This is a genomic window from Actinosynnema sp. NPDC023794 (genome assembly GCF_040639675.1).
GTDB classification, from domain to species: domain Bacteria; phylum Actinomycetota; class Actinomycetes; order Mycobacteriales; family Pseudonocardiaceae; genus Actinosynnema; species Actinosynnema luteola.
The window spans coordinates 857,393-913,316 of record NZ_JBFAFR010000001.1; the positions used below are offsets into that span (position 1 = coordinate 857,393).

The 55,924-nt window shown below is 72.2% G+C and carries 59 protein-coding genes (2 of these 59 cut by a window edge); 22 read left to right on the top strand and 37 right to left on the bottom strand.

The window, feature by feature from the left end; translation table 11 throughout:
• Positions 1–634 carry the 3' portion of a pectate lyase gene (locus tag AB0H12_RS03865; RefSeq protein WP_499620609.1) on the top strand. It extends 578 nt beyond the left edge of the window, so the window shows 634 of its 1,212 coding nt (coding positions 579–1,212); its start codon lies beyond the left edge, outside the window; it ends in the stop codon at positions 632–634.
• A 53-nt stretch (positions 635–687) separates the two neighbouring features.
• Here AB0H12_RS03865 and AB0H12_RS03870 read toward each other — a convergent pair whose 3' ends face one another.
• From AB0H12_RS03870 to AB0H12_RS03890, 5 genes are all read right to left on the bottom strand, one after another.
• Entirely contained in the window at positions 688–1,926 is a 1,239-nt protein-coding gene (locus tag AB0H12_RS03870) for a hypothetical protein (protein ID WP_499620610.1), read from the bottom strand.
• On the bottom strand, positions 1,923–2,429 hold the full coding sequence (locus AB0H12_RS03875) for a SigE family RNA polymerase sigma factor (RefSeq protein WP_053721042.1): 507 nt from the start codon (positions 2,427–2,429) through the stop codon (positions 1,923–1,925). The genes AB0H12_RS03870 and AB0H12_RS03875 overlap by 4 nt, the downstream gene beginning before the upstream one ends.
• Before the next feature lie 125 nt (positions 2,430–2,554).
• On the bottom strand, positions 2,555–3,637 hold the full coding sequence (locus AB0H12_RS03880; RefSeq protein ID WP_499620611.1) for a CU044_5270 family protein: 1,083 nt from the start codon (positions 3,635–3,637) through the stop codon (positions 2,555–2,557).
• Complete coding sequence (locus AB0H12_RS03885; RefSeq protein ID WP_499620612.1) at positions 3,630–4,220, bottom strand: RNA polymerase sigma factor; 591 nt, start codon at positions 4,218–4,220, stop codon at positions 3,630–3,632. The genes AB0H12_RS03880 and AB0H12_RS03885 overlap by 8 nt, the downstream gene beginning before the upstream one ends.
• 268 nt (positions 4,221–4,488) lie before the next feature.
• A complete protein-coding gene (locus AB0H12_RS03890) occupies positions 4,489–4,617 on the bottom strand; it encodes a hypothetical protein (protein ID WP_499620613.1) in 129 nt (42 codons plus the stop codon).
• A 143-nt stretch (positions 4,618–4,760) separates the two neighbouring features.
• Here AB0H12_RS03890 and AB0H12_RS03895 point away from each other — a divergent pair, with 143 nt between their 5' ends.
• Positions 4,761–5,459: a TetR/AcrR family transcriptional regulator gene (locus tag AB0H12_RS03895; RefSeq protein WP_499620615.1), complete on the top strand. Its 699-nt coding sequence runs from the start codon at positions 4,761–4,763 to the stop codon at positions 5,457–5,459.
• Here the strand turns inward: AB0H12_RS03895 and AB0H12_RS03900 are convergent.
• Genes AB0H12_RS03900 through AB0H12_RS03915 form a run of 4 tightly spaced genes read right to left on the bottom strand, consistent with a single transcriptional unit; the run spans position 5,456 to position 9,482 of the window.
• Entirely contained in the window at positions 5,456–6,565 is a 1,110-nt protein-coding gene (locus AB0H12_RS03900; protein ID WP_499620616.1) for an ABC transporter permease, read from the bottom strand. The genes AB0H12_RS03895 and AB0H12_RS03900 overlap by 4 nt on opposite strands.
• Positions 6,565–7,449 carry an ABC transporter ATP-binding protein gene (locus AB0H12_RS03905; protein ID WP_499620617.1) on the bottom strand — a complete coding sequence of 295 codons (885 nt, stop codon included), beginning with the start codon at positions 7,447–7,449 and terminating at the stop codon, positions 6,565–6,567. Before AB0H12_RS03905 ends, AB0H12_RS03900 begins: the two co-directional genes overlap by 1 nt.
• Before the next feature lie 60 nt (positions 7,450–7,509).
• On the bottom strand, positions 7,510–8,196 hold the full coding sequence (locus tag AB0H12_RS03910) for a response regulator (protein WP_499620618.1): 687 nt from the start codon (positions 8,194–8,196) through the stop codon (positions 7,510–7,512).
• Positions 8,193–9,482, bottom strand: a complete 1,290-nt coding sequence (locus AB0H12_RS03915; protein ID WP_499620619.1) for a sensor histidine kinase — start codon at positions 9,480–9,482, stop codon at positions 8,193–8,195. Before AB0H12_RS03915 ends, AB0H12_RS03910 begins: the two co-directional genes overlap by 4 nt.
• Between AB0H12_RS03915 and AB0H12_RS03920 the strand changes: the two genes are divergently transcribed.
• Positions 9,481–9,705 (top strand): hypothetical protein, encoded by a 225-nt coding sequence (locus tag AB0H12_RS03920; protein WP_499620620.1) that lies wholly within the window; start codon positions 9,481–9,483, stop codon positions 9,703–9,705. The genes AB0H12_RS03915 and AB0H12_RS03920 overlap by 2 nt on opposite strands.
• Here the strand turns inward: AB0H12_RS03920 and AB0H12_RS03925 are convergent.
• Positions 9,633–10,454: a class I SAM-dependent methyltransferase gene (locus AB0H12_RS03925; protein ID WP_499620621.1), complete on the bottom strand. Its 822-nt coding sequence runs from the start codon at positions 10,452–10,454 to the stop codon at positions 9,633–9,635. The two genes, AB0H12_RS03920 and AB0H12_RS03925, sit on opposite strands and share 73 nt — an antisense overlap.
• A 50-nt stretch (positions 10,455–10,504) precedes the next feature.
• On the opposite strand from AB0H12_RS03925, the gene AB0H12_RS03930 reads away from it, so the two are divergent.
• Positions 10,505–11,086, top strand: coding sequence for a TetR/AcrR family transcriptional regulator (locus AB0H12_RS03930; RefSeq protein WP_499620622.1), 582 nt, complete (start codon positions 10,505–10,507; stop codon positions 11,084–11,086).
• A gap of 8 nt (positions 11,087–11,094) precedes the next feature.
• On the opposite strand, the gene AB0H12_RS03935 is transcribed toward AB0H12_RS03930, so the two are convergent.
• A complete protein-coding gene (locus AB0H12_RS03935; RefSeq protein WP_499620623.1) occupies positions 11,095–12,072 on the bottom strand; it encodes an aldo/keto reductase in 978 nt (325 codons plus the stop codon).
• A 75-nt stretch (positions 12,073–12,147) separates the two neighbouring features.
• On the opposite strand from AB0H12_RS03935, the gene AB0H12_RS03940 reads away from it, so the two are divergent.
• A complete protein-coding gene (locus AB0H12_RS03940) occupies positions 12,148–12,963 on the top strand; it encodes a helix-turn-helix domain-containing protein (RefSeq protein WP_499620624.1) in 816 nt (271 codons plus the stop codon).
• A gap of 16 nt (positions 12,964–12,979) precedes the next feature.
• Here AB0H12_RS03940 and AB0H12_RS03945 read toward each other — a convergent pair whose 3' ends face one another.
• The 3 genes from AB0H12_RS03945 to AB0H12_RS03955 are packed head-to-tail and all read right to left on the bottom strand — an operon-like array spanning position 12,980 to position 15,035.
• Positions 12,980–13,936, bottom strand: a complete 957-nt coding sequence (locus AB0H12_RS03945; protein ID WP_499620625.1) for an LLM class flavin-dependent oxidoreductase — start codon at positions 13,934–13,936, stop codon at positions 12,980–12,982.
• 8 nt (positions 13,937–13,944) lie between these two features.
• The gene (locus AB0H12_RS03950) at positions 13,945–14,622 is read right to left on the bottom strand and encodes an SDR family NAD(P)-dependent oxidoreductase (protein ID WP_499620627.1); all 678 of its coding nucleotides are present in this window, start codon (positions 14,620–14,622) and stop codon (positions 13,945–13,947) included.
• Positions 14,619–15,035 carry a VOC family protein gene (locus AB0H12_RS03955; protein WP_499620628.1) on the bottom strand — a complete coding sequence of 139 codons (417 nt, stop codon included), beginning with the start codon at positions 15,033–15,035 and terminating at the stop codon, positions 14,619–14,621. Before AB0H12_RS03955 ends, AB0H12_RS03950 begins: the two co-directional genes overlap by 4 nt.
• A gap of 46 nt (positions 15,036–15,081) precedes the next feature.
• Here AB0H12_RS03955 and AB0H12_RS03960 point away from each other — a divergent pair, with 46 nt between their 5' ends.
• Positions 15,082–15,759, top strand: a complete 678-nt coding sequence (locus tag AB0H12_RS03960) for a GntR family transcriptional regulator (RefSeq protein WP_499620630.1) — start codon at positions 15,082–15,084, stop codon at positions 15,757–15,759.
• Here AB0H12_RS03960 and AB0H12_RS03965 read toward each other — a convergent pair.
• From AB0H12_RS03965 to AB0H12_RS03995, 7 genes are all read right to left on the bottom strand, one after another.
• Positions 15,723–16,862 carry an alpha/beta hydrolase family protein gene (locus tag AB0H12_RS03965; RefSeq protein ID WP_499620631.1) on the bottom strand — a complete coding sequence of 380 codons (1,140 nt, stop codon included), beginning with the start codon at positions 16,860–16,862 and terminating at the stop codon, positions 15,723–15,725. The genes AB0H12_RS03960 and AB0H12_RS03965 overlap by 37 nt on opposite strands.
• A 23-nt stretch (positions 16,863–16,885) precedes the next feature.
• A complete protein-coding gene (locus AB0H12_RS03970) occupies positions 16,886–17,878 on the bottom strand; it encodes an ABC-2 membrane transporter-related protein (RefSeq protein WP_499620632.1) in 993 nt (330 codons plus the stop codon).
• Entirely contained in the window at positions 17,875–18,756 is an 882-nt protein-coding gene (locus AB0H12_RS03975) for an ABC transporter ATP-binding protein (protein WP_499620633.1), read from the bottom strand. Before AB0H12_RS03975 ends, AB0H12_RS03970 begins: the two co-directional genes overlap by 4 nt.
• Entirely contained in the window at positions 18,753–19,145 is a 393-nt protein-coding gene (locus tag AB0H12_RS03980; RefSeq protein ID WP_499620635.1) for a GntR family transcriptional regulator, read from the bottom strand. The genes AB0H12_RS03975 and AB0H12_RS03980 overlap by 4 nt, the downstream gene beginning before the upstream one ends.
• A gap of 151 nt (positions 19,146–19,296) precedes the next feature.
• The gene (locus AB0H12_RS03985; RefSeq protein WP_499620636.1) at positions 19,297–20,805 is read right to left on the bottom strand and encodes a right-handed parallel beta-helix repeat-containing protein; all 1,509 of its coding nucleotides are present in this window, start codon (positions 20,803–20,805) and stop codon (positions 19,297–19,299) included.
• 269 nt (positions 20,806–21,074) lie between these two features.
• The gene (locus AB0H12_RS03990) at positions 21,075–22,526 is read right to left on the bottom strand and encodes a DHA2 family efflux MFS transporter permease subunit (protein WP_499620638.1); all 1,452 of its coding nucleotides are present in this window, start codon (positions 22,524–22,526) and stop codon (positions 21,075–21,077) included.
• Positions 22,527–22,722: 196 nt separating this feature from the next.
• Positions 22,723–23,217: an FBP domain-containing protein gene (locus AB0H12_RS03995; protein WP_499620639.1), complete on the bottom strand. Its 495-nt coding sequence runs from the start codon at positions 23,215–23,217 to the stop codon at positions 22,723–22,725.
• An 80-nt stretch (positions 23,218–23,297) separates the two neighbouring features.
• Here AB0H12_RS03995 and AB0H12_RS04000 point away from each other — a divergent pair, with 80 nt between their 5' ends.
• The gene (locus AB0H12_RS04000; protein WP_499620640.1) at positions 23,298–23,864 is read left to right on the top strand and encodes a TetR/AcrR family transcriptional regulator; all 567 of its coding nucleotides are present in this window, start codon (positions 23,298–23,300) and stop codon (positions 23,862–23,864) included.
• 483 nt (positions 23,865–24,347) lie between these two features.
• On the opposite strand, the gene AB0H12_RS04005 is transcribed toward AB0H12_RS04000, so the two are convergent.
• Together AB0H12_RS04005 and AB0H12_RS04010 are read right to left on the bottom strand one after the other, a co-directional pair.
• Positions 24,348–24,545, bottom strand: a complete 198-nt coding sequence (locus tag AB0H12_RS04005; RefSeq protein ID WP_499620641.1) for a hypothetical protein — start codon at positions 24,543–24,545, stop codon at positions 24,348–24,350.
• 110 nt (positions 24,546–24,655) lie between these two features.
• Positions 24,656–24,910 carry a hypothetical protein gene (locus AB0H12_RS04010; protein ID WP_499620642.1) on the bottom strand — a complete coding sequence of 85 codons (255 nt, stop codon included), beginning with the start codon at positions 24,908–24,910 and terminating at the stop codon, positions 24,656–24,658.
• Positions 24,911–25,529: 619 nt separating this feature from the next.
• Here AB0H12_RS04010 and AB0H12_RS04015 point away from each other — a divergent pair.
• From AB0H12_RS04015 to AB0H12_RS04030, 4 genes are all read left to right on the top strand, one after another.
• Positions 25,530–26,132 (top strand): DUF4956 domain-containing protein, encoded by a 603-nt coding sequence (locus AB0H12_RS04015; protein WP_499620643.1) that lies wholly within the window; start codon positions 25,530–25,532, stop codon positions 26,130–26,132.
• Positions 26,129–26,962 (top strand): polyphosphate polymerase domain-containing protein, encoded by an 834-nt coding sequence (locus tag AB0H12_RS04020; RefSeq protein WP_499620644.1) that lies wholly within the window; start codon positions 26,129–26,131, stop codon positions 26,960–26,962. The genes AB0H12_RS04015 and AB0H12_RS04020 overlap by 4 nt, the downstream gene beginning before the upstream one ends.
• Positions 26,953–29,028 carry a CotH kinase family protein gene (locus AB0H12_RS04025; RefSeq protein WP_499620645.1) on the top strand — a complete coding sequence of 692 codons (2,076 nt, stop codon included), beginning with the start codon at positions 26,953–26,955 and terminating at the stop codon, positions 29,026–29,028. Before AB0H12_RS04020 ends, AB0H12_RS04025 begins: the two co-directional genes overlap by 10 nt.
• Before the next feature lie 336 nt (positions 29,029–29,364).
• Positions 29,365–30,810: an MFS transporter gene (locus tag AB0H12_RS04030; RefSeq protein ID WP_499620647.1), complete on the top strand. Its 1,446-nt coding sequence runs from the start codon at positions 29,365–29,367 to the stop codon at positions 30,808–30,810.
• A 58-nt stretch (positions 30,811–30,868) separates the two neighbouring features.
• Here the strand turns inward: AB0H12_RS04030 and glgB are convergent, their stop codons facing one another.
• The 8 genes from glgB to AB0H12_RS04070 all read right to left on the bottom strand — a co-directional run bounded on the left by glgB (position 30,869) and on the right by AB0H12_RS04070 (position 39,898).
• Positions 30,869–32,653: a 1,4-alpha-glucan branching protein GlgB gene (gene glgB, locus AB0H12_RS04035; RefSeq protein ID WP_499620648.1), complete on the bottom strand. Its 1,785-nt coding sequence runs from the start codon at positions 32,651–32,653 to the stop codon at positions 30,869–30,871.
• Complete coding sequence (locus tag AB0H12_RS04040; protein ID WP_499620649.1) at positions 32,650–33,960, bottom strand: maltokinase N-terminal cap-like domain-containing protein; 1,311 nt, start codon at positions 33,958–33,960, stop codon at positions 32,650–32,652. Before AB0H12_RS04040 ends, glgB begins: the two co-directional genes overlap by 4 nt.
• Positions 33,957–35,681 carry a maltose alpha-D-glucosyltransferase gene (gene treS / locus AB0H12_RS04045; RefSeq protein ID WP_499620651.1) on the bottom strand — a complete coding sequence of 575 codons (1,725 nt, stop codon included), beginning with the start codon at positions 35,679–35,681 and terminating at the stop codon, positions 33,957–33,959. Before treS ends, AB0H12_RS04040 begins: the two co-directional genes overlap by 4 nt.
• Positions 35,681–37,648: a maltotransferase domain-containing protein gene (locus tag AB0H12_RS04050; protein WP_499620652.1), complete on the bottom strand. Its 1,968-nt coding sequence runs from the start codon at positions 37,646–37,648 to the stop codon at positions 35,681–35,683. The genes treS and AB0H12_RS04050 overlap by 1 nt, the downstream gene beginning before the upstream one ends.
• Before the next feature lie 182 nt (positions 37,649–37,830).
• Positions 37,831–38,244 carry a VOC family protein gene (locus AB0H12_RS04055; RefSeq protein WP_499620653.1) on the bottom strand — a complete coding sequence of 138 codons (414 nt, stop codon included), beginning with the start codon at positions 38,242–38,244 and terminating at the stop codon, positions 37,831–37,833.
• A gap of 64 nt (positions 38,245–38,308) precedes the next feature.
• Entirely contained in the window at positions 38,309–39,112 is an 804-nt protein-coding gene (locus tag AB0H12_RS04060) for an SDR family NAD(P)-dependent oxidoreductase (RefSeq protein WP_499620654.1), read from the bottom strand.
• A 40-nt stretch (positions 39,113–39,152) separates the two neighbouring features.
• On the bottom strand, positions 39,153–39,470 hold the full coding sequence (locus AB0H12_RS04065) for a putative quinol monooxygenase (protein ID WP_499620655.1): 318 nt from the start codon (positions 39,468–39,470) through the stop codon (positions 39,153–39,155).
• Complete coding sequence (locus AB0H12_RS04070; protein WP_499620657.1) at positions 39,467–39,898, bottom strand: ester cyclase; 432 nt, start codon at positions 39,896–39,898, stop codon at positions 39,467–39,469. The genes AB0H12_RS04065 and AB0H12_RS04070 overlap by 4 nt, the downstream gene beginning before the upstream one ends.
• Positions 39,899–40,006: 108 nt before the next feature.
• Between AB0H12_RS04070 and AB0H12_RS04075 the strand changes: the two genes are divergently transcribed.
• Both AB0H12_RS04075 and AB0H12_RS04080 read left to right on the top strand, forming a co-directional pair.
• Complete coding sequence (locus tag AB0H12_RS04075) at positions 40,007–40,135, top strand: hypothetical protein (RefSeq protein WP_499620659.1); 129 nt, start codon at positions 40,007–40,009, stop codon at positions 40,133–40,135.
• A gap of 274 nt (positions 40,136–40,409) precedes the next feature.
• Positions 40,410–41,459, top strand: coding sequence for a helix-turn-helix transcriptional regulator (locus tag AB0H12_RS04080; protein WP_499620660.1), 1,050 nt, complete (start codon positions 40,410–40,412; stop codon positions 41,457–41,459).
• Positions 41,460–41,571: 112 nt separating this feature from the next.
• Here AB0H12_RS04080 and AB0H12_RS04085 read toward each other — a convergent pair whose 3' ends face one another.
• Positions 41,572–43,074 (bottom strand): MFS transporter, encoded by a 1,503-nt coding sequence (locus AB0H12_RS04085; protein WP_499620662.1) that lies wholly within the window; start codon positions 43,072–43,074, stop codon positions 41,572–41,574.
• A gap of 374 nt (positions 43,075–43,448) precedes the next feature.
• Here AB0H12_RS04085 and AB0H12_RS04090 point away from each other — a divergent pair, with 374 nt between their 5' ends.
• The 9 genes from AB0H12_RS04090 to AB0H12_RS04130 all read left to right on the top strand — a co-directional run bounded on the left by AB0H12_RS04090 (position 43,449) and on the right by AB0H12_RS04130 (position 53,310).
• Positions 43,449–43,883 carry a hypothetical protein gene (locus AB0H12_RS04090; protein ID WP_499620664.1) on the top strand — a complete coding sequence of 145 codons (435 nt, stop codon included), beginning with the start codon at positions 43,449–43,451 and terminating at the stop codon, positions 43,881–43,883.
• 28 nt (positions 43,884–43,911) lie between these two features.
• Positions 43,912–44,739, top strand: a complete 828-nt coding sequence (locus tag AB0H12_RS04095) for a type 1 glutamine amidotransferase domain-containing protein (protein WP_230571697.1) — start codon at positions 43,912–43,914, stop codon at positions 44,737–44,739.
• A 72-nt stretch (positions 44,740–44,811) separates the two neighbouring features.
• Positions 44,812–46,422 (top strand): thiamine pyrophosphate-binding protein, encoded by a 1,611-nt coding sequence (locus AB0H12_RS04100; RefSeq protein ID WP_499620666.1) that lies wholly within the window; start codon positions 44,812–44,814, stop codon positions 46,420–46,422.
• A complete protein-coding gene (locus AB0H12_RS04105) occupies positions 46,419–47,084 on the top strand; it encodes a hypothetical protein (RefSeq protein ID WP_499620668.1) in 666 nt (221 codons plus the stop codon). The genes AB0H12_RS04100 and AB0H12_RS04105 overlap by 4 nt, the downstream gene beginning before the upstream one ends.
• Positions 47,085–47,237: 153 nt before the next feature.
• Positions 47,238–47,846, top strand: a complete 609-nt coding sequence (locus AB0H12_RS04110; protein WP_498785132.1) for a DJ-1/PfpI family protein — start codon at positions 47,238–47,240, stop codon at positions 47,844–47,846.
• Positions 47,843–49,672 carry an AGE family epimerase/isomerase gene (locus AB0H12_RS04115; protein WP_499620669.1) on the top strand — a complete coding sequence of 610 codons (1,830 nt, stop codon included), beginning with the start codon at positions 47,843–47,845 and terminating at the stop codon, positions 49,670–49,672. Before AB0H12_RS04110 ends, AB0H12_RS04115 begins: the two co-directional genes overlap by 4 nt.
• A complete protein-coding gene (locus AB0H12_RS04120; protein ID WP_499620670.1) occupies positions 49,669–51,738 on the top strand; it encodes a glycogen debranching protein in 2,070 nt (689 codons plus the stop codon). Before AB0H12_RS04115 ends, AB0H12_RS04120 begins: the two co-directional genes overlap by 4 nt.
• A complete protein-coding gene (locus AB0H12_RS04125) occupies positions 51,735–52,043 on the top strand; it encodes an STAS domain-containing protein (RefSeq protein ID WP_230571691.1) in 309 nt (102 codons plus the stop codon). The genes AB0H12_RS04120 and AB0H12_RS04125 overlap by 4 nt, the downstream gene beginning before the upstream one ends.
• A 76-nt stretch (positions 52,044–52,119) precedes the next feature.
• Positions 52,120–53,310 (top strand): IS701 family transposase, encoded by a 1,191-nt coding sequence (locus AB0H12_RS04130; protein ID WP_499620671.1) that lies wholly within the window; start codon positions 52,120–52,122, stop codon positions 53,308–53,310.
• 63 nt (positions 53,311–53,373) lie between these two features.
• Here AB0H12_RS04130 and AB0H12_RS04135 read toward each other — a convergent pair whose 3' ends face one another.
• From AB0H12_RS04135 to AB0H12_RS04155, 5 genes are all read right to left on the bottom strand, one after another.
• Positions 53,374–53,847 (bottom strand): YcxB family protein, encoded by a 474-nt coding sequence (locus tag AB0H12_RS04135; protein WP_499620672.1) that lies wholly within the window; start codon positions 53,845–53,847, stop codon positions 53,374–53,376.
• Between the two features lie 51 nt (positions 53,848–53,898).
• Complete coding sequence (locus AB0H12_RS04140) at positions 53,899–54,402, bottom strand: methylated-DNA--[protein]-cysteine S-methyltransferase (protein WP_499620673.1); 504 nt, start codon at positions 54,400–54,402, stop codon at positions 53,899–53,901.
• Between the two features lie 32 nt (positions 54,403–54,434).
• Positions 54,435–55,262 (bottom strand): isocitrate lyase/PEP mutase family protein, encoded by an 828-nt coding sequence (locus AB0H12_RS04145; protein ID WP_499620675.1) that lies wholly within the window; start codon positions 55,260–55,262, stop codon positions 54,435–54,437.
• A 7-nt stretch (positions 55,263–55,269) separates the two neighbouring features.
• Positions 55,270–55,464 (bottom strand): hypothetical protein, encoded by a 195-nt coding sequence (locus AB0H12_RS04150; protein WP_499620676.1) that lies wholly within the window; start codon positions 55,462–55,464, stop codon positions 55,270–55,272.
• Positions 55,465–55,722: 258 nt separating this feature from the next.
• Positions 55,723–55,924, bottom strand: partial view of a helix-turn-helix domain-containing protein gene (locus AB0H12_RS04155; RefSeq protein WP_499620678.1) — the 3' portion only. Its footprint extends 53 nt past the window's final position; only the last 202 of its 255 coding nucleotides appear in the window; its start codon lies beyond the right edge, outside the window; it ends in the stop codon at positions 55,723–55,725.

Below are 55,924 nucleotides of genomic sequence, written 5' to 3' on the forward strand. Positions count from 1 at the left end.
CACCCCCACCACCCGCAACGCCGGCACGTTCTTCGACGGTGGGATGAAGCGGTACTACGGCATCGGCGACGGCGGCCAGGGCGAGAGCCAGGACCCGATGTTCGTCGTGGCCAACGGCGGCACCATCCAGAACGTGATCATCGACGCGCCGGCGGGTGACGGGGTCCACTGCGAGGGTTCCTGCACGATCCGCAACGTGTGGTGGAACGACGTCGGCGAGGACGCGGCCACGTTCAAGAGCCCCAACGCCTCCGCGACCTACCTGGTGGACGGCGGCGGCGCGAAGTCGGGCGCGGACAAGGTGTTCCAGCACAACGGCGCGGGCACCGTGACCATCCGGAACTTCCAGGTCCACAGCAGCGGCAAGCTGTACCGGGCGTGCGGCAACTGCTCGATGTCCTACCAGCGGCACGTGGTCGTGGACGGCGTCACGGCGCGGTCGACGAAGGTGCTGGCGGGGATCAACACGAACTGGGGCGACACGGCCCGCTTCTCCCGCATCACGGTCTACGGCAGCACGGTGATCTGCGAGAAGTACCAGGGCGTGCCCAAGGGCTCCGAGCCGAAGAAGATCGGCGAGGGCGCGGACGGCAAGAACTGCTTCTACTCGCCGTCCGACATCACCCAGCGCTAGCCGATCGGTGGTGCGGGCGCGATCGACCCCCGGACGACGCGCCCGCACCACGATCACCAGTGCAGGTTCGGCAGCTCCGCGATCCGGACCAGGTCCGCCTCCGCCAGTGGCGGGGTCGGCCGGGTCGGGGTGTCGGACACGCCGCCGGTGTCCGCGACGTTGGAGGTCTGGACGCCGATCCCCGTGCCGTCGGCCGCCTTCGCGTTCAGCGACATCCTGGTCACGCCGCCTTCCACCACGGTCTCCAGCGCCGCCTTGCGGCCACCCGACAGGTCGACCAGGCGGCACGTCGCACGACCGCCGCAGTCCACCTCACCGGCGCCGGGCCGCTCCAGGTTCACCATCACCCAGCCGGTTCCCGCCGAGTCGGTCAGGTTCGCGACGGCGCGGTAGCCGCCCTGCCGGACGCGGAACACCAGCGCCTCGTCGGTGGGCGTCCGCTCGACCTCCAGACCGGGCGGGATGGCGCTGACCAGCACCGCGCCCAGCTGGGCCGCACGGTCGTCCGACGGGGCGGCGGGCACCTCGCGGCCCACCGCCTGCACCTTCAGCTGCGGCGCGGCGGCGATGGCGGTCAACTGGTCGTCGTCGAGGACCCTGGTCACCGAGCCCCTGCCGCCGGTCTCCGTGACGCTCACGTACGTGCCGTCGGCACGCCACACGTCGGCGCTGACCAACGTCGCCTCCGCACCCGGCTCCACGGTGACCCGTGCCGTCGAGCCGTCCGGCAGCACCTTGACCGAGCACCGCGTCTCCGGTGTGTACAGGACGCACCCGGCGGGCGGCTGGCCGCCGAGCGGTCGGACGTAGACGATGACCGACCGGTCGCCGGTGAGGCGGAAGGTGCCGCCCCAGCTCCCGTCGATGGCGCACAACCGCAGGGGCGTCGCCTCGACCCCCGCCGGCAGCGGCAGCGGGAACTGCTCGAACGCCTCGGTGAGCCGACCCGACTCGGCCAGCTCCGCCGGTGTCGCCGTGCCGCGCGGCAGGTCGGGGAAACCCCCGGCCATCGACTCCGTGACACAGCCGGGCGCCGCCGCGACGGACGACGTCACGCTCGTCGTCGCCGACGTGGACAGCATCCCGGCGGCCGGGGCCGAGGTCTGCGCGAACGTCCCGCTCACCGCGACCGCGACCACCGCGACGACACCCACCGCCGCGGCGGTCAGCGCGCCGAACCGCCGACGGGCCCGCCGCTTGCGCCCGTCCTCGAGGACCCGCTCGAACTCCAGGCCCAGCGCGGGCTCGTCCGCCAACGCCGACCTGATCATGTCCCGCACCTCGTCGCTCACGAGCCCTCCCACAGCACGGTCCGCTTGGTCGCCAGCGCACGGCGCAGGGCGCCCAACCCCTTGGCCACCTGGCTCTTCACCGTTCCCTCGCTACAGCCGAGCGCCGCCGCCGTCTCCGCGACCGGCAGGTCCTCCCAGTACCGCAGCACGACCGCGGCGCGCTGCCTCGGCGGCAGCGCGGCCAACGCCCGGCGCACGTCCATGGCCTCCTCGACCCCCGTCGACGCCGCGGCCACCTCCGGCACCGCCTCGACCACCGTCTCCGGCCGCCGACCCCGCCACCGCGACTCGTCGATCACGGCCCGCACCAACACCTTGCGCACGTACGCGTCGACCCGTCCGTCCCGGTCCAACCGCCCCCAGTGCACGTAGACCTTGGCCAGCACGGTCTGCGCCAGGTCTTCGGCCCGGTGCCAATCGCCGCACAACAAGAAGGCGGTCCGCCGCACGACGGCCGCCCGTGCCTCGAAGTACGCCCGGAACTCGCGGTCCCGATCGTGCACGTGACACCTCCTCCACTCGGTCACCCCCTATACGGCGTCCGCGCGCACCCCGTTGCCCGTAACTTTGCGTGACCACGGCGAAGGGCCCGCGCGCCCCGAGCGCACGGGCCCTTCGAGCCGCCTGATCAGCCGGCGGGCTTCACCCCGATGGCGTCCACGACCCCCGTGCTCACCGCGGTGAACTCCAGCACGGTCCCGGCCTCGAAGTCCTGCACGTCGTCGGTGGCGACCACCCGCTCGCCGATGAACCGGCCGGTCTCCGGGTCGATGATGATCTCCCGACGCCGCTCGCCGTCGTCGACGCCGAGCGCGATGCCGACGCGACCGCCCAGGTTGGCCCGCTCCTCGGTCACCTCCAGGCCGCCGATCCTGGTGAGGGCCTGGTAGATGGCGGCACGCACGTCCTTGCCGACCAGCCCGCTGCGCAACGCGTCGGCGGCGTAGGCGAACAGCGCGGCGTCACCTGCGTCGTTGTCCGGCGCGTCGGCCCGCAACCGCGCGAACAACGCGTCCGGGTCGGTCGGCAGGCTCGCCTGCCACTCGGCGGTCGGGTTCTGCCAGGAACCGGGGTCCTGGCACTTCGACTCGCCGAAGAAGTCGCCGCACGTCGCACGCCACTCCCCCTCGGGCAGGCCGCGCTGGTCGGCCACGCCGGCCGCCTCGGCCTCCTCCTTGGTGCCGACGACCCACTGCTCGTTGCCGGTGACGTCCCGGCGCAGCAGCCACTCGTCACGCGGGTTCGCGGGCGCCCACGTCTCCAGCAGGTGCTCCGTGAGCCGGGCGAAGACCTTCCCCTCCACCGAGGAGGTGCCCATCCACCAGGCGTGCGTGGCGACGTAGCGGTACTGGCCGGGCCCGACGGGCTCGTCCACCGCGCCGACCGACTGGGCCGCCGCCCGGTCGAGCGTGCGCACGGCCTCGGCGGTCGCCGGCGCGGGAGGGCCGAACGACACGGTCTGCGCGATCAGCGCGCCGGCCACCAGCAGGACGACGACCGCCGCACCGGCCAGCCACCGCCGGGTCGACCGGCGAGGTCGGTGCTCCTGCGTCGTGGTCACTTCCGGCTCCCCCTGCTCGATGGTCGTGATCAGCGCCGCCCTGGCCCTGGCGAGCACCGGCCCGTCCGCGCGGACGTCGGCGTTCAAGGCGTCCAGCGCGGAGTCCAGCTCGTCCTCGGTCCAGACGCGGCGGATGTTGTCGTCACTCATCGCCGCTCCTCGTGTGTTCGGTGGTCGACGCGTGCGACCGCAGCCGCCGCCGCACGCGGTGCAGGCGGGAGCGGACCGTGCCGACGGGGATGCCGAGTGCTTCGGCGACCTCGTTCGAGTCCAGCCCGGCCCAACTGGTCAGCAGCAGCACGTCCCGGTCGCCGGCGTCCAGCTCGACCAGCGCGCGGGCCAGCAGCCGGGCCCGCGCCGACGCGTCGACCTGGTCGGCGACCCGGTTCTCGTGGTCCTCCGCGCCCGCCGCCGACCCGGCCGCCCGTGCCGCCGCGCGCAACCCGCGCACCTCCTGCCGCACGTGCCTGCGCAGCAGGTTCGTCGCGATGCCGTAGAGCCAGGAACGCGCCGTGCCGCGGCCGGGGTCGTAGCCGGCGCGGCCTTGGAACGCGATCAGGAACGTCTCGCCGACCAGGTCGTCGGCCAGGTCGCCGACCCGGCGCGCCAGGTAGCGGTGCAGCGGCCGGGAGTGCCGGTCGAACAGCTGCCCGAAGAGCCTCGACGGGTGCGGTCCGGACAGGTCCGGCCGGTCGTCGGCGTCGGCAGCCCCGCCGCCGGCGTGCTCGGTCATGATCCTCACACCAGGTGTTGCCCGCAGCGGGCCGCCGCGTTCACGGCACCGTGGGTAGTGGCCGTGACTGTACGGTCGACCGGCGACCGCGGGGGGCTGGTGGTGGCCGTGCCGCTCAGGCCGAGCGTCGACCGGCCCGGCGGGCGGGCCGCCGACGTCGGATGGACCCCGGCCGGCTCACGGCCCGGCGCGATGGCTCGGTCAGCGCGCCGACGTGGGCGGCCAGATCGTCGTTCACGGGAACGTCAGCCAGTCCACCTGGCCCTGGTCAGCGGGAGCCGGGGCGGTAGGCGTCGTTCACGTCCACCGGGCCGGCGCCGGCTGTGGTGCCCCCGCCCGGGACGTAGATCGTGCCGCCCACCACGACGGCGGCGGTGCCGTGGCGGGGAACCGGCATCGGCGCCAGGCGCCGCCGGCGGTCGCGCGGCCAGGGCGGTCCGTCGTCGCATCGCAACCTCCACTTGCACGTCGTTACACCGTCTCTGTAGCGACGTTGGACGAGCTCTATAACGGTGACAAGTGTGGGTATAGTCCGGTTACGTGAGCGAGGGGCAGCAGGCGCGGGAGCGCATCCTGGCGGCGGCGGCGACCCTGGTCGGCGAGGTCGGCATCGAGGGCACGTCGATCCGGGACGTGTGCACGGCCGCCGGCGTCACGCCGCCGACCGTCTACCACTACTTCGGCGACAAGCGCGGTCTGCTCGACGCCGTGGTCGCCGCCGGGTTCGAGCGCTACGTCGCGGAGAAGCGCAGGCGTCGCCCGTCCGCCGACCCGGTCGAGGACCTGCGTCGCGGCTGGCACGGGCACGTGGAGTTCGGGCTGCGCAACCCCGCGTTCTACGGGCTGATGTACGGCGGCGTGCGGACCGGGCGGCACCCGGCGGCGCTGGAGGGCGAGCGGATCCTCCGCCGGATCGTCGAGCGGATCGCCGAGGCGGGCCTGTTGCGCGTCACCGTGGACGAGGCCGTGCGGACCATCCACGCCGCCACCGTCGGCACCACGATCCTGCTGATCGGCGACCCGGACGCGCCGGGCACCGAGGGACTGTCCGAGCGCAACCGCGAGGCCGTGCTCGACGCGGTGCTGACCACCCGGCCCGACGCCGACCACACCGGCCTGCCCGCCGAGGCGGAGAAGCTGGTCGCGCTCGTGGCGCAGGTCCCGGACGCCCCGCTCACCCCAGGGGAGCGGGGCATCCTGCTGGAACTGCTGGCGAAGCTCGCCCGGTCACCGCACTAGCGCTCCCTGGCCCAGGCCTTGGCCAGGGCGAGCTTGCCGCCGGTGTGCAGCAGCGACCCCGAGTAGACCCGGCTCGCCAGCAGCACGGTCAGCACCACCGTCCCGGCCAGCAACCCCATGGCCAGCAGCGGTTCCCACAGCGCCGCGTCACCGGCGAACAGCCGCACCGGCATGGCGATCGCCGACGAGAACGGCAGGAACGACAGCACGGTGAGCACGGCGACGTTGTCGGAGAAGAACATCACGCCGAAGTACGGCCCCATCACCAGGAGCATCACCAGGCCCATGCTCGAACCCAGGTCCTCCTGCCTGCTGACCAACGACCCGGCCACCGCCCACATCGCGGCCAGCAGCACGAAGCCGAGCAGCAGGAACGGCACGAACCAGCCCAACGCGGGCGCGACCAGCGCCAGCAGCTCCGAGTGCCCGCCGAGCCGCATCGCCACCGGCCCGGCCACCGCGATCACCAGCACCTGGCCGATCGTCAGCAGCGAGTGGCCCACGATCTTGCCCGCCAGCAGCGCGCGCACCGGCACCGTCGACACCAGGATCTCCACGATCCGCGTCTGCTTCTCGGTGACCGTGCTCTGCGCGATCGCCGTGCCGCTCATCCCGAACATGAGGAACAGCAGGGCGAACACCATGATCACGAGCTGCCGCTGACCCTGGCCGACCTCGGCCGGGTCGAGCAGGTCGACCGGTGGCGCGGTGCGCAGCGCGGCCACGACGTCGGTCGGCGGGTCGGCCAGCGCGACCACCCGGACACCCGTGGCCGACTCGCCCGTGGTGTCCGGCACGACCGCCGCCTCCACCTCCTCCGACCGGATCAACGCCTCGGCCTCGGCCACGCCGGCGACGGCGCGGACCTCGACACCGGTGTCCGTCAACACCTCCGCGGCCCGCGCGCCGACCGTGGCCACCTTGGTCTCGCCGCCCCCGAACACGGTCGGCAGGATCGACATCGCGAACAACCCCACCACGATCACGCCGAGGCCGATCCAGAAGGCCTTGGCGCGCAGGAAGGTCTTCATCTCCCGCTCGGCGACCAGCCTGGTGGCCGCGGCGAACCCGCGCGACCCGCCGTCCCGCTCCGTCACGCCGGTCATCAGATCGCCTCCATGAAGATCTCGCCGAGCGTCGGCACGACGGGGGTGAAGCTGCGCACGGGACCCCGGCGCAGGGCCGCTTCCAGGACCACCTGGTCCACTCCGGCGTCGCCGTCCGGTTCGAACACCACGCGCGGACCGTCCACGTCGACCACCCGGACGCCCGGCACGTCGCGCACCCACCCCGCGTCGGACGCCACGACCAGCTCGAACCTCGTGGTGCCGTACCGGGTCCGCAGCTCGTCCCGCGCGCCGCTGACCGCGATCCGGCCGCCGGAGATGATCACCACGTCGTCGCACAGCCGTTCCACCACCGACAGCTGGTGGCTGGAGAACAGCACGGGCACGCCGTTCGCGGCCCGCTCGCGCAGCACGCCGAGCACCGTCTCGACCGCGATCGGGTCCAGCCCGGAGAACGGCTCGTCCAGGATCAGCATGACGGGGTCGTGCACGAGCGCGGCGGCGACCTGCGCGCGCTGCTGGTTGCCCAGCGACAGCTCTTCGAGCTTGTCCTTCGCCCGGTGCCCCAGTTCGAGCTGGTCGAGCAGCCGCTCGGTGTTGCGCCGCGCGGCGTCCTTGTCGAGGCCGTGCAGCTGCCCGAGCCAGGCGATCTGCTCGGCGACGGCCATCTTCGGGTAGAGGCCGCGCTCCTCGGGCATGTACCCGAACCGCTGCCGCACCGCGCCGGTCACCGGCGAGCCGTGCCAGGCGACCGTGCCGCCCTGCGCGGCCAGGACGCCGAGGACGATGCGCATGGTGGTGGTCTTGCCGGACCCGTTCGCGCCCAGGAACCCGGTCATGCGGCCGGGTCGGACCTCGAAGGACACCCCGTCGAGGACCTGGTGGTCGCCGAAACTCCGGCTCACCGACGTCACTGTCAACATGACCGCAACGCTAGGTCCCGCACGTCCCCGGCACGTCCGGCGCGAGATCGACTCCGGGGGTCATCCTCGCGGAGGACCCCCGTGGCCCGGTTCCACGATCCCGTGCTCGTAGGCGAACACGACGGCGTGCGTGCGGTCGCGCAGGCCCAGCTTGGCCAGGATGCGCGACACGTGCGTCTTCACCGTCGTCTCGCCCAGGTACAGCGCGCCGGCGATCTCCGAGTTGCTCGCGCCGCGCGCGAGGTGTTCCAGCACCTCGAACTCGCGGTCGGTCAGCTCCGCCGGCCGCCGCGCGGGCGTGGCGGGCGCCGGTCCGGTGAACCGGGCGATGACGCGCCGCGTGACCTCGGGCGAGAGCAGGGCGTCGCCCCGGGCGACGATCCGGACCGAGTCGACGAGGTCCTCCGGCGAGGCGTTCTTGAGCAGGAAGCCGCTCGCGCCCGCGCGCAGCGCCTCGAACAGGTAGTCCTCGCGGTCGAACGTGGTGAGGATGACGACCTTGATCGGGTTGCCCGCGCCGGCCGGGCCGAGGATGCGCCGGGTGGCTTCCAGGCCGTCGACGCCCGGCATCTGCACGTCCATCAGCACGACGTCCGGTCGGAGCCGGCCGACCACCTCCACGGCCTCGACACCGTCACGGGCCTCGCCGACCACCTCGATGTCGTCCTCGGTGCCGAGGATCACCCGGAAGCCCGCCCGCACCAGGTCCTGGTCGTCGGCGAGCACCACGCGCAAGGGGGTGGTCATGCCGGGAACCTCGCACGGACCCGGTACCCGGCGTCACGGCGGGGTCCGGCTTCCAGCTCGCCACCGTGCACCGCGACCCGTTCCCGCATGCCGACCAGGCCGAACCCGGGCCGGTCCGACGTGCCCGGCCGACCCCGGCCGTCGTCGGCCACCTCGACCTCCAGCGAGTTCGCCAGGAACCGCACCCGCACGTCGGCCTTGCGCGCGTCCGCGTGCTTCACCACGTTCGTCAACGACTCCTGCACGATCCGGTACACCGACAGCGCGACGCCCTCCGGCACCGGCCGGGGCTCGCCGTACACGCCGTGCTCCACGTCGAGCCCGGCCGACCGCGCCAGCTCGGCCAGCTCGGGCAGCTGGTCCAGCCCCGGCGACGACGTCTCGCCCGCCTTGTCCGGCACCTCCTCCTGGTCGGCGCGCAGCACGCCGAGCAGCCCGCGCAGCTCGCCGATGGCGGTGCGCGCGGTGTCCTCGACGGTCCGCAACGCCTCGCGGGCCAGGTCGAGGTCTCGGCCGAGCACCCGCCGCGCCGCGCCCGCCTGCACACCCATCACCGACACGTGGTGCGCCACGACGTCGTGCAGGTCGCGGGCGATGCGGACGCGTTCGGCGACGAGCGCGCCGCGCGTGTTCTGCTCCTGCGACCGGCGCAGCTGCTCGGCGCGGTGCTCCAGCTCGGCCTGTCGACGTGCCGAGACCCACGCCATCTCGCCGAAGAAGTACGCGGACAGGAAGAACAGCACGTTGAACCCGATGCCGTAGAGCACCGTCGCGAGCACCGGGTCGAGCGGCCCGTCCGCGCCCTCGAACTCCGGCATGGGCATCACCAGGAACCGCACCAGCCCGAACCCGAGCCAGCCGAACATGCCGACGATCACCGCGATCCGCGCCCACCGCGCCCGCGCCCGGTCCTTCCCCCACGCGCCCGCGCTGAAGATCGCCAGGAACAACGCGACCGAGGGCACGAGGTTGTCGCCCACCTGCCGGGCCTGCACCGCGATGAGCAGCGCGCCCACGACGAACATCACCGTCAGCGGGTAGCGCCGGCGCGCCACCAGCGGCAGGGTCATCGCCGCGCCCCAGGCGATCTGCTCGACCAGCGGCGGTCCGTGGTCCCACGGGCTCGCGCCCATGCTGTTGATCAGCACGGTCACCGCCACCGCACCGGCCAGCGCCGCCAGCGCCAGCCAGACGTCGTCGCGCCACTCGGCCCCGGTGGGCCCGGGACGCCGCCACCGCGCCCACACGGGCTCGTGACCGCCCTCGCGCGACCATTCGTCCGCCATGCCCGAGAACGTAACCCGAGCGGCGTTCGCCCAACGCGCCGGACCACTGGTCGGCGCGTACCTGCCCGCGTCGGCCTCACCGCGACGGGCCGCGCAGTGGCAACCGGTGCTCGACGACCGGGACCGGCGGCCCGTCCCGCCACCGCTCGGCTACCTGCCCGACACCCCGTGGGGGTTCCGGTCCGCGCCCGAGCGCGCGGCCGTGACGACGACGGCGGTGTAGCGCATGACGAACTCGCCGCCCACCGCGTCGACGGCGGCGCCGGTGCCGGCCAGCACCTCGTCCAGCTCGGCGGGAGGGAGCCGGGCTGCCACGCCGGAGGTGGGCAACTGGTCCAGCCACTCGTCCCGGGTGTAGGTCCGCGCCCAGTCGAACCGCCACTCCTCGGGCTCGCCGAACGCGCCCGCCTGCCGGACGCCGTCGATCGCCCTGTCGGTGAACGGCGAGTACCCGACCGAGGTGGACCCGAGGGCGGGCAGGGAGTCCGGCAGCACGCGGCGGTAGGCGTCGGCGAAGGCTTCGGCCAGGTCGGGCGGCGGTTGGGCGACGTTCCAGAACACGGCCAGCCGGCCGCCGGGCCGCAGCACGCGTGCCGCCTTGGCCGCGCCCGCGACCGGGTCGACCCAGTGCCAGGTCTGCCCGGACACGACGGCGTCGAACACCCGGCCGGCGGGCTCCCAGTCCTCGAAGCCGGCCACCTCCACGTCGAGGCCGCGCCGCCGGGCGAAGGCGGCCATCCGGGGGTCGACCTCGACGCCGAGGACCCGGCACCCGGCCACCTGGAACCGGCGGGCCGCGATGCCGGTGCCCGTGCCGACGTCGACCACGTCCGGCCCGGGGCTCGCGGCGACGATCGCCTCCACCATGGCGTCGGGGTAGGAGGGTCGGGAACGGTCGTAGCGCTCGGGATCGGTGCCGAACGACTCGGCCATGTCGCGGGCGCGGTGCGGTTCCGACGGTATTGTGGGCATGTGCCCACTATGAGTGGGCGAGCGCCCACTCGTCAACCGAGAGGAGCACCGTGCCCACCGGTGTGGCCATCCGCGACGTGCGCGAGCAGCTGTTCGACGCCGCCGACCGCATCCTGCTCCGGGACGGCCCCAGCGCGTTGACCAGCCGGGCCGTCACCACCGAGGCGGGCTGCGCCAAGGGCGTCCTGCACCGGCACTTCGAGGACTTCGACGCCTTCCTGGCCGAGTTCGTGCTCGACCGCGTCGACCGGATGGACGCCCAGGCCGCCGCGCTGCGCGGGGCCGCGGGCTCCGGCACGGTCGTCGACAACCTCACCGACGCGTTGACCTCCCTGTTCGGGTCGGTCGCGGTGGCGATCGTCGCCCTGGTGACCTTCCGGGACGAGCTGCGCGCCCGGCTGCGGCGGGCGTGGCCGGCGGGCGTGCCGGTGTTGACGGAGGCGGTGACCATGATCGCGGCGTACCTCGCCGCCGAACGCGACCTCGGCCGCGTCGCGCCGACCGCCGAGGTCGACGCCCTCGCACCCACCCTCATCGGCACGGCGCACCTGCTGTTCGCCGACCGCGGCGCACGGCCGGAGCGCGACGCCGTGCGCAAGGCCGTGACCGCGGTCGTCGCCGGCGTGCTCTGAGGCGTTCTTCAGCGTGGCCCGACCCTGGTGGCCGTGTCGCCGAAGACGAACGCGGACGGCTCGCACTCGGCGATGAAGTCGCCGGGGAACCCGAGCCGGAACTCCACCGCCGCCTCCAGCCGCCGGACCGCGTCGTCGGGCAGGGTCAGGTCGAGCGCGCCGAGGTTCTCGGTGAGCTGCTCGACGCTGCTCACGCCGACCAGCGGCAGCACCGCGCGGTGCTTGGCGCGCGTCCACGCCAACGCCACCTGCGCCGGGCGTGCGCCCAGCTCGTCGGCGACCTCCCGGACGGCACGAACCGCCGCCCGTTCGCGTTCGGTCAGCGCGGCCGGGTCGGTGCGCCTCGGGTTCGACGACCCGGACAGCTTGCCCGCCGCGAGCGGGGCCCAGGCGGTGACGCTCAGGCCGAGCGCCTCGGCCATCGGCAGCAGCTCGCGCTCGACGTCGCGGTTGAGCAGGTTGTAGGGCACCTGGAGCCCGGCGAACGGCGTCCAGTCGCGCCACTGCGCGAGCGTGTTGGCGCGGGAGACGACCCAGGCGGGCGCGTCGGAGATGCCGGTGTAGAGGATCTTGCCCGCGCGCACTGCGTCGTCCAGGGCGCGCATCGTCTCCTCGATCGGGGTGTGCCGGTCCCAGATGTGCACCCAGTAGACGTCGACGTAGTCGGTGCGCAGCCGGCGCAGGCTCTGTTCCAACGAGGCCGTCAGGTTCTTGCGGTGGTTGCCCGAGGCGTTGGGGTCGGCGGCGTCGCGCGACAACGTGTACTTCGTGCCGATGACGAACCGGTCCCGCCGGTCCACGATCGAGCCGAGGAGTTCCTCGCCGGCGCCGTAGGCCGACGCGGTGTCGAGCACGTTGCCGCCCGCGTCGGCGTAGGCGTCCACGATGCGGCGCGACTCGACGGGGTCGCTCAGGGCCATCGTGCCCAGCAGGAGTTCCGACACGCGCAAACCGGTCTGGCCGAAGAGGCGGTACTTCATGGTCATGCCGCCCAGCCTGGGGTGGCGGGCCGGCCGGAGGGAGGCCCCCGCAGGGCCACCGTCGGCCTAGACTCGCCGACCATGAACGCGTTGGGCGGGTTCCTGCGTGCCCGTCGGGAGGCGATCACCCCGACCGAGGTCGGCCTGCCGACCGGACCGCGCCGCCGCACGCCTGGCCTGCGCCGGGCGGAGCTGGCCTCGTTGGCCGGGGTGAGCGTCGAGTACCTGACCCGACTGGAACGCGGACGGGACCGTCATCCGTCGGCGCAGGTCATCGGGGCGTTGGCGGACGCGCTGCGCCTGTCGTCGCACGAGCGCGTGCACCTGCACCGGCTGGTGAAGGCGGGCGGCGCGGTGTGCTCGACGGTCCCGGAGCCGCGTCCGGTGCGGCCGACCGTGCTCGCGCTGCTCGACCGGCTGGAGCCGACGCCCGCGTTCGTCTCGGACGGGCAGGGCGACCTGCTCGCCTGGACCGCCGGGTTCCGCCGGCTGGCCGCGCCCTCCGGCCTGCTCGACGCGGACCGGCCCAACCTCGCGCGGTTCGTGTTCGGTGATGCCAGGGCGCGCACGACGTTCCCGGACTGGGACCGCGTGGCGGACGACCGCGCGGCCGGCCTCCGCACGGCGGCGGACCTGGGCGACGGCTCGGCGGCCGTGCTGGCGGAGGAGCTGTCGATCACGGTGGGCGCGGACTTCGGCCGCCGCTTCACCGCCGGGACGGTGCCCGGCGGCACGGGCGTCGAACGGTGGCGGCACCCGGAGGCGGGCGTGCTGCGGCTGGCCTACGAAACCCTGAGCGTGCCGGGCGACGAGGACCACCGCCTGGTCGCCTACCTGCCCGCCGACACCGCGGCGGCGCGGGCGCTCGCCGCCCACGCCCTCGCCGCCACCTCGTGAGCGCCGACGCCGTCGGCTAGAGCACCGCGGCGAGCTCTTCCACCGCCGCCAACGGTTCCGACCCGATCGGGAAGAGCACGGCGCTGTCCACACCGGCCGCGAACAGGTCGTCCAAGCGGGCCCGCGCGTCCGCCGGCGTGCCGGTCACCGCGAGTTGCCGCACCCACTCCTCCGGCAGCCGCCGCACGAACTCCTCCCGGCTGCCGCACTCACGCCGCAGCGCCGCGAACTCCGCCGCGAACGGCAGCGGGGCCAGGTGGGGCGCCCAGTCCGGCTCGCCGATCCACTCCAGCCCGGCCCGGACCGCGTCGATCGCGACCGACGCGTCGGCGTGCACCGCGGCCACGTTGTAGCCGACGAGCCGGTGGGGCCGTCCCGCGTCGACGTGCGCGAGCGCCGCCCGCGCGTACTCCGGCGTCGTCGGCTCGGCCAGGATCGTCCCGTCCGCCACCCGCCCCGACACCGCCAGCGAACGCGGACCGCGCACGCCGGCCAGCACGCGCGGCGGGGTGTCCGGCACGCACGCGGACTCCAGGCGGACACCGTCCAGCCGGACGTACTCGCCCCGCTCGACCGACTCGCCGCGCACCAGGGCCATCACCGCGCCCAGGTACTCCTCGATCGACGTCAACGGGCTGGCGGGCCACTCGCCGACCGACCGCATCCACCCCGGCATGCCGTGCCCGATGCCGATGTCGACCCGACCGGGGAACAGCTGGGCCAGCGTCGCCGCCTCCATCGCGGCGAACGCGGCGTTGCGCGCGCCGACCGGCAGCAACCCGATGCCGACCCGGATCCGCTCCGTCACCGCCAACACCGCCGCGGCCTGGCCGATCCCGCCGCGGAAACCCAGGTCCTCCACCACCCACAGCTCGTCGAACCCGAGCCCGTCCGCACGCCGCGCGAACGGCAGCACCTGCGACGGCGCGAGGTCGCGGGGCAGGATCAGCCCGACCGATCCGGAACGACTCACCACAACTCCTAGGTCCGCAGGTACGAAGCGCCGTTGAGGTCGAGCACCGCGCCGGAGGCCCACTCGGCCGCCGGCGAGGCGAGGTAGACCACCGCGGCGGCCACCTCCTCCGGCTTCGCCACCCGGCCGAACGGGCTCTGCGCCTGCACCTCGTCGGTCACCATGTCCGCCACCCGCTCGGTGCCCACGAACCCGGGAGCCACCGATGCCACCGCGATGCCGTGCGGCGCGAGGGAAACCGCCAGGGACTGTCCCATCGAGTGCAACGCCGCCTTGCTCGCGCCGTACGCGGGCATGGCCGGCTCGCCGCGGAACGCGCCGCGCGAACCGACGTTGACGATCCTCCCGCGAGTGCCGCGCGCGATCATGTGCCGGGCGACGCAGTACGACATGTCGGCCGCGCCGAACACGTTCACCGCGAACGTGCGCCGCCACAACGCCTGCCACTGCGCGTACGGGAGGTCCAGCGAGCCCAGCTCCACCAGGCCCGCGTTGTTGACCAGGACGTCGATGCCGCCGAGCGTGTCCGCGGCGCCGTCGACCACCCGCTCGATCGCCTCCGGGTCGGCCAGGTCGACGTCCGAGGAGGACAGCGCGACGACCTCGTCGCCGAGATCCCGGAACGCCCGCGCGATCGCCGCGCCGATACCGCGACTGCCACCGGTGACCAGCACGCCCCGGCTCACTTGGCGAACACCTGCGACTCGTCGGAGAACGCCTTGAACTCCAGCGCGTTGCCGGCCGGGTCGCGGAAGAACATCGTCCACTGCTCACCCGGCTCGCCCTCGAACCGCAGGTACGGCTCGATCACGAACTCACGACCCGCCGCCCGCAGCCGCTCGGCCAGCGCGTGGAACTCCGGGATGGGCAGGATCAGGCCGAAGTGCGGCACGGGCACGTCGTGGCCGTCGACCGGGTTGCGGCCGGAGTCGCCGCGCGGTCCGGGCACGACGTGCGTCACGAACTGGTGGCCGTAGAAGTTCCAGTCCACCCACTTCTCGGCCGAGCGCCCCTCTTCGAGCTGGAGCACGCCGCCGTAGAACTCACGGGCCCTGGCCAGGTCGTCGACGGGAACAGCGAGGTGGAACCCAGGTCTCATGCCTCCACCTTGACCAACGGCCCACCCAATGTCAACATTCGACATTATGCAGCTGCGCAAGGCCGACCGGCGTGGCCTGGCGGACGAGGCCGCCGACCGGATCCGCGAGGCGATCTTCGCGGGCGTCTTCCCGCCCGGCTCGCCGGTGCGCGAGGTCGAGCTGGCCGCGTCACTGGACGTCAGCCGGGGCTCGGTGCGCGAGGGCCTCGCCGTGCTGGAACGCGAAGGGCTCGTGCGCAGCGCCTGGCACCGCGGCACCAGGGTCGTCGACCTCACCGCGCAGGACGCCGAAGAGGTCTACTCGGTCCGGGCCGCGCTGGAAGGGCTGGCCGGCCGCCGCGCGATCGGCCGGGTCGACCTGGACGCCCTCACCGACCTGGTCGACGCCATGGCCCGACGGCTGGCCGCGGGCGCGCCGAGCGACGAGCTGCTCGCGCTGGACATGGAGTTCCACGACACGATCTACCGGTCCGCCGACAACCGGCGCCTGCTCGAAGCGTGGCGCGCCGTGCGGTCGCAGGTGCACCTGTTCCAGCTCACCCGGATCCGCCTCGGCCACCACGACTACCGCGCCGTGGTCGTCGACGAGCACCGGGAGATCGTGCGCCTGCTCGACGCCGGCGACGCCGCCGAGGTCACCCGCTTCGCCGAGGAGCACGTCCACTCGGCGAAGCGGGTGCTCGTCGGTCAGCTCGACGGCTCGACGACCGAGACCTCCGGGTAGCTCGCCGAGGGCCGGTCCAGCAACGGCTGCGGCTCACCGCGCAGGTGCAGGTCGAAGAACGCCCGCACGTAGGCGCGGGTGATGGCCGCGCCGCGCTCGCCCGGGACGCCCTCCCCGGGACCGATGCCCAACTGCGGCAGCACCACGCCGATGTCGGTGAACGACGGGTGCGACATGCCCGCCACCACCAGCCAGCGCTTCCACCCGGTCAGCAACGGCCAGGCATCCGCCCAGCTCTTGACACTGGGAGCGCCGGGCGCGAAGTTGTCCTGCCGACCCAGGAGCATGACCGGCTGCGACATCCCCTCCGGCGGGACCGGCGTGGTGATCACGCCGTCCACGTCGATCGCGGCGCGGATGCGGGCGTCGGCGCGTGCGGCGACGAGGCTGCTCGCCCCGCCCACGGAGTGGCCGCCCGTGGCGATCCGCGAGGCGTCGACCAGGTTCGCGCCCCGGTGGTGGCGCAGCGGCCCGGTCAGCTGGTCCAGCACGAACGACACGTCCGCCGCGCGGCCCTCGCCCAGCTTCAACCAGAACTCGTGGTCGTGGAAGAGCTCGCAGGAGGCGCAGGGCGCGACCCGCCCGTCGGGGAACGTGGTGGCGACGTTCTCGTAGGTGTGGTCGACCACCGCGACGACGTAACCGTGGCTCGCCAGGTCCTCCGCCAGGGTGGTGAGCGTGGCGCGGGACCGCTTGTAGCCCGGTGACAGCACGACCAGCGGCAGGCCGTGCCGCCGCCCGACCGGTCGGGCGTCCACCACGGCGTTGGTCCGCACGTGGCTCAACGCGTCGGGCGGCACGGTGGTGATGCCGCCTTCTTCGAGCGCCGCCTGGGACTCGGCCGGCGTCATGTACTGCTTCTTCGGCCCCCGCGCCGACGCCGTCGGGTAGAAGAGGGAGACCATCAGCTCCCGGTTCGTCGTGGGCACCCAGGGATCGAGGCGTGAGGTGTCCGTCAGGTGCAGCGACGTCGTGCCCACCGGGTGCCGGCCGGTCGGCGCGGGCAAGTACGGCGTCGCGTCGGCGGGTTCCGGCTCCGACGCCGACGCGGGTGTGGCGGACAGGACGAGGGTCAGTGCGATCAGGAACGTGAGGCCACGCATGGGTCTTCCTTCCGGCAAGAGGGTCAGGACAGGTGGCGCAGCCGGCGGAAGCAGAACCACGTCACGAGCGCCGACAACGTGAGGTAGCACGCCAGTTCGACCCACTGCAGGGGCCAGAACCGGCTCACCGGCTGGTAGGCCAGGTGCTGCCGGTAGCCGAGGTCGTCCAGCCGCGCGAAGCACGCGCGGATCCGGTCGAGGTCCAGCAGGGTCGGCGGCTCCGACGACGCGGGCGGCAGGCAGCCGCCCACCGCGGCGGGCAGCGGGCGCGCCACGACGCCGTTCGCGTCCACGGTCTCGTTCGCCAGCACCCACGCGCCCGCGGGTTCGACCACCCGCAACGACTGGGGCACGTCGCCGTTCGCGCCCTCCTCCGCTTGGACGCCCGCGATGCTCCGCGCGGTGAGCGTGACGGATTCCTCGATCGGCGGCAGCACGTGCGGGCGCACCGCGACCGGGACCACCAGCTGCACGGCGAAGTACACCACGAGGGTCACCGCCATCGCGATCACGGTGCGGCGCAACAGGATCGCCACGGCGATGCCGAGCACGAACGCGAAAGCGGCGTAACCGACGGGCGCGATCCCCCGTGCGGCGAACACCAGCGGCGTGACGCGCGAGTCGAACCCCCGCTCGCCGTCTAGGCCGGCCGCCGTGTCGATGGGGTCGGCCCACCAGGTGACGACCAGGCTGAGCACGCCCGCCGCGACCACGGCGGCCGGCACGCCCAGGCCGAGCTTCACGGCGAGCCACCAAGTGCGGGTGACGCTCTGGTTCCACACCAGGTTGTGCGTGCCGGCCTCCAGCTCCCTGGTGATCATCGGCACGCCCCAGAACACGCCGAGGACGGCCGGCAGCAGCTGCACGGCCAGCATGCCGGCGAGGTACGCGAACCCCTGGTCGCCGAACCCGCCGCGGACCGGGCGGCTGACCGCCAGCGCGAGCACCGCCAACGCGAGCACCGCGTACACCGAGATCACCGGGAAGCGCAGCTGCCGCCACGCCAACCACGTCATCGGACGACTCCCAGCGCGGGGCGTTCGACGCCGGGGGCGGTCAGGTACGCCAGGATCAGGTCTTCCAGGCCGGGTTCGCCGACGTCCCAGGCGGGGTCGAGGATCGGCGCCTCGGTGCGCACCAGCACGGTGGTCTGGCGCTCGGTGTGGCTCGCCGTGACCACCCGCTGGTCCGCGGGCAGCGCGTCGAGGTCGCGGCGTGGCCCGGTCAGCCTGCGGTGCGTGGCGAGCAGCTCGTCGACGTCGCCGGCGAGCCGGATCCGGGAGTCCACCAGCACGACGAGGTGGTCGCAGACCCGTTCCAGGTCGGCGATCAGGTGCGAGGACATCACCACGCTCAGCCCGTGCTCGGCCACGGCTTCCATGAGGTCCCGCAGGAACTCCCGCCGCGCCAACGGGTCCAGCGAGGCGACCGGTTCGTCCAGCAGCAGCAGTTCGGGCCGCTTCGCGATGCCGAGGGTGAGCGCGAGCTGGGCGCGTTGGCCGCCGGACAGCTTGCCCGCGGCCAGCGCCGGGTCGAGCCCGATCCGCGCGACCCGGCCCCGCGCCAGCTCGTCGTCCCAACCGGGGTTCAGGCGTGCGCCGAGGCGCAGGTGCTCGTCGACGGTCAGGTTCGGGTAGACCGGGGTGTTCTGCGCGACGAAGCCGACCTTCGCCAACTGGGCCGGACCGCTGCCCGGCACGCCGCCGCACACCTCGATCGTGCCGCTCGACGGTTCGAGCATGCCCGCGGCGAGGCCCAGCAACGTGGACTTGCCCGCGCCGTTCGGGCCGACCAGCCCGGTCACGTGCCCGGCGGGCACGTCCAGCGTGCAACCGGCCAACGCCCAGCGCCGCTTGTACTTCTTGCCCAACCCCCGGGCCCGCAGCACGCTCACGCTATGTCCTCCTTGGCCGCGGTGCGAAACGTGGTGAGGAACAACGCCTCGATGCCCTCCTCGTCCAGACCGGCGCGGCGGGCCTTGGCGAGCCAGCGCCGCAGGTCCTGGCGCAGCGGCGCGAGCGCGGCGAGCGAAGTGCCGGACAGCGTGCCCGTCACGAACGTGCCGACCCCGGGACGGGCGGCGACCAAGCCGTCGTGCTCGAGTTCGCGGTAGGCCTTGAGCACCGTGTTCGGGTTGATCGCGAGGTCCGCCACCACGTCCTTCACCTTCGGCAGCTGATCGCCTTCGCGCAGCAGGCCGAGCCGCAACGCGTGCCGCACCTGTCGGACCAGTTGCTGGTACGGCGACAGGCCCGACTTGCCGTCCAGGTGGAACTCGATCACGACTACCTCCATTTAACTAGCTACCTATCACTATAGGTATGGTGAGGCGTCGCGTCGAGCGGGCGACGGCGCGAGGCGCCGTCCGCAGGTCAGGGTGGACAAACGCAGGCGGGGCCGGGCGTGGTGCCCGGCCCCGCCGTTGGATCGGGGGTCAGAAGCGCGCGCCCACGTCCGCGCCGTTGGCCGGGCGCAGGAAGGTGGAGGACGGGATCGAGCCGTCGGCGGTGCGCGTGCCCGTGATCGTGGCCGGGTTCGTGCTCGTGAACGACCACGAGCCGCCGAGGTCCCACGAGTTGCCGGAGCCGCCGGAGTTCGAGCCGAGCGAGGCGTTCGTGCCGTTGGCCGCCGCCAGGTTCTTGGTCAGGGTGCTCGCCGAGCGGTCGAACTGGAACCCGGTCTTCGGGTTGTCCCAGGCCGTGCTTCGCTCGATCCGGTGCCGGCCGGGGTTGTTGTTGTCCACGAAGCCGCCGGCCGCGTTGTCCCACGTCATCGTGTTGCGGACGGTGTGGTCGGCGGCGACGCCGTTGCCGCCCAGCTTGAACCCGTTGCCGTCACCGGTGAAGTCGGGCAGGTTCCAGCGGTTGAAGCCGTTGCCCCAGGCCAGGCTGTTCTCCAGCAGGATCGGCGAGGAGAACATCCAGTAGTCGAGGCCGTCGTCGGAGTTGTTCCACAGCCGCGCGCCGCGCACGACGTTGCCGCTGCCGGAGCCCTCCTTGATGGCCAGGCCGTCGGCGCTCTCGCCGTTCTTGCGCGGGTCGCGGTTGCCGTGGGCGTCCAGGTTGACGATCTGGTTGTTGCTCGACGCGCCCTGGATGTGCAGGCCGGACTCGTAGTTGTCGCGCGTGACGAGCCGGTCGAAGACGACGTTGTTGGTGTCCAGGCCGAACACGCCGTACGGGCCGTGGATGATCTCCAGGCCGATCAACCGCCAGTGGTCGCCCTCGATGTGCACGGCGCCGCGTTCCGCGCGCGGGATGCTGGACCCGACGGCGCCCGGCGTGTGCGGCATGTTCTCGCCGTCGATGACCACGTGCTCGCCGTTGTAGTTGCGCAAGGTGATCGGCTGGCTCGCGGTGCCGTTCTTGAGCAGCTGGATGTTGGTGCTCGGCGCGTACGTGCCGCCGCGGACGTGGATCGTGTAGCCGGGCTGGGCCAGGTCGACACCGCGCTGGATGGTGCGCAGGGGCGCGGCCGGCGTGCCGGGGTTGCCGTCGTTGCCGTCGGTCGCCACGTAGAGCGCGTCGGCGGGCGGCGGCGTGCCGTCCTGCGTGAAGTCGAGGTAGTCCACGTTCGGCAGGCCGGCCGAGGTGGTCGGGGTGAGCCGGATCGTGGAGTAGCCCGACGGCACCGTCACGGCGAGGGACTTCGAGACCCAGGTCGACCACGCGCCGGTCGCCTCGAACGAGACCGACCGCACCGTGGAGCCGTTGACCACGAGGTCCGCGGCGCGGGCGGTCGTGCCGCCGTTGGCGAACCGGACCAGGACCGTCGCGGCGCCCGCGGCCGGGGCGGTGACGGTGAACTGCGCGTGGGCGCCGACGGCGTTGTCCGCGTTGCAAAAACCGGCGCCCGAGTAACCGGGCCAGTTGGCCTCGATCACGCCCGTGCACACCGCAGGCGCGGATTCGGCCTCGTGGTGCGTGGTCGCCGCGGTCGCCACGGCACCCGGTAATACGAGAGCCGCGACGGCCGCAGTGGCGACGACAAAGGGTTTCAACCTCATTGTTTCTCCCTCAGTGTGACGCGGAGCGGCCTAAGTTCACGCTTCTGAACTGCACAAACAGTTCTGGGAGCGGTCCCAGCCGGGCACGTTAACGCACACCTTCGCGAGCACGCAATGTTTCGAGCGGGAGAATCTTCGGATTCACAATTATGAACAAATTGCGAGTCGGGCGCGGGGACGAATGCCGTCCCCGCGCCCGCCGTTCGCTAGTGCGGGGCGTCTTCGGCCTTGCCCGCCTTGATCATGAACGAGCCGACCACCGCGACCAGCGACAGGATCGCCGCCAGCAGGATCGCGGCGTGCATGCCGCCCATCTCCGCGCCGACCTTCGCCTCACCGGCGGTGGCCAGCTCGGCGGCACGCGCGCTCATCACGCTGACCAGCAACGCCACACCCGCCGCGGCGGCGAGCTGCTGGGTCGTGCTGAAGATCGCGCTGCCGTGCGAGTAGAGCCGGGCGGGCAGGGCGCCGAGGCCGGAGGAGAACAGCGGCGTGAACGAGAACGCCAGGCCCAGGCTCAGCACGAGGTGGAACACCAGCACGAGCGGCGTCGGCGTGCCCTCGTCGAACGTCGTGGCGAACCACAGCGAGCCGCTGGTGGCGACCGTGCCGACGATGAGCAGGACGCGCGGGCCCACCCGGTCGTAGAGCCGGCCGACGAACGGCGACAGCAGCCCCATCAGCAGACCGCCCGGCAGCAGCAGCAGGCCGGTGGCGAGCGGGTCGAGCGCCAGCACGTTCTGGGTGTAGATCGGCAGGATCGTGACGACGCCGAGCAGCAAGCCCATCATCACCATCATCAGCGCGCTGGCCAGCGTGAACGTCCGGAAGCGGAACGTCCGCAGGTCCAGCAGGGCCCGTTCGTCCCGCTGCAGCTGAACCTGCCGCAGCACGAACGCCGTGATGCCCACCACGCCGACCGCGAGCGACGCCCACAGCGTGGCGGACGACCCGCCGCCGCTGTGCCCGATGCTCGACAGGCCGTAGACCAGGCCGCCGAAGCCGAACACCGACAGCACGACCGACAGGATGTCGATCGGCGCGCTGCTCGCCTCGCCGATGCGGGTGACCCAGCGCAGGCCGAGCACCAGCGCGGTCACCGAGATCGGCAGCACGACCCAGAACATGGCGCGCCAGCTGAACAGGTCCAGCACCACGCCGGACACCGTCGGCCCGATGGCGGGCGCGACGGAGATGACGATGGAGATGTTGCCCATCACCGCGCCCCGGCGGGCCGGCGGCACGAGCGTCATGACGGTCGTCATCAGCAACGGCAGCATGATCGCCGTGCCACAGGCCTGCACGACGCGTGCCGCGAGGAGCACCTCGAAGCCCGGCGCCAGCGCGGCGAGCAACGTGCCCGCGCTGAACAGGCCCATCGCCACGCCGTAGAGCACGCGCGTGGTCACGCGTTGGATGAGGTAGCCGGTGATCGGGATGACCACCGACATGGTCAGCAGGAAGCCGGCGGTGAGCCACTGGCCCACGGCGGCGGTCACGTTGAGCTCGGTGAGCAGCACGGGCAGTGCGACGCCCATGATGGTCTCGTTCAGGATGACCACGAACGTGGCCACCAGCAGCACGCCGATCACGGCGCGGTCGGCGCGGGTGAGCGCGGGCGGCGACGTCACGGCGTCGGACACACCTGCGGAAGTCATGCGTGGATCCCCCAGAGGAAAAGACGGGCGCGACAAAGAGGCAACGGCGCCCCGAACATGCCAACCCTACCTCCGAGGATGCCGACGACAACTCACTTTTCCGTCAGCGAACGCCGACGGGCCGACGGGCCGACCTGCCGGCCCGGCCGAGGCGCTCGACCGCGACACCGCCGCGGCGCTCCGCGACCAACCCGGCTCAGCCGGTCACCCGCGAGAGGAAGCCGTTGAGCTTCACGGCGGTCCGGTCGACGAGCTCCGCCGGCGTGAGCGACTCGTGCAGCCGCGCGCCGGGGCCGGCGTCCTTCTTGCCGCGCAGGTAGAGCGAGCAGGCCAGGTCGGCGCAGAGGTAGGCGCCCACGGAGTTGCCCTGCTGGCCCTCGCGTCCCGCCTTGCGCGCCGTCATCAGGGCGACGCCGCCGCCCGGATGTGTGGTCAGGCACAGCGAGCACATCGTGCGCCGCGGCTGACCGGCGTGCGGCGACGCCAGGCGCAGCGCCACGCCGACCAACCCGTCGCCGGGGGCGGCGACCAGGTAGGCGCGTTGCGGTGACGCGGGGTCGCGCCAACCGAGGAAGTCCAGGTCGTCCCACGGCCGCTCGGACAGGTCACCCGGCACGGACAGGCGCTTCGCCTCGCCCTTGGTGCAGTTGACGAACGACGCGCGGATCTCGCGCTCGGTTACGGGTTCCATGCACCCAAGCTACGTCAGCTAGCTAATAGGGACAAATGTATAAGTGATAGCCTAGGACCTCTAGGTTCCGGGAGGGCGACATGGCACGCGCGGGGCTGACCGTCGAACGCCTGGTCCGGGCGGCGGCGGAACTGGCGGACGAGGTGGGTTTCGACAACCTGACCGTGTCGGCGCTCGCACGCCGGTTCGGCGTGAAGGACGCGAGCCTGTACTCCCACCTCAAGAACGCCCAGGACCTGAGGGAACGGGTGGCGGTGCTGGCGCTGGCCGAGCTCGCCGACCGCGCCGCCTCCGCCCTGGCCGGACGCGCGGGCAAGGACGCGCTCGTCGCCTTCGCCAACGCCTACCGCGACTACGCCAAGGAGCACCCCGGCCGGTACGCCGCCATGCGGGTCGACCTGACTCGTGAGATCGCGGTCACGAGCCGGGCGGACCGGCACTCGGAGATGACCCGCGCCATCCTGCGCGGCTACCACCTGCCCGAGCCGGACGAGACCGACGCCGTGCGCCTGCTGCACAGCACGGTGCACGGCTACACGGCCCTCGAAGCGGCGGGAGGCTTCCGCCACCACCCGCGCGACACCGAAGCGTCCTGGTCGAAGACCCTCGACGCGCTCCACGCCGTCCTCGGCAACTGGCCGTCCTGACGCGCCGTTCGACCCTCACGTCTTCGTCGGACCCCTGCGCTACTGTGCGCCGACGAATTTTGGCGGTCGGGACCGTGCTCTACTCCGGGGGCCTCTTCGGCGTGCTCACGCTGGGCCTGTGGTTGTTCTGCCTGGTCGACGTCATCACCACCGACGACGGCGACGCCAGGAACCTGCCCAGGACGGGTTGGCCGCTGATCGTGCTGTTCTTCCCGCTGGTGGGGCTCGATCACCTGGCTCGTGGCGGGCCGCACGTCCGTCCCGCCGGCAGGCCGCGCGCCTACGAGCGCACCGCGCCCGCGTTCCCCGAGTACGACCGCCCGGGCCGCTTCGCCGCCGCCTCCGAGTCCGACGCCGAGTTCCTCCGCCGCTGCCGCGAACGGGCCGAGGAGCAGCGCCGCAAGGCGCGCAAGTCCGAGGACGAGTCGCACCAGTGCCGTGGCCGGCGCCGGTCTGTCGCACGTGGACGGACCGGCCGTGGTGTCAGCGCGCCGGCTTCCGCCACGCCTCCAGCCCTTGCAGGGTGGAGATGTCGTCCAGGGTGGCGATGCCCGACTCGACCCCGACGGTGTGGCCGAGCAGCAGTCGGCGCAGCTCGCCGCCCGCGTGCCCGCTCGCGCCGACGACCCCGGCGGTCAAGCCGCCGACCGGTCGCCGACCTGCGGACGTGGGTGTGCGCACGGGCGTCCTCCCTCGGCCGGGCCAGGGGTGCGGTGCTCGGACCCGAGGCTAGCGGCCCACGCGGCGGGCTCGGCGAAAGTTCGTCGCACCGGCCGTGCGTGCTGCGGTGATCAGCGGCGGGGTCGTTGCTCCCGGGCCGCCGCGGGGATCGGCGACCCACCACCGAGGGCGGCGACGACCGTGTCGACCACGACGTCCCCGATGCGGCGTTGCGCGTCCATGATCCGGCGCGACACCGCGAGCGTCAGCCCGATCGCGAGTTCGGCGACCGCGGTGGCGGAGGCGCCTGGGACGGTGAACACGCGCACCCCGGCCCGCCAGGCGGCCTCCAGGTCGATGTTGTCCACGCCCGTGCCGGCCCGCACGACGACCTTGAGCTTCGAGGCGCGGCCAGGACGGACGCGGTGAGTCGCACACCGCTGCGCAGGACGATCACGTCCGCGTCCGCCACGAGGTCCGGCAGCTCGGCGGCGGACGGCCGCGGGCGCACGAGCACGTCCGCCACGCGGCGCAGGCGGTCCACCGCCGTGTCGTCGATCGGGTCGACCACGAGGACCTTCGCCGTCTCGATGACCGCCCCTCTCACCCTCGACGTGACCGGGTCCATGGTCCCGCGGTCGTCACCGTTCGGAGGACCCGGCTCGTGGCGTGATCTTCCTTGGTCAACTTGGCTCCACTGGATCCGAAACTTTCGACACCATTTGACATGGGTTGATCACCGCGCGTACCGCTGGGCGCGCCCACCGAAAGGCCGCACGGTTCACGGCCGAATGGCCCCTACCAGCGCAGCATCCACCTTTTGATACACGTCAATACACCGGCAGTTCATTGACGCGACACCACAGTGCCCCCTATCGTTTCGACCCAGTTCCCGAAAGTTTATCTGAATACTCGAAAGTTTCGGCGACCGTCCTGCAGACCCCCGCCAAGAAGCGGGCGGTGCCCAGCCGACCTCGGCACGCGGCTGTAGGAGGAACGAACGAGATGTCACAGCTCGTCCTGTTCGCGATCGACATCTGTGCGGTGGTGCTGCTCGTCTTCGGGCTCTACTTCCCGCGGCACCGCCGACGCGACCTCGTCGTCGCCTACCTGGGGGTCAACATCGGCGTCCTCGCCGTCGCGAGCGCGCTGAGCACCAGCAACACCGGTGCGGGCATCGGGCTCGGCATGGCGCTGTTCGGCGTGCTGTCGATCATCCGGCTGCGCTCGACGGAACTCGACCAGCACGAGGTGGCGTACTACTTCTCCGCCCTCGCCCTCGGCCTGCTCGGCGCGTTGAGCACGTCCTCGATGTGGCTCAACGGCGGCCTCATGGGGCTCATCGTCGTGGTGATGTTCCTCGGCGACAACCGCAGGCTGTTCCGCCACTACCGGCACCAGGTCCTGGTCCTGGACTCGGCCATCACCGACCACGTCACGCTCGTCGCGCACCTGGAGCAGCTGCTCAACGCCAGGGTGCACGCCGTCACCGTGCAGCGGCTGGACCTGGTGAACGAGACCACGATCGTCGACGTCCGCTACGCGCTGACCCCACACGCCCTGACCACAGCGCACACCTCCCCCGCACCGTCGGGAGCGCGCCGATGACCATGACGACCTCCATGCCCGCCCTCGCGCGGATGGCCCCGGTCGGGCTGGCCGAGCTGATCGAGCGGGCCGCGTTGCAGACCAGGGTCGACCGCAAGTACGTCGTGCCGGCCGGCACGCTGCCGCACCTGCTGGAGCAGCTCGCGCCGCACGCGCGGGTGCTCGACATCGGCGGTGAGCGGACGTTCCGCTACGAGTCGGTCTACTTCGACACGCCGCGGCTGGAGAGCTACCACTCCGCGGCCTACCGCAGGCGCCGCCGGTTCAAGGTGCGCACCCGCACGTACCTCGACTCCGGCGAGTGCTGGCTGGAGGTCAAGATCAGCGGCGCCCGGGGCAGCATCACCAAGCACCGGCTGCCGTACCACCCGGACGACTGCGACACCGTCCGCCCGGGACGCGACTTCGTCGACGAGGCGCTCGCCCGCGAGTCGATCGCGCCCGACGCCGACGGCTCGCTCGACCCGGTCCTGGTCACGGACTACCACCGCACCACGTTGCTGCTGCCGGAGTCCGCGAGCCGGGTCACCATCGACACCGCGCTGTCCTGGCGGCACGACGACGCCACGCTGCGGCTGTCCGGCTTGGCCGTGATCGAGACCAAGACCGCGTCGGCCGCCTCGCCGGTCGACCGCATGTTGTGGCAGCGGGGGGTGCGGCCGGCCCGGATCTCCAAGTACGCCACCGGTCTGGCCGCGCTCCGCCTCGACCTGCCCGACGCGCCGTGGCGGCGGACGCTGCGCCGCCACTTCCGGGGCGCCACGTCGCCGGTGGGCCCGGCACCGACCACCCCGTCCCACCGAACCGAACAGGAGGCATCGTGCGTGTGACCCCCCGCAGCAACGGCGCCGCGGCGACGACCCACAAGGCCAAGGGGCTCGCGGTCGCCGCGGTGCTCCTCACCGGTCTGCTCATCCCGTTCTCCGCGGGCGCCGAACCCAGCTCCCCCACCGGATCCACCACCGGCACGGCCGCCGCCGACGCCATCGCCGCCGCGGCGGCGGCCGACGACCTGGTCGGCGACATCACGTTCTCCGTGCCGAGCGGCACGTTCCAGGGACAGGTGTCGGTGTCGTTGAGCACCACGATCGCCGGCGCCCAGATCCGCTACACCACCGACGGCCGGCTGCCCACCGCGCAGTCGACCCCCTACCAGGGCTCGGCGGTGCAGCTCACCCGGACGACCCAGCTGCGCGCGCAGGCGTTCGTCGACAACGCGGCCTCCGGGCGTCCAGGCACGGCGATGTACGTCGCCCGCGAGGCCACCGCCACCGCGCACGACCTGCCGGTGGTCGCGATCGACTCCTACGGCGCGGGCAAGCCGCAGCGCGAGTACTTCGACGGCGCCACCATGATCTTCGAACCGCAGGCGGGCGGCACGACGTCGTTGGCCGCGACCCCGACCGTCGCCACGCGCGGCGGGTTCAAGCTGCGCGGGCAGTCGTCGGCCTCGTTCGAGAAGACGCCGTACCGGCTGGAGTTCTGGGACAACGCGGGCGACGACGCCGACTACCCGGTGCTCGGCATGCCCGCCGACTCCGACTGGGTGCTGCGCGGACCGTTCACCGACAAGTCCCTGATCCGCGAGGCGTTCATCTACGACCTCGGCCGCGAGATGGGGCTCAAGGCGCCTCGGTACAAGTTCGTCGAGTTCTACCTCAACACCGACACCACTCCCGTGGGCGCCAACGACTACATGGGCGTCTACATGCTGGTGGAGACCATCAAGAACTCGAAGAACCGGTTGGACCTCAAGGGTCTGGACGAGGACGACACGACCCTGCCCGCGATCCAGGGCGGGTACATCTTCAAGTTCGAGTGGATGGCGGCCGAGGAGCCGACGCTGGCGTGCACCGGGCCGACGAACACCTGCTGGAACTACCTCGAGGTGGCCGACCCCGACCCGTTGAACACCCAGCAGCGGGACTGGCTGCGCGGTCACATCCAGGAGTTCCACGACGTGCTCCGGGCGCCGAACTTCGCCGACCCGACCACCGGGTACCGGAAGTACGTCGACGTGCCGTCGTTCATCGACCACATGATCGTCAACGAGCTCAGCCGCGGCATGGACGCCTACATCCGCAGCACCCACTTCTACAAGGACCGGGACAGCAAGATCTTCGCCGGGCCGCTGTGGGACTTCGACCTGACGTTCGGCGTCGGCGGGTTCTTCCAGAACGACCAGGTCGCCGGTTGGCAGCACCTGCAGACCCGGCAACCGATCGCCAACGACTGGCACACCCAGATGCTGCGCGACCCGGCGTTCGTGAACCAGGTCAAGTCGCGGTGGCAGACGTTGCGGCGCGGCCCGCTCTCCGACTCCTCGTTGGCGGCGCGGGTCGACGCCCTCGCCCGACCGCTGACCAACGGCGCGCAGCGCAACTTCCAGCGCTGGCCGAACCTCAGCTCGCCGACCGTCGGCTTCTTCCGCACCCCGACCGCGCCCACGTGGCAGGGTCAGGTACAGGCGATGCGGGACTGGATGCAGCGCCGCATCACCTGGCTGGACTCGGCGCAGGGCTGGGGCGGTTCGACCACGCCGACGTCGACCACGACGACCACCACCACCACCACGACGACCACGCAGCCCGGCGGTGCGCGGTGTTCGGCGACGTACACGGTGGTCAACCAGTGGCAGGGCGGGTTCCAGGGCGAGGTCCGCGTCACCGCGGGCACGTCGGCGATCAGCAACTGGACCGTGTCGTGGACCTACACCGGCGGTGAGACGGTCAGCCAGTCGTGGAACGCCACCGTGACGAGCCAGGGATCGACGGTCACCGCACGCAACGCGACGCACAACGGCTCGGTCGGCGCGGGCGCCAGCACCACGTTCGGGTTCCTCGGCACGTCCACCGGGTCGCCCGGCAGGCCGACGCTCACGTGCACCGGTAGCTGACGACCCGACGCGTGCCCGACACCACCCCGGTGTCGGGCACGCGGTCGTGCGAATGCCTTCCCGACCCGTCACGTGGATCCGTTCGTACCTCAACGTGTCGGTCAGCGGCTCGTCCAACTGGACCCGGCCGTCCGTCTCCTGCGCCGCCTGCTGACCCCTGTCGGGAACCACCGACCCACGTGGCGCGACGGATCTGAGCCGTCGCGCCACGTTTACGTCAACTCCCCATAGCCGCGCGCAATTCGGCGTTGAACGGCCCTCGCCCTGGATCGGTTTCCCTCCGATGAGGACAGTGGAGGCGCAATCCGCTTTCCCATCGTCCTAGGGAGTTCGACGTTGTCCAGTACAGCTGAAACGCGGGCCGGGCGGCCGGCCGCCGGTGGGGCGCGCGGCGGGCTCGTCCTGCTGTTGTTGTGCGCCGCGCAGTTCATGATCGTCCTCGACTTCTCCATCACCAACGTCGCGCTGCCGACGATCCAGACCGATCTCGGCTTCTCCGCCAACGACCTGCAGTGGGTGGTCAGCGCCTACGCCCTGACCTTCGGCGGTTGCCTGCTGCTCGGCGGGCGGGTCGCCGACCTGCACGGGCAGCGGCGTCTGTTCATCGTCGGGTTGTTGGTGTTCGGGCTCGCCTCGCTGTTGGCCGGGCTCGCGCAGGACGCCGTGCAGCTGGTGGTGTTGCGCGGTGTCCAAGGTCTGGCCGCCGCGTTCGTGGCGCCGGCGGCCCTGGCGTTGTTGACGACCTCGTTCCCCGAAGGCCCGGCGCGCAACCGTGCGCTGGGCGTGTGGGGCGCGGTGCTGTCGTTGGGGTTCGTGTGCGGCGTCATCGCGGGCGGTGTGCTGACCGACCTGCTGAACTGGCGGTGGGTGTTCTTCATCAACGTGCCCATCGGCGTCGTCACCGGTGTCGCGGCGGTCCTGTTCCTCACCGAGGCCGCCCGGCCCGCCGACCGCACGAGGCTCGACCTGCCCGGCGCGGTCACGGTCACGGTGGCGTTGATCAGCCTCGTCTACGGGCTGTCGGTGGCGCACACGCACGGCTGGCTCGGCGCGACGACGTTGATCGCGTTCGCGTTGTCGGCCGTGCTGCTGGTGGCGTTCGTGCTCATCGAGAACAAGGCGCCGCACCCCCTCGTCCCGATGAGCATCTTCAGGCTGCGGGCCCTGGTCGTGGCCAACGTGACGAACCTGGCGCTGATCGGGGCGTTCGTCGGCTCGACCTACGTCGTCACGCTCTACCTGCAGGTGATCGAGCGGTACACGCCGTTGCGCACGGGGTTGACGTTCTCCGTGCTCGGTCTCACCGCCATGCTCGCCGGGTTCGTCGCGGGCCGGATCGCGGCGAGGATCGGCTCACGGGCCACGATGGTCCTCGGCGTCGCCGCGCAGGCGGTCGGGTCGTTGGCGATGGCCGCGCTGCCCTCCGGCGCGGCCGGGCTGGTCGCCGTGCTCGTCGGCACGGCACTGGTCGGGTTCGGCAACATCACCGCCGTCGTGATGATCATCATTTCGGCGACGGCGGGTGTGCCCGACGACCGGCAGGGTCTGGCCGGCGGCCTGTTCAACACGTCCCAGCAGCTCGGCTCCGCGCTCGGTGTCGCGCTGTTCGCGGCCATCGCGGTGAGCCGCACGGCCGGTGAACTGCCGGCGGGCGCGTCCGTGGCCGAAGCGCCCGCGGCGGCCCTGCTGTCGGGCTACCGGTTCTCGTTGCTGCTGTGCGGTCTGCTCGCCGTCGCGGCCGGGTTGTTCGCCGCCCTCGCCGACCGTCGCCGGTCGACCTGATCCTCCGCACGCGGAAAGGCTCGTAGGACCGGCACGTCCTACGAGCCTTTTCGCGTGCTCAGAAGCGGGTGAGCCAGACCGCGGCACGGGCGGGCAGCGCCAGTTCCGCCACCGCGCGCCCGTCCTCCGGCACGGCCACGACCGCCTCGGGCGCACCGGCGCCGCCGAACACGACGGCCTCGGTGTGCAGCAGCACCCGCCACACACCGGACGACGGCATCGGCAGCCGGAAGCCCGGCCGGGCCTCGCCGAAGTTCGCCACGCACACCACGTCGGGCACACCGGGCGCACGCCGCGCGTACGCCACCACGGCGCGTGCGGGGTCGTCGTCGACCAGCCACTCGAAGCCGTCCGGCCGGTCGTCACCCCGGTGCAGCGCCGGGTGCGCGGCCTGCACCCGGTTCAACGCCGCCACCAGCCGCGACACGCCCGCGTGCACGGGGTCGTCCAGCAGGTCCCACGCCAGCTCGCGGTGATCCGCCCACTCGTGCGGCTGGCCCAGTTCACCGCCCATGAACAGCACCTGGCCGCCGGGGTGCGCCCACATGTGCGCGAGCAGCACGCGCAACCCCGCCGCGCCACCGGTCTTGGCGATCAGCGAACCCTTGCCGTGCACGACCTCGTCGTGCGAGAGGGGCAGCAGGTAGCGCTCGGCCCAGGCGTAGGCCGCGGGCAGCTTCAGCCGCTCGTAGTCGCCGTCGCGGAAGTACCGCAGCGTGTCGTGCATCCAGCCGAGGTTCCACTTGCGGTCGAACCCCAGCCCGGACGGCGCGGTGACGCCCGGCCAGGTGGTGGACTCCTCGGCGATCAGCAACGCGTCCGGGTGCAGCCGGGCCACGGTCGCGGTCAGCTCCCGCAGGAACGCCACCGCCTCCAGGTTCTCGTTGCCACCGCGCTCGTTCGGCTCCCACTCCCCCGGCCCGCGCGAGTAGTCGCGGTAGAGCATCGACGACACCGCGTCCACCCGCAGGCCGTCCACGTGGAACTCCTCGAGCCAGTACAACGCGTTGGCCACCAGGAAGTTGCGCACCTCGGGCCGGCCGAAGTCGAACACGTACGTGCCCCAGTCGGGGTGTTCGCCCCGGCGCGGGTCGGGGTGCTCGTACACCGGCACGCCGGTCAAGCGCCCCAACGCCCAGTCGTCCTTGGGGAAGTGCGCGGGCACCCAGTCCAGGATCACGCCGATGCCGCGCCTGTGCAGCACGTCCACCAGGTGCCGCAGGTCGTCCGGGCTGCCGTGACGCGCGGTCGGCGCGTAGTACGACGTCACCTGGTAGCCCCACGAGCCGCCGTACGGGTGCTCTGCCACCGGCAACAGCTCCACGTGCGTGAAGCCGAGCCCGGCCACGTAGTCGGCGAGCTCCGCCGCCAGCTCCCGATAGCCGAGCCTGCGCCCGTTCTTCTCGGTCATCCACGACCCCAGGTGCACCTCGTACACGCTGATCCGGTCCGGCCGGTGCCGCCACGCGCCGTCCGCCCACACGTGCCGCGACCGGGTCACCACCGACTCGGTGGCGGGCGGCGGCGTGGTGCGGAACGCCAGGGGGTCGGCCTTGTCCCGCCACACGCCGTCCTCACCCAGGATGCGGAACCGGTAGCGGTGTCCCTCGCGCGCGTCCGGCACCACGGCCTGCCAGACGGGGATCAGCGGGTCGCACGCCAGCTCCGCCGAGCCCCACTCGCCGCTCACCCGCACCGCACGGGCGCCGGGCGCCCAGAGGGCGAAGCGCACGCCGTCCTCCACGACGTGCGCGCCCAGCACCTCCCACAGCCGCTCGTGCCGCCCCTCGGCGATCAGGTGGCGGTCCAGGTCGGCGAGCGCGGGCGTGACGACGGCGGTCACGACGACCCCGCGACCAGCGCGCGCACGGCCCGCAACGGCACCGGCAGCCAGCCCGGCCGGTTCGCCGCCTCGTACCGCACCTCGTACAGCGCCTTGTCGAGCTGGTAGGCCCGCAGCACGGTGGACGCGGCCCGCAGGTCGAGGCCCGACTCGCTGGCGTACCCGGCGAGGAACGCGCGCTGCGTGTCGTGCACCCAGTGCCGGCTGCGGCGCTCGTCCTCCACCGACCAGTACGTCGCGGTCAGCCGGTGGTGCCCGGCCACGTAGTCCAACGACCGCAGCATCCCTGCCACGTCGCGCAACGGCGAGTCGGGCCGGGCCCGCTCGGCGGGTGGCGCGGCCGGCTCGCCCTCGAAGTCCAGCAGCACCCAGCGGCCGTTGCCGCGCAGCACCTGGCCCAGGTGCAGGTCGCCGTGGACGCGCTGCACCTCACCCGGTTCCGCGGCGCGGACGCGGTCGCCCAACGCCACCCGCAGCGCCGCCGCGTAGGGCCGCAACGTCGGCGCGACCTCCAGCGTCTCGGCCAGCCGGATCAGGAACCGGTCGGCCAGCGCCTCGTGGTCGGCGGGCGCGGCGCCGAGCGCGCGGCCCAGGTCGGCGTGCACGGCCGCGACCGCGACACCGAGCCGTCCCAGCTCGCCGACCAGGTCCAGCTCGCGGGGCGTGCCGGTGAGCGTGTGCCCCAGGTCGGCGCGCGCGGCCTCCCACCCCTCGACGCCGTCGTCCACGAAGGCCTCGACGAGCCCCAGCGTGTCCGTCCCGTCCAACGTGATGGAGCCGAGCAGGCGCGGCACGTACAGGCTGTCGCGCAGCACCCGGTGCAGCGTGAGGTCGGGGTTCTCACCCGGCCACACCCGGCGGAACGCCTTGAGCACGCTGTGCCCGCCGATCACCAGCGAGGTGTTGGACTGCTCCACGCCCATCGGCCGCACGTCGCCCGCGGGCTCCGGCAGGTCGACGCCGGGCTCGGGCCGGAACGCCACCGCGCCCGCCGCACCGGCCCGCGCCACCAGCTCGTACAGCCGCGTCACCAGCTCCGGGTCGGCGAGCGCGTCGTAGTGCACCTCGCCGTCGACGGCCCCGATCACCGCGTCCGCCAGGCCCGCGGGCAGGTCCGTGCGGATGCCGACGGGCACGTGGAAGCGACCGTGCGCGGTGCCGACGACGGCGAGCACCCCGCGCACCGGCCCGTCCGCGAAGGGCTCCACCCGCTCGACGGTCACCTCGCCCGCGTCCTCGGCGGGGAACCACCGCTGCCGCGCCAGCCATTCGGCCAAGCCGGGTAATCCCGTGATGGCAGTGGTCATCGCGACGGCACCTCCATGTGGACGGCGAACCAGTAGAAACCGTGACCGGGCAGGGTGATCTGGTACGGGGCCGCGCCGATCACCGGGAACTCCACGCCGCCGGTCAGCTCGGTCAGCTCGTGCCCCTGGAACTCGCGCAGGTCCAGCTCGACGGCCTGCGGGTGGCGGGACAGGTTGTTCACGCACAGCACGATGTCCTGGCGGCCGTCCTCGGAGACGTGCTCGCGCAGGTAGGTCATCACGGCGGCGTTGCCCGAGGGCAGCTCGCGGAACCCGCCGAGGCCGAACGCTCGGTGCCGGCGGCGGACGTCGATCATCCGCTTGGTCCAGCGCAGCAGCGAGCCGGGGCTGTCGATCTGCGCTTCCACGTTCAGGCTCTGGTAGCCGTAGACCGGGTCGGAGATGACGGGCAGGTACAGCCGGCCCGGGTCGCCGGCGCTGAACCCGCCGTTGCGGTCGGGCGTCCACTGCATCGGCGTGCGCACGCCGTCCCGGTCGCCGAGCCAGATGTTGTCGCCCATCCCGATCTCGTCGCCGTAGTACAGCACCGGCGACCCGGGCAGCGACAACAGCAGCGCGGTGAACAGCTCCAGCTGGTTGCGGTCGTTGTCCACCAACGGGGCCAGGCGCCGCCGGATGCCGATGTTGGCCTTCATCCGGGGGTCCTTGGCGTACTCGGCGTACATGTAGTCACGTTCCTCGTCCGTGACCATCTCCAGCGTCAGCTCGTCGTGGTTGCGCAGGAAGATGCCCCACTGGGCGCCGGCCGGGATCTCCGGCGTGGCCGCGAGGACCTCCGAGATCGGCACCCGCGACTCCTGCCGCACGGCCATGAAGATGCGCGGCATCAACGGGAAGTGGAACGCCATGTGGCACTCGTCGCCGCCGACGCTCTGGTCGCCGAAGTAGTGCACCACGTCCGAGGGCCACTGGTTGGCCTCGGCCAGCAGCACGCGTCCGGGGTACTCGTCGTCGACGACCTTGCGGCACAGCCGCAGGAACTCGTGCGTCTCCGGCAGGTTCTCGCAGTTGGTGCCCTCGCGCTCGAACAGGTACGGCACCGCGTCCAGCCGGAACCCGTCGATGCCGAGGTCGAGCCAGAACCGCAGGACGTCGAGCATCGCCTCCTGGACGGCCGGGTTGTCGTAGTTCAGGTCGGGCTGGTGGCTGAAGAACCGGTGCCAGTAGAACTGGCCGCGCACCGGGTCGTAGGTCCAGTTCGACGTCTCGGTGTCCACGAAGATGATGCGCGCGTCGGCGTACTTGGAGTCGTCGTCGCTCCACACGTAGAAGTCGCCGTACGGCCCGTCGGGGTCGCGCCGCGACTCCTGGAACCAGTGGTGCGAGTCGGACGTGTGGTTGAGCACCAGGTCCGTGATGACCCGGATGCCCCGCTTGTGCGCCTCGTCCAGCAGGTGCACGAAGTCCTCGATCGTGCCGAACTCGGCCAGCAGCGCGCGGAAGTCCCGGATGTCGTAGCCACCGTCGCGCAACGGCGAGTCGTAGAACGGCGGCAGCCACAGGCAGTCCACGCCGAGCCACGCGAGGTAGTCCAGGTGGTCGGCCAGCCCGCGCAAGTCGCCCGAGCCGTTGCCGTCGGCGTCGTGGAACGCGCGGACGAGCACCTCGTAGAAGATCGCGGACTTGTACCACTCCGGCTCGACGCCGATGGGCGTGGCGGCGGGCGGCGCCTCGCCGCTGGGCAGCAGGCGGCGCGGCATCAGGCCCTCACCGCCACGATGTGCGCGACGGCGCGGGCGGGGTCGAGGCGCACGTAGTTGCTCGCGCCCCACTCCCAAGTCCGGCCGGTCACCTCGTCGTGCGCGGTGAACGCGGGCGGTACGCCCAAGGCGGCGAGGTCCGGGGTCAACGTGCCCTCCTGCGGTCGGTCGGGGTCGAGGGTCACCACGGCCAGCACGGTGTCGCCGGTCGCGGGGTCGTGCTTGGAGAACGCCAGCAGCGCGGGGTTGTCGACGGCGTGGAACGCCAGGCCGTCCAGCGACCACAACGCGGGGTGCGCGCGGCGGACGCGGTTGAGCAGGGTCAGCCACGGCTCCAGGGAGTCGCCCCTGGCCCGAGCGGCGGCGTAGTCGCGCGGGCGCAGCTCGTACTTCTCGGAGTGCCGGTACTCCTCGCCGCCGGGCGTGGCCGCCTCGTTCTCGTACAGCTCGAACCCGGAGTACACGCCCCACGTCGGCGACAGCAGCGCGGCCAGGGCGGCGCGGATGGCGAACATCGCCGGCCCGCCCTCCTGCAGGTGCCTCGGCAGGATGTCGGGCGTGTTCACGAACAGGTTCGGCCTGGCCTCGTGCGCGTGCGCGGCCAGCTCCTTGCCGAAGCCCTCCAGCTCCGCCTTGTCCTCCCGCCAGGTGAAGTACGTGTAGGACTGCGTGAAACCGAGGCGGGCCAAGCCGTACAGGCGCGCGGGCCGGGTGAACGCCTCGGCCAGGAACAGCACGTCCGGCCGGTCCCGGTGCACCTCCTCGATCAGCCACGCCCAGAAGTCCGGCGGCTTGGTGTGCGGGTTGTCGACCCGGAAGATCCGCACACCGCGGTCGATCCAGAGGTGCACCACGCGCAGGATCTCCGCGTACAGGCCCTTGGGATCGTCGTCGAAGTTCAGCGGGTAGATGTCCTGGTACTTCTTGGGCGGGTTCTCCGCGAACGCCACGCTGCCGTCGGGCAGGCGGGTGAACCAGTCGGGGTGCTGCCCGACCCACGGGTGGTCCGGTGCGCACTGCAGCGCCAGGTCGAGCGCCACCTCGATGCCCAGTTCGGCGGCCCGCGCCACGAACGCGTCGAAGTCGGCGAACGTGCCCAGCTCCGGGTGGATGGCGTCGTGTCCACCGTGGACGGAGCCGATCGCCCACGGCGAGCCGACGTCGCCCTCCAGCGCGACGAGCGTGTTGTCCTTGCCCTTGCGGTTGATCTCGCCGATCGGGTGGATCGGGGGCAGGTACACCACGTCGAAGCCCATCGCGGCGACCCGGTCCAGCTCCTCGGTCGCGGTGCGGAACGTGCCGTGCACGGGTCGGCCCTGCGCGTCCACGCCGCCGGTGGAACGGGGGAAGAACTCGTACCAGGAGCCGAACGCGGCCTTCGGCCGGTCCACCCAGAGCCGGTGCGGCGCGCCCTCCGTGACCAGGTCGCGCACCGGGTGCTCGTGCAGCTCGGCGAGCACGGGCCCGTCCAGCGCGGCGGCCAGCCGGTCCGCCAGCGGCAACGCGCCGGAGCGCAGCCGGGCCGCGGCGGCGCGCAGCAGCACGCCGTTCGCGTCCTCGTCCAGCGCCGCGCGTTCCAGCAGCCGTGCGCCGAGCTCCAGGTCGTTGGCCAGTTCGGTCGCGCCCTGCCCGGCGCCGGTCTTGGCCCGGATCGCGTGCAGCCAGGTCGACCACGGGTCCGACCACGCGTCGACCCGGAACTCCCACTCCCCCACCGCGTCCGGCACGATCACCGCGGCCCAGCGGTCCGCGCCCGCGTCGTCCACGCGCATCCGGGTGCTCTGCCAGGCGCCGTCCGGGCCGCGCCAGCAGACCGTCGCGGCGACCGCGTCGTGGCCCTCGCGCCACACCGCGGCCCGCACCGGCACGTGCTGCCCGACCACGGCCTTGGCCGGCCGCGCACCCGACGACACCGCCGGGGAGACGTCGTCGACGACGATTCTCCCCACCGTCGCGTCATCCTTCATCAGGTCCACCTCTCGGATTTCCGCGGGCTTTCGGAATTCTTCGCCCACGTCTTCCGAGAATGACCGGGGATTACGCGTGGAACCACCATCGCGGGACCACTCGGAAAATTCGACGTAGTAGCCCGGAAAGCACGTGACCCGGCGCTCGACTAGGTCGAGGCCGGGTCACGTGCGGTGGTGTCCTACAGGTCGTCGCGGTAGCCCTGGCTGACCTCGACCACGACGCCGTCGGGGTCGGTCAGCCACACGCTGCGCCAGCCCGGGATGAAGCCGTCGAAGTCGACGGGACCCAGGTTGACCTGGGCGTCCTCGCCCATCTGCGCGAGCAGGGCGTCCACGTCGTCGACCTGGAACGCCAGGTGGCGCACGGTGCCGACGTGGTCCGGGCCGTCGCGCTCCACCAGCGTGGGCGCGCCGGCCGCGTCCACCGCGGCGCCGCCGAACAGCTCCAGGTACGCCTCACCCGACTTCAGGAAGACGATGGACGTCTCCCCGAGGTCGAAAAAGCGGGCGCGCTTGAAACCGAACCAGCGCGTGTAGAATTCTTCGGTCGCGGCCAGGTCGCGGCAGTTGAGCGCGACGTGGGACCACTTCATGGGGATCGCCTTTCGGTGAGGGCAGTCGGCGACCCGTTCCCGCGTGACGTCGGTCGGCGCGGGGTCAGTCCGCGGGCAGGCCGACCAGCTCGCTGCTGAGCCGCCACAGCCGCCGCCGCGCGGACGGGTCGTAGCACTGCGCGTTGGCACGGGCTTCGCGGACGCCGTCGTAGTAGCGCCCGGTGATCCCGGCGAGGTCGTCGGAGAGCGCGAGGCGCAACGTCGCCTCGGAGCCCTCCGCCACGGTGCTCATGGTGTAGCCGAAGGTCTCGTGGACCATCTTGGTGCCCATCAAGGACGCCGGGTGCAGGCTGTTCACGGTGGCCTGCGCCGGGTCGAGCCGCTCGGCCAGCTCGAAGCAGGTCGCGATCTGGGCCAGTTTGCTCTGCCGATAGGCGCGCAACGGCTCGTAACCCCGGTGCAGCATCACGTCGTCGAAGTCGATCGGGGACTGCCCGGCCGACGCGACGGTGACGATCCGCGCGGCGGGTCGCAGCAGCGGCAGCAGCAGCCTGGTGAGGAGGAACGGGGCGAGGTGGTTCACGGTGAACCGGAGTTCGTGTCCCGCTTCGCCTTCCAGGCGCTGGTCGTCGCGGCGTCCCGCGCCCATCCCGGCGTTGTTGATCAGCACGTCGAGCCGCACGCCGTCGTCCGCGAGGCGTGCGGCCATCTCGCGCACCTGGTCGAAGTCGGCGAAGTCCGCCAGGTAGGTCCGCACGTCCCCGCCGACGTCACGCGCCGCGTTCGCGAGGCGTTGCTCGTCACGGCCGTGGATCAGCACGGTCGCCCCGGCCGCGACGAGCCTGCGGGCCAGGTCGAGCCCGAGGCCGTCCGTGGCGCCGGTGACCAGGAATGTGCGGTCCTTCAACGGTGTTCTCCTTCGGTTCGACTCGCGACCGGGCCGCCGGTCAGGCCAGGTCGGTGACCGCGCGCACGCTCTGGGAGACGGGGTCCCCCACCAGGCACGGCGCGAACTCCTCCCACACCGGGATGATCTTGGCGAGGTGGTCGTCGAGGTGCTGCTGACTCTCCCAGCGCTCGAAGAGGGTGAACTTGTTCCCGTCCTCCTCGTGGCGCAGCCAGACGAAGTCCACGCAGCCGTCGTCCAACCGGGACAGGCGCTGGATCTCGGTGAGCGCCTCGACGGCGTCGCGCTGGTGCTCGGGCTTGACGGTGATGTGCAGCAGGAACGTGGGCATGGTGATCCCCTTCACGGACGTGGTCACGGCAGCGGAACCCCGAGTTGGCGCAGCAGGCCCGCGGTGTCGGCCTGGACCCAGCGCTCGGCGATCCGGCCGTGCTCGAACCGGAAGACCTCGATGCTGGTCCAGGTGATCGGCTCGCCGGTGGCGCGCCGGCCGAGGAAGTCCTTGACGAACCGCCCGGTGAAGGTGATGTGGATGACGACCTTGTCGTCGCCGGCCGGGTAGATCAGGTCGTGGTGGGAGGTGAACGCCATCGCCTCGTGCGCCTCGGCGAGCAGCACCTTGAGCTCGGCGACGTCGCGGACGCTCCACGCCGGGTTGTTGTCGACGAAGCCGGGCGCGAACAGCGCGTCCATGTCGTCGTAGCGGCGCTCGTTGACGACGTCGTTGAGCGTGCGGATGGCGAGGACGTGCTGCTCCTCGACCCGCAGCGGATCTGTTGTGGTCACTGGGTTCTCCTCCGGTGCCGAGTGGACTGTGCGCCACCCAGCCTGCCGAGCGGGGCCGGGCCGGACAATCAGCCCGGGTCCACTGTGGCAACTGCGCTCAGACGTGGTGTGAGACGGCACGTCGACCGCGCGGAACGCGGGCTCGAGGAGGCCGACGCCGTGCGGCAACGCCCTCCGGCCCTCGGGGCGCGGGTCGGGCGCGGCGAGCTGCCCGGCCCGCGCTGCGGGATCACGTAGGGGCAGGATCACAACGCCGGCGACCGGTCCGACCCGGCTGGTCGCACCGGCGAGGTCGGTGATCGGGCCGACCGGTTCCGGTTCCGGCGGCGACGGATCGGCGCCGCCGGCAGGGTCCGGCGGAAACGGATCAGCGCGGCCGGCCGGGTCCAGCGGGGACGGATCGACGCGGCCGGCCGGGTCGGGCGACGCCGGTTGTTCGCCCACCCACAGCGATTCGGCGCGCTGTTCCCCGGCCGGCTCCGCGATCCCGGCGGGGCAGGCGGTCGGCGCCGTGCTCGGCGCGGACCGGGCCACCACCCGCGACGCGATCCCGGCGGTCGGCGCTGTGCTCGACGCGGACCGGGGCGCCGCGGGCGGCGCGGCGACGGTGCGGACCGGCGTCACGACGATCTCCCATGGTGGGAAGGGAACGCTGAGCGGGCCGTGCGACCGCCGGGCGCGAATTACGATGTCGGCGTCGCACCCGGCTCGGCCCGACCGCGGAGAAGACCCGATGACCGACCACCGCAAACGTGAGCTGGGCGCGTTCCTGCGCGCACGCCGGGAACGGCTCAAGCCGCAGGACGTCGGCCTGGCGTCCGCCGGCCGTCGGCGCACGCCCGGCCTGCGCCGGGAAGAGGTCGCGCAGCTGTCCGGCGTCGGCCTGACCTGGTACACGTGGCTCGAGCAGGGCCGCGACATCCCGTCGTCCCGGCAGGTGATCGAGGCGCTGGCGACGGCGTTGCGGCTGGAGGACGACGACCGCGACCACATCTTCGAGCTGGCCGGGCTGCGCGCCGCCGAGCCGCGTTCGCCGGACGGCGAGCTGCCCGCGCTCGTGCAGCGGGTGCTGGACAACCTGATGCCCAACCCCGCGTACGTGTTCGACCAGCGGCTGGACATCCTGGCGTGGAACGCGGCGCAGGCGGTGCTGTGGGTCGACCCGGCGACGGTCGCGCCGCCCGAGCGGAACCTGCTGTGGCTGATCTTCACCGACCCGCTCGTGCGATCGCTGCTGGTGGACTGGGAGTCCGCGGCGGGCAGCGTGCTCGGCCAGTTCCGCGCGGCGGCCGGGCGCAACAGCGGCGACCACCGGTACGCCGAGATCGCGGGCCGGTTGCGCGAGGCGAGTCCGGAGTTCGGCAAGCGCTGGGACTCCTACCCCGTGGCGGAGTTCGACGTCGAGGTCAACCGGCTCGACCACCCGAAGGTCGGCCGCATCGACCTCGACCTGCTGCACCTGCGCCTGGTCGAGCACCCGACCCTGACGGTCGTGCTGCAGACCCCGGTCGGCCCGGTCGACTCGGCGCGCATCGCGACGCTGCTCGACCGCCTCGACTGACGCACCGTCGACGGATGCGGGGCGGTGGGCGCCCGTGGGGGACGGGCGCCCACCACCCGCCCTGGCCCGCCCCGGGGGGATGCGGCGCGGCCAGGACGTCATCGCGGCCCGGTCAGGCGGCCGTGCGCTTGCGGGTCAGCGTCACGCCGATCACCGACGCGACCACCGACACCACCACGGCCACGATGAGCGCGTAGCGGAAGCCCGCCACCAGCGACGCCGGGTCCGCCTGCTCCAGCGGCGTGCCCTCGGCGAGCAGCCCGCCGGTGACGCCGACCGCGATCGCGGCGAACGCCGCCGCGCCGAGCGCCGCGCCCAACTGCTGCGAGGTGTTCAGCAGGCCGCCGGCGAGGCCCTGCTGGTGGTCCGGCACACCGGAGGTCGCCGAGATGCTGACGATCACGACCGCCGACACGTGGCCGAAACCGATGACCGCCATGCCGACGAGGATCCACCAGATCGCGCCCGTGGCGGGCAGGATCGCCAGGGCCACGGTGCCGACCGCCTGCATCAGCAGACCGCCGACGAGCGTGGCCGTGCTGCCCAGCTTCCCGGACACCTTGCCCGCCGCCATGCCCGCGACCACCGCGGTCGCGCCGAGCACCGCGAACGTCAAGCCCGTCTGCAACGGCGTGAAGCCCTCCACGCCCTGCAAGTAGAGGGTGAGGATGTAGGCGATGCCCACGAAGGAGCCGATCAGCAGCACGTTGATCAGGTTCGCGATCAGCAGCACGCGCTGCGCGACGACCTTGAGCGGGATCAACGGGTGCGGGCTGCGCTGCTCGATCACCAGGAACGCGGCGAACAGCACGATCGACACCACGAGCGAGACCAGCCAGCCGAGGCCGCCCTGGGTGATCGTGGACAGCGCGTACACCATGCTGATCACCGAGCCGGTGATGGTGACCGCGCCCGGCACGTCGAGCTTGCGGTTGCTCTCCTGGCCGTGGCTCTCCCGGATGAGCTTGGGCGCCAGCAGCGCCGCGCCCAGGCCGATGGGCACGTTGACGAAGAACACCCACCGCCAGTTCAGCACGTCGGTGAGAATGCCTCCCAGCACCACGCCCGACACGAAGCCGAACGACAGCACCGCGCCGTAGACGCCCAGCGCGCGGTTGCGCTCCGGGCCTTCCGGGAACGACGTGGTCAGCAGTGACAGCGCCGCCGGCGCGACCACCGCCGCCGCCAGACCTTGCGCACCGCGCAACAACACCAGCTGCACGTCGTCCTGCGCGATGCCCGCGACCAGCGAGACGAGCGCGAAGGCGACGAGGCCGATGATGAACAGGCGGCGCCGACCGTAGAGGTCGGAGATCCGGCCGCCGAGCATCAGGAATCCGCCGAAGGTGATGGCGTACGCGCTGATGACCCATTGCAGGCCGGAGGTGGTGAAGCCCAGCTCGGTCTGGATGACCGGCAGCGCCACGTTGGTGATGGAGAAGTCCAGGGCGATCATGAACTCGGCCAGGCACAACAACAGCAGGACCGCACCGGCATTCGGACGCCGGCCCGACGCGGTCGCCTCGGTCCTGTTCGTGCTGGTGGTGGTCGCCGCATCCGACGCGGCGGTGCCCGTGGGCGGCCCTGCAGCCGTCTGGTCGGCAATGTGAGACAAAGTCGGCTCCTTGATATCGCCGGCGTTACGCCGATGTGCCCACCCTGCTCATTCCGCAGCCGGGTAACCAGACCAGGGTCTTTCCTAGTAGCAGGACTACCAGGCACCGCGCGCCGGCGGTTCGCGCGAGGCGCCGCGGGCCGCTGCGGGCTCATCACCAGCGCAATGACGCCGAGCGTAAAACTGCGCGTAACAGGGTCGTAAACAAGGCCCCTTCCGCAATTCCGTCAAGTCCACCCAGTTGCACCGGCTGCCTTGCCCCGGACCACTCGCGCGGATTGACTCATGTCGTCAATCACGACACCAAAGATGTCACAGCGGGTGACGGTCGCCACGGTCCGTTCGCCACCGACACGGCCACAGGGGAGAAATCAGTGCCAGCAACCCTCGACAATGATCTGATCAGCCGGTTCGTCGGCGATTGGTACCGCGCGCTCGACGAGCACGGCACCGAGGACGAGGTACTCGGATATCTCGTCGACACCAACCTCGAGATGACTTTCCCGGAAGGCACGCTCAGGACCACCGAGGAATTCCTGGGTTGGTACCGGACGGTCGTCAACCGCTTTTTCGACGAAGTGCACGAAGTCACCGCGGTGACGTCGTCCATTCGCGGCGACGTGGCCGACGTGAAGGTGCGCGTGAATTGGCAGGCACGAATCTGGAACCCGCCGGCGGCGACCAGCCAGTGGCTGGGTTTCGACGCCGACCAGACGTGGCAGGTCGTGCGCGACGACGCGGGGCGCCTGCGCATCCGCTCGTACGTCGTGGACGCCCTGCACCCGATGCCCGGCTCCGCCGAGCTCTGAGCAACCCTCATACCCAGGGAGTAGAGACGTGACCCGACGAGTTCTCGTGGTGCTGTCCGAGTACGGCTACTGGGGGGAGGAGCTGGTCGGTCCGCTGGAGGCGTTCGACGCCCGCGGCTACCAGGTCACCTTCGTCACCCCCACCGGCAAGCGCGCCCACGCGCTGCCGCCGAGCATGGACCCCGACTACATCGACCCGCCGCTCGGCCGCACGGTGACCACGCCGGAGATGGCCCGCGCGGTCCGCGCGCTGGACGAGTCCGACCGGCTGGACAACCCGCTCAGCCTGGCCGACCTCATCCCCGAGCGGCCGTACCACAGCTCGATCAACTTCCTGCGCGAGCTGGAGGCCTACCACCGCAACCTGCAGCCCGCGGTGGACGACCTGGTCGCGGCCTACGACGCGCTGGTGCTCGTCGGCGGCTCCGGCCCGCTGGTCGACATGGTCAACAACGAACGCCTGCACGAAGTCACCCTCGGCTTCTTCGCGGCGGACAAGCCGATCCTGGCCGAGTGCTACGGCGTCACCGTGCTGGCCTTCGCCCGCGACTGGGAGTCCCGCCAGAGCATCATCTACGGCAAGCACGTCACGGGCCACCCCAAGGAGTACGACTACAAGGACGGCACCGGCTTCCTCGGCGTCGACTTCAACATGGGCCCGCCCCCGTTCCCGCTGGAGTACATCCTGCGCGACGCGACTGGCGCCTTCGGCGGCTTCCACGGCAACGTCGGCAAGGAGCTGTCGGTGATCGTGGACTACCCGTTCGTCACCGCGCGGTCCACTCCGGACTCCGCGCTGTCCGGCGAGCTGCTGGTGCGCACGCTGGAGAACGGCCTGCGCCGCTACGGCTGGTAAGGCGTCACGGGCGGGCGCGGCGCCGGTCCGCGCCGCGTCCGCCACCACACTGGGGAAGGTGGATCGAAGCACATGACCAAACGACCGGGACGGGTCGCGATCTTCGAGCAGTTCGCGGCCGACGGTATCACGCACATGTTCGGCAACCCGGGCACCGTCGAGCAGGGTCTGCTCGACGCCATGGGGCAGACCGAGATGTCCTACGTGCTGGCGTTGCAGGAGAGCGTGGCCGTGGCGATGGCCGACGGGTACGCCCGCGCCTCGCAGCGGCCGGGCCTGGTGCAGCTGCACACGGGCGTCGGCCTCGGCAACGCCGTCGGCATGCTGTACCAGGCGAAGCGGGGAGGCTCGCCGCTGGTCGTGATCGCGGGCGACGCCGGCGTGCGCTACGACGCGATGGACGCGCAGATGGCCGTCGACCTGGTGGCCATGGCCGCGCCGGTGACGAAGTACGCCACCCGGGTCACCGACCCGGACTCGGTGCTGCGGGTGCTGCGCCGGGCGGTGAAGGTCGCCATGACGCCGCCGCGCGGTCCGGTGTTCGTGGCACTGCCCGCGGACGTGCTCGACGCCGTCACCGAGGAGCCCGCGCTGCCGACCGTGGTGCCGTCCACGCGCGTGCTGCCGGAGCCCGCGCTGGTGGCGCGGATGGCGTCGGTGCTGTCGGGCGGCAGGCGTCCGCTGGTGCTGATGGGCGACGGTGTCGCGACGAGCGGCGCGCAACGCGAGCTGGCCACCGTGGCGCAGCTGCTCGGCGCGCGGGTGTACGGGGTGAACTCGTCGGAGGTCAACATCGACGCGGCCGACCCGTCGTACGCGGGCAACGTCGGCCACATGTTCGGCGCGGACAGCGCACGGATCGTCGGTGACGCGGACCGCGTGCTGATCGTGGGCACGTACGTGTTCCCCGAGGTGTTCCCCGCGCTGAGCAACCCGTTCTCGCGAGACGCCCGGATCGTCCACATCGACCTGGACTCGTACGAGATCGCGAAGAACCACCCGGTGGAGATCGGTGTGGTCGCCGACCCGAAGCTCACGCTCGCGGCGCTGGCCGTGGAGCTGGGGCACCAGGGCGGGGAGATCGCCTCGCCGCCCGCGCGTCCGGTCACGCGTGCCGCCGCGCCGTCGGGTCCGCCGAGCGTGCTGGAGCTGTTCACCGAGCGGTTGGCGCAGCAGGCGCCGAACGACCTCATCCTGTTCGACGAGGCGCTCACGGCGGGCGAACCGCTGGGACGGCACCTGCCCGCGCGTGAGCCGGGCCGGTTCTTCCAGACCCGCGGTGGTTCGCTCGGGATCGGCATCCCCGGCGCGCTCGGCGCGAAGCTGGCGCGGCCGGACCAGTCGGTCATCGCGTTCACCGGCGACGGCGGCAGCATGTACACGATCCAGGCGCTGTGGACGGCCGCGCGGCACGACATCGATGCCAAGTTCGTGATCTGCAACAACGGCCGCTACCGGTTGCTGGACCACAACATCGACCAGTACTGGCGGGAACAGGGCATCGAGCCGCACGAGCGGCCGAGCGCGTTCGACCTGACCAAGCCCGCCATCGGGTTCACGCAACTGGCCGCGTCGCTCGGCGTGCCCGGGCGCCGGGTGAGCAGGCTGCGCGAGGTGGACGGCGCGGTGGCCGAGATGCTCGGCCACCGGGGGCCGTTCCTGATCGACCTGGTGATCGAGTGAGCGGGGCGGCCGACCGCGGCCGGTTGGACCGGGCCGAGGTCGTGGCGCTGGTGCGCGCGTGGCACGGCGCGCTGGAGCGGCACGTCGACGTGGCGGAGCTGCGGGGGCGGCTCGTGCGGTCGGGGTTGCTGTTGCGGCTGCCCGGCGCGACGGTGCGGGACGGCGAGCAGTTCGAGTCGTGGTACCGGGAGCTGAGCGAGTCGTGCTTCGACCAGCGGCGGGACGTGCTGTCGGTGGACGTCGACCTGGTGTCGCCGCTGCACGCCGAGGTGACCGTGACGCTGAGGTGGGAGTCGCGGCGCTGGCAGCGGCCCGCGCCGCGCAGCCGGTGGACGGGCTGCCTGCTGACCGAGCAGTGGCTGGTGGTGCTCCAGGACGGCGAGCCGCGCATCCGCACCCTGGTGACGCGAACCGCCCAACCGCTGCCGGGCTCACCGCCTCCGGTCGGGGACGACGCGGCCTCCCCGACCGACCGACCGCGACCGGTCGCGGAGATCACCGAACCGGCACCGGCGCCCAACCCGGCCACCGGAGCCGACCGGCCGCAACCGGTCGTGGCGGCGGCGCCGCCATCGGCGCGCATCACCGCCCGGCCGGCAGCCGCGGGGCGATCCGGCGACGGCGACACCCGCGAGTCGCGCGGCGAGCTCGTCGCGAGCTGATCGCGAACTGATCCACCCCCCACCACCGGCGGCGCCGCGGCACTTCCGCGCGCGCCCGGTGTCACGCGGTGGCGGGCGGCGCCACGCCGCCCGCCACCCACCGTGCCGCGACGAGGCGGCAGTCCACTTAGGACCACCCAGATGGAGAATCCCATGGACCTGAACGCTCCCGTCCTACCCGGTCCGCTCACCGGGCTGCGCATCGGCATCCTCATGGAGAGCGACTTCGTCGAGACGGAGATCGACTACTACCGCCTGCGGTTCGCCGAGGCGGGCGCCGAGGTGAAGCTCTACACCCGCCTGTGGGGCAACGAATCGCTGACCTTCACCGGCCGCGAGCTCGGCGGCGAGGTCGCGGTGGACGGCGACCTCGAAGCCCTCGACTACCACGAGCTGAACGCCCTGCACGCGCTGATCGTCCCGTCCGGCATGGTGTCGGACCGGCTCCGCTACAGCGAACGGCCCGGCGGCGTGGCGCCCGCGGTGCAGGTGATGCGCCGCGCGTTCCGCATCCCCCGGCTGCTGAAGGTGTTCTCCTGCCACGGCCTGTGGCTGATGTCCGCCGCGCCGGAGGTCATGGCCGGCCGCACGGTCACCTGCCACAACAACCTGGTCAGCGACGTGCGCAACATGGGCGCGGTGTACTCCGACACCGACGTGGCCGTCGACCGCGACCTGATCAGCACCCGCACCGTCGAGCACTGCCACCTGCTGGCCCGCACCGTCATCGAGCAGCTGTCCGCCAGGCTGGTGGCGGCGTGACCGCGGCGCCCGAACGCACCTACTCCGACCTCTACGGCGGCTACGTCGTCGAGTCCTCGGGCGACCGGCTGGTGCTGGACACGTTCGGCGGCGACCGCGAGGTCGTGCACCGCACGTCGGAGACCGCGGCCCAGCTGGTGCGCAACCTCGGTGAGCCCTACCGGGACGTCAACGGCCGGCTGGGCGAGCTGCTGAAGCCGGGCGCGATGGTGTTCAGCTTCGGCCCCGTCTACCCCGGCCCGCGCCGCCAGCAGGCGGAGCGGATCTGGCTCGTCGCCGACGACGCCGGCCGCCCGGTGTTCGACCGGCCCGACTGGTGGGTCGACCAGCTCCGCTCGCTGGCGCGGTTCTACCGCCGCGCGCAGTTCGGCACGGGCCCGGTCGACTTCACCGACTACCGCACGGTGCTGCGGCTGGGCGGCGACAAGACCGACTCGCACGTGCAGGAGACCGACACGATCTCCCGCCTGGTCTACGGCATGGCCACCGCGTACATGCTGACCGGCGACGAGGCGCACCTGGAGGTCGCCGAGCGCGGCTCCGAGTACCTGCGGGACAACCTGCGCTTCGTCGACGAGACCGACGTCGGCCGCCTGGTGTACTGGTACCACGGCCTGGAGGTCGACGGCGGCAGGCAGCGCAAGCTGTTCGCCTCGGAGTTCAGCGACGACGAGCTGACCATCCCGGCCTACGAGCAGATCTACGCGCTGGCCGGCCTGGTGCAGACCTACCGGCTCACCGGCACGCCCTGGCTGCGCGACGACATCGAGGCGACCATCCGGCTGTTCGAGCGGCACTACGCCGACCCGCGCCTGGGCGGCTACTTCTCGCACGTCGACCCGCTGACGCTGAGCCCGCACGCGGAGTCGTTGGGGCGCAACAGGTCCCGCAAGAACTGGAACTCCGTCGGCGACCACGCGCCGGCCTACCTGTTCAACCTGTACCTGGCCACCGGAGAGCAGCGCTACCTGCGGATGCTGGAGCACACGTTCGACATGATCGTGACCCACTTCCCCGACCGGGGCCCGGACGCGAGCCCGTTCGTGCGCGAGCGGTTCCACGCGGACTGGACGCCGGACAAGACGTGGGGCTGGCAGCAGGACCGCGCGGTGGTGGGGCACAACCTGAAGATCGCGTGGAACCTCACCCGGATGAACGCGCTGCGCCCCAAGAACGAGTACACGCGCACCGCCGCGCGGCTGGCCGCCACCATGCCGGGCGTCGGCCGCGACCCGCGGCGCGGCGGCTGGTACGACGTGCTGGAGCGGCAGGCCCGCGACGGGCGGCACGCGTTCGTCTGGCACGACCGCAAGGCGTGGTGGCAGCAGGAGCAGGCGATCCTGGCCTACCTGATCCTGGCGGGCTCGACCGGCGACGCGGAGTACCTCAAGCACGCGGCGGAGGCGGAGGCGTTCTACAACGCGTTCTTCCTCGACCACGACGACGGCGCGGTGTACTTCTCCGTGCAGGCCGCCGGCGCGCCGTACCTCGCGGGCCTGGAGCGCCTCAAGGGCAACCACTCCATGAGCATGTACCACTCCGCGGAGCTGTGCTACCTCGCGACCGTCTACAACAGACTGCTGTGGCACGGCGAGCCGCTCGACCTGTGGTTCTCGCCGGACCCGGACGCGGCGTTCCCGGGCGGCCTGCTGCGGGTGGCCCCGGACGCGTTGCCGCGCGGTCGGGTGGTGCTGGACAGCGTGCTCGTGGACGGCAGCCCGTACCGGGACTTCGACGCCGAGCGGATGACGGTGAAGCTGCCGGAGGGCACGGCCAGGCGGACGGTCCAGGTGCGCCTGCGACCTCTGGGGGAGGACGAACGGTGACGGTGACGGCGACGGGCCGCCTGGCCGGGCTCCGGCTCGCACCGGGCAGCCCCACCCCGTTCGGGGCGACCCCGACGGCGGACGGCGTGAACTTCGCGGTCGCCGCGGCGCGCGCGGACCGCATGTGGCTGGTGCTGATGGACCGCGACGACGGCTCGGTCCTCACCGAACTGGAGCTCCCGCCGGAGCACCGGGTCGGCGAGGTGTTCACCGCGCACGTGGTCGGCCTGGCGCCGGGGGACGCGGACTACGGGCTCCGGGTCGAGCGCGACGGCGAGCGCGGTCCCGTGCTGCTCGACCCGGACGCCCGGCTGCTGGCCGGCGCCGGCGAGTGGGGGCGGCGGCCGGCCTACCGGTCCCGGATCGCCACCCCGGACTTCGACTGGGGCGACGACCGGCCGCCGCGCGTGCGCACAGAGGACCTGGTGGTCTACGAGCTGCACGTGCGCGGCTTCACCCGGTCCGAAACGTCCGGGGTGGCAGCTCCCGGCACGTTCGCCGGGCTGGCCGAGAAGATCCCGTACCTGCGGTGGCTCGGGGTGAACTGCGTGGAGCTGATGCCGGTCTTCGAGTTCGACGAGACCGACAACGTCCACGTGCACCCGGAGACGGGCGTGCCGCTGCTCAACACGTGGGGCTACAGCCCGGTCGGCGTGTTCGCGCCCAAGGCGAACTACGCCGCCGGCGAACGCCCGGACGTGGAGCTGAAGGACCTGGTGAAGCGGCTGCACGCGGCGGGCATCGAGGTGATCCTGGACGTGGTCTTCAACCACACGTCCGAAGGGGACCACCGCGGGCCCACGCTGTCGCTGCGCGGCCTGGACGAGTCGTCCTACTACCTGCTCGACGAGGCAGGCAGGCACCGCAACTTCAGCGGCGCGGGCAACACGCTCAACGCCAACCACCCGCTCGTGCGGGAGTGGGTCGTGCGCAGCCTGCGCCACTGGGTGCACGAGTACCACGTGGACGGCTTCCGCTTCGACCTCGCCTCGGTGCTCACCCGGGGACGCGACGGCGCGCCGCTGGCCGACCCGCCGCTCGTGGCGGCGCTGGCCGCGGACCCCGTGCTGGCCGGCACGCGGCTGATCGCGGAGGCGTGGGACGCGGGCGGCCTCTACCAGGTCGGGGCCTTCCCGCACTACGGCCGGTGGATGGAGTGGAACGGGCGGTACCGCGACGCGCTGCGGGCGTTCCTGGTGGGACGCGGTGGAACCGCCGGTGACGTCGCCACCCGGCTCGTCGGATCGCCCGACCTCTACAGCGGGCGCGGCGCCACCGCGTCGGTCAACTTCATGACCTGCCACGACGGGTTCACGCTCGCCGACTGGGCGTCGTACGACCACAAGCACAACCACCTCAACGGCGAGGACGGCCGCGACGGCGAGAACCACAACGTCAGCTGGAACGGCGGCGTCGAGGGGCCGACCGACGACCCGGAGGTGCTCGGCACGAGGGCGCGGCAGGTGCGCAACGCGCTGTTGTTGCTGCTCACCAGTCGGGGCGTGCCGATGCTGCTGGCCGGCGACGAGTTCGGCCGCACGCAGGGCGGCAACAACAACGCCTACCCGCACGACGGTCCGTCGACCTGGGTCGACTGGTCGCTGGTCGACCGGAACCGGGACCTGGTCGAGTTCACCAGGGCCTGCCTGGAGTTCCGGCGGGCGCACCCGGTGCTGCGGCGTGCCGAGCACCCGCACGGCGACTCCACACCGGACGGCGGCTACCCGCCGGTCAGTTGGCACGGCGAGCGCGCCTGGCAACCCGATTGGTCGGCTGACTCGCACCTGGTGATCGCCATGATCCACGATTCGAATCCGGGGGACGCTGGATTGTCGGGGCGCTTGGATACTGTGGTCGTGGCCGCGAACGCCGGTTCGGAGGTCAAGGAAGTGGCTCTCCCCCAGCCACCCGCCGACAGCACGTGGCGCGTCTTCGCCAACACCGGATTCGTCCGGCCGCTCGACGCCGCGACGACGCTGCGCGACGGCCACGTCCTGCGCCTGCCCGCGCGGTCCACGGCCGTGCTGTGGGCGCACACACCGTCCGACGAGGAGGGTTCGGGATGAGCACGTCGGTCTACTCGGGGTCGAACGGCCGGTCGACCACGATCCACCTGGCAGGCGAAGTGGACGACGAGGCGCTGCCCCGTCTGCGGGACCTGCTCGACGAACTCGGCGGCGGGCAGGTGCGCCGCCTCGTGATCGAGATGCGCGAGGTGACCGGCCTGACGCCGGGCGCCGTCCGCGCCCTGGTCTACGCCCAGCAACGGCTGCCGGCGGGCGCCGAGGTCATCGTCGTCGGCGCGCGTCCGCCGGTGATGGCGGCGTTGGCGCTGGGCGGGTTGGGAGGCACCGCGACTCTGGCGAGCTAGTCATCGCCCGGAGCGCCGTGGCAGCACGGCGCCGGTGCGACGAAGGTCACGACAGAACCACTTGGGGGAGTTTCTGGTGGAGTTGCAGACGCATTTAGCTGGCGGTGCGCGAGCGTTCGCGCACCGGATGTTCCAGTCCATGCCGCGCGCCGACCAGCGCCGTTGGGCTGAGATCTACCTGTCCGGCCTCGTCAACGCGGTCGGGCGCAAGTCCATCAGCAAGATCGCCGAGCTGGCGGGCGGCGGATCGGCTGTCCAGTCGCTGCAGCAGTTCGTCAACCAGAGCCCGTGGGACTGGCGGCCGGTGCGCGAGGCGCTGGCGCTGTACCTCGTGGAGCGGTTGCCGGTGCGGGCTTGGTTGATCGGGTACGCGGTCATCCACAAGCGCGGCGACCACTCGGTGGGGGTCGAGCGCCGGTTCGTGCGTGACGCGGGTCGCCTGGTCAACTGCCAACTGGGGTTGAGCCTGCAACTGGACGTCGAGGAGACCGCCGTGCCGGTCAACTGGCGGTTGCTGCTGTCGAGGCGGTGGACCGAGGACGCGGAGCGGCGTCGTCGAACGAGGATCCCGGAGCACGAGGCCGGAATCTGCGCGCGCGGGCACATGCTGGGGATGCTCGACGAGTTGATCGCCTTGCGCGTGCCGGCCGCGCCGGTGGTGTTCGACGCCGCGGACATGCCCGCGGCAGCACGACTGCTGGACGACCTGACCGATCGCGGACTGGGGTACGTGATCGGCGTCAAAGGCGACGAGCGCCTCCTGGCCGAGCCGCACCTGCGCGCGGTGCCGGGGACCAGGCAGGCGGACCGGCGGGTCGGCCGGCGGGCGCTGAGCCCGTCGGAGTTCCTGCGGGGCTGGCGGGACCACCCGTCGTCCCACCGGGTCTGGCCGCAGTTGACCGGGCACGGCGCGGGCCGCGTCCAGGTCCGCGCGACGTCGGCTCGGCTGGTCGACACCGAGAGGCGTCAGGGGTCGCCGGTGAGGCTGGTCGCCGAGCGCCCGCTCGGCAGCACGGCGCCGACGAGGTACTGGATCACCAACCTGGTGGACCGGTCGGTGCCGGAGCTGTTCGACCTGATCGCCCGGAAGGACCGGGCGGACGCCAACGCGGCGCGCGACCCGTACGGCCTGCACGACTTCGAGGGCCGCAGCTACCAGGGCTGGCACCACCACATGACCATGGTGTCGGTGGCCCACGCGTACGCCCTGCTCACGGGCGCCCGCACGGAGACCGACTACCTGCCGTCGGAGAACGCCACGTCCTGACACCCGGTCCGGGGTGGCCCGCCGCAGCCGGCGGCGGGCCACCCCGGCGGAGCCCGGCCCGACTCAGGCGACCGCGCGTCGGGCGAGGATGTCGGCGAACAGCGCCCGCTGCTCCTCGGTCATCAGGTCCTTGTAGACCGGCAGGACCTGCATCTTGGTGATCACGAGGAACCACGCGTCGGGCTGTTCGTCGACGCGCTGGATCGTCGACCACGCCAGCCGCTGCTCGTACGACTCCGCCTTCACGGCGAAGCCGGCGTCGTCCAGGGTCAGCTCGTAGTCCTGCCGAGCGGAGGGGTTCAGCGCGCGCAGGCTCTGCCGCACCATGAACGGCTCCAGCGCGAAGGCGTACGCCAGGCCCAGGACGATCACCAGCACCGGCATCGGCCAGTCAATGCCGGTGAGCCACATCAGGGCGCCGGCCGGCACCATGATCAGGCCCACGATGCGCAACTTCTTGGTCTGCGGGCGCACCACGAACTTGAGGGAGCGACGCAGGCGCTGCTCGTCGTACGGGACGTGGACGGAAATCTGCACTCGCGGATGCTAGTCGAGGTCGCGCCGCGGGGGCCGCTGGTTTCTCCGCTTTCACCAGACGTGGTCGCCGCGTTCGAAACCCAGCAGCATGCGCTTGCGCTCGATACCGCCGCCGTAGCCGGTCAGGCCGCCGGTCGAGCCGACCACCCGGTGGCACGGCACGATGATGCTGACGGGGTTCTTGCCGTTGGCCAGCCCGACCGCGCGAAACGCGGTCGGGCGGCCGATGCGGGCCGCCAGCTCGCCGTACGACGTCGTCTCACCGTGCGGGATGTCCTTCAGCGCGTCCCACACGGTCCGCTGGAACGGGGTGCCCGCCATCGACAGCGGCAGGTCGAACCGCGTCCGCTTGCCCGCGAAGTACTCCTCCAACTGGGCGACCACCTCGCCGAACGGCGACGCGTCACGTTCGCCGAAGGTCTCCAGCGCCGGGCGGTGGCGGTGTTCTGGCAGGTAGAGGCCCGCGAGCACGCCGTCGCGCGCCACCAGCGTGAGCTCACCGACCGGGCTGTCGACCACCGCGTGCACGGCGACTGGGGTTGGCATGGGGCTCATTGTCCGACAGCCGGCCCGGAGTCCACTCGCGGTCAGCGCGTGAACACGCCGTTGAGGGCGCCGAAGTCGAGCGCGCCGCCGAGTTCGGTGTAGGTGCCCTTGGTCAGCACCTCCTCGGTGACGCGGTGCGCGAGGGAGTACGCGGCCTGCGCGACCGCCGTGCCGAGGCTGACGCGCCGCACGCCCACCGACTCGAGCTGGGCCACGGTCGGCGCGCCGGGGCCCGCCATCACGTTGACCGGCAACGGCGACGCCGCCACGACCGCCTTCAGCACGTCGAGGTCGACCAGGCCGGGGACGAACAGGCAGTCGGCGCCGGCCTCGGCGTACACGGCCGCACGGGCCAGCACGTCGTCCAGCCTGCCCTCGGCCTCGCCGACCTGGAACAGGAACACGTCGGTGCGGACGTTGACCACCAGCTCGGGCAACCCGGCCCGCGCCGCGGCCTCCCGTGCCGCGCGCAACCGGGCGGCCTGCTCCTCGGCGGAGAACAGCGGTACGCCGTACCCCTTGGAGTCCTCGATGTTCACGCCGACCGCGCCCGCGCCGACGACCGCCTCCACGGTCGCCGCGACGTCCTCGGGCGCGTGGCCGTAGCCGCCCTCGACGTCCGCGGTGACGGGCACGTCCACTGCGGCGGCGATCAGGCGCACGCGCTCGACCATCTCGTCCCGGGACAGGCCCTGCCCGTCGGGACGGCCCATCGCCCACGACACACCGCCGCTGGAGGTGGCGACCGCCTTCGCCCCGGCGCGCGCGATCAGGGCGGCGCTGCCCGCGTCCCAGGCGTTCGGGAGCACCAGCACGCCGTCCGCGTGCAGGTCGCGCAGCAGGTCCGCCTTGGTCTTGTTGCCGTGCATGGAGAAGTCACCTTCCGACGGTGTTGGGCGGCGGATCGTAACAGCCGTGGGCCGCGGTTCCCGACCGGTTTTCCACCCGCGCGCGGACGCGGCTCAGCCGAACCGGCCGTGCACGTACGAGAGCGCCCGCAGCGGCCACGTCGTCGGTGAAGAAGTCGAGGTGCGCCAACGCTTCCGCGCCCATGACGATCGGGTAGGCCACGATGGACACGAGCGCGCCGGCGCGAGGCCGTGCACGACCGCAGCGGCGAGCCGGTCGCGCCCGGAAATGGCCGTCCGCAGTCGCGTCCGCTCCGCGGCGCACGCGCGGGCGAACACGCGTCCGACGCGAACGTCGTCAGCCACCGCCGTCACCGTGCCTCCTCCCGTCGTGAGCGCGGGCTCGCGGCCGTGGTGCTCGACGCCGCTGTCGGCCAGTTCCTGCCCGCGCCGTAACACCTGGTCAGGCCGCACACCTCGATCACCGGTCGCCCTCGTCCCCGGCCGGCGCGACGATGACGCCGTCCTCGTCGTCGTCGACCCATTCGAGCAGGTCGCCCGGCTGGCACCCCAGCACCCGGCACATGGCCTCCAGCGTGCTGAACCGCACCGCCTTCGCCCGGCCGTTCTTCAGCACCGCCACGTTCGACGGCGTGAGCCCGATCCGCTCGGCGAACTCCCCG

Bases quoted from the DNA above. Each gene is read 5' to 3' on its own strand.
- AB0H12_RS04000 (WP_499620640.1), top strand. From the start codon at position 23,298: ATGGCACGCGCGGGGCTGACCGTCGAACGCCTGGTCCGGGCGGCGGCG.
- AB0H12_RS04110 (WP_498785132.1), top strand. From the start codon at position 47,238: ATGGACCTGAACGCTCCCGTCCTACCCGGTCCGCTCACCGGGCTGCGC.
- AB0H12_RS03940 (WP_499620624.1), top strand. From the start codon at position 12,148: ATGAACGCGTTGGGCGGGTTCCTGCGTGCCCGTCGGGAGGCGATCACC.
- AB0H12_RS03920 (WP_499620620.1), top strand. From the start codon at position 9,481: ATGCCCGAGAACGTAACCCGAGCGGCGTTCGCCCAACGCGCCGGACCA.
- AB0H12_RS03995 (WP_499620639.1), bottom strand. From the start codon at position 23,217: ATGGAACCCGTAACCGAGCGCGAGATCCGCGCGTCGTTCGTCAACTGC.
- AB0H12_RS03885 (WP_499620612.1), bottom strand. From the start codon at position 4,220: ATGACCGAGCACGCCGGCGGCGGGGCTGCCGACGCCGACGACCGGCCG.
- AB0H12_RS04015 (WP_499620643.1), top strand. From the start codon at position 25,530: ATGTCACAGCTCGTCCTGTTCGCGATCGACATCTGTGCGGTGGTGCTG.
- AB0H12_RS03880 (WP_499620611.1), bottom strand. From the start codon at position 3,637: ATGAGTGACGACAACATCCGCCGCGTCTGGACCGAGGACGAGCTGGAC.
- AB0H12_RS04020 (WP_499620644.1), top strand. From the start codon at position 26,129: ATGACCATGACGACCTCCATGCCCGCCCTCGCGCGGATGGCCCCGGTC.
- AB0H12_RS03910 (WP_499620618.1), bottom strand. From the start codon at position 8,196: ATGACCACCCCCTTGCGCGTGGTGCTCGCCGACGACCAGGACCTGGTG.
- AB0H12_RS03905 (WP_499620617.1), bottom strand. From the start codon at position 7,449: ATGTTGACAGTGACGTCGGTGAGCCGGAGTTTCGGCGACCACCAGGTC.
- treS (WP_499620651.1), bottom strand. From the start codon at position 35,681: ATGCCGCGCCGCCTGCTGCCCAGCGGCGAGGCGCCGCCCGCCGCCACG.
- AB0H12_RS04125 (WP_230571691.1), top strand. From the start codon at position 51,735: ATGAGCACGTCGGTCTACTCGGGGTCGAACGGCCGGTCGACCACGATC.
- AB0H12_RS04050 (WP_499620652.1), bottom strand. From the start codon at position 37,648: ATGAAGGATGACGCGACGGTGGGGAGAATCGTCGTCGACGACGTCTCC.
- AB0H12_RS04055 (WP_499620653.1), bottom strand. From the start codon at position 38,244: ATGAAGTGGTCCCACGTCGCGCTCAACTGCCGCGACCTGGCCGCGACC.
- AB0H12_RS03925 (WP_499620621.1), bottom strand. From the start codon at position 10,454: ATGCCCACAATACCGTCGGAACCGCACCGCGCCCGCGACATGGCCGAG.
- AB0H12_RS03965 (WP_499620631.1), bottom strand. From the start codon at position 16,862: ATGCGTGGCCTCACGTTCCTGATCGCACTGACCCTCGTCCTGTCCGCC.
- AB0H12_RS03970 (WP_499620632.1), bottom strand. From the start codon at position 17,878: ATGACGTGGTTGGCGTGGCGGCAGCTGCGCTTCCCGGTGATCTCGGTG.
- AB0H12_RS03935 (WP_499620623.1), bottom strand. From the start codon at position 12,072: ATGACCATGAAGTACCGCCTCTTCGGCCAGACCGGTTTGCGCGTGTCG.
- AB0H12_RS03915 (WP_499620619.1), bottom strand. From the start codon at position 9,482: ATGGCGGACGAATGGTCGCGCGAGGGCGGTCACGAGCCCGTGTGGGCG.
- AB0H12_RS03990 (WP_499620638.1), bottom strand. From the start codon at position 22,526: ATGACTTCCGCAGGTGTGTCCGACGCCGTGACGTCGCCGCCCGCGCTC.
- AB0H12_RS03960 (WP_499620630.1), top strand. From the start codon at position 15,082: ATGCAGCTGCGCAAGGCCGACCGGCGTGGCCTGGCGGACGAGGCCGCC.
- AB0H12_RS04145 (WP_499620675.1), bottom strand. From the start codon at position 55,262: ATGCACGGCAACAAGACCAAGGCGGACCTGCTGCGCGACCTGCACGCG.
- AB0H12_RS04040 (WP_499620649.1), bottom strand. From the start codon at position 33,960: ATGACCACTGCCATCACGGGATTACCCGGCTTGGCCGAATGGCTGGCG.
- AB0H12_RS04100 (WP_499620666.1), top strand. From the start codon at position 44,812: ATGACCAAACGACCGGGACGGGTCGCGATCTTCGAGCAGTTCGCGGCC.
- AB0H12_RS03955 (WP_499620628.1), bottom strand. From the start codon at position 15,035: ATGAGACCTGGGTTCCACCTCGCTGTTCCCGTCGACGACCTGGCCAGG.
- AB0H12_RS04140 (WP_499620673.1), bottom strand. From the start codon at position 54,402: ATGAGCCCCATGCCAACCCCAGTCGCCGTGCACGCGGTGGTCGACAGC.
- AB0H12_RS03890 (WP_499620613.1), bottom strand. From the start codon at position 4,617: ATGCCGGTTCCCCGCCACGGCACCGCCGCCGTCGTGGTGGGCGGCACG.
- AB0H12_RS03900 (WP_499620616.1), bottom strand. From the start codon at position 6,565: ATGACCGGCGTGACGGAGCGGGACGGCGGGTCGCGCGGGTTCGCCGCG.